The sequence below is a fragment of the Pseudomonas sp. IT-P12 genome (assembly GCF_949767465.1).
Lineage (GTDB): Bacteria > Pseudomonadota > Gammaproteobacteria > Pseudomonadales > Pseudomonadaceae > Aquipseudomonas.
The window spans coordinates 1-53,557 of sequence record NZ_CATKPY010000004.1 but is presented as its reverse complement, the minus strand read 5'-3'; the positions used below and the strand labels follow the sequence as shown (position 1 = coordinate 53,557).

The window sequence follows — 53,557 nt, the reverse complement described above, 5'->3', positions numbered from 1 at the left end:
GCGGTACCACTTTCGCAGCTCGCCCTCAGGATCACTCTCAGAAGCTGAACAAGAAGATGTATCGCGCAGCAATGCGTTCCATCCTTGCTGAGCTGGTGCGTACTGATCGTCTGGTTGTGGTTCAGGATTTCGCTGTTGAAACCCCGAAAACCAAAGACCTGCTGGGCAAACTGAACAACATGAGCCTGACCGACGTTCTGATCGTGTCGGACGCTGTTGATCAGAACCTGTACCTGGCTGCTCGTAACCTGCCACACGTTGATGTACGTGACGTGCAAGGTTCCGATCCAGTTAGTCTGATCGCATACGACAAGGTGTTGATCACCGTGTCGGCCGTGAAGAAATTCGAGGAGCTGCTGGGATGAACCAGGAACGCGTATTTAAAGTTCTGCTTGGCCCGCACGTTTCCGAGAAGGCTACGGTTCTGGCAGACAAGAAAGGCCAGTTCGTTTTCAAGGTTGCTACTGACGCAACCAAGCTGGAAATCAAGAAGGCCGTCGAAAGCCTGTTCAGCGTGAAAGTAGAGCGTGTTACTACCCTGAATGTTCTGGGTAAGAGCAAGCGCACTGCTCGCGGTCTGGGCAAGCGTAATGACTGGAAGAAGGCAGTTATCTCCCTTCAGCCAGGCCAAGATCTCGATTTCAGCAGCAGTGCTGAGTAAGGAAGGGGTGCATCATGGCAATCGTTAAATGCAAACCGACTTCCCCTGGCCGCCGTTTTGTGGTCAAGGTGGTCAACCAGGAGCTGCATAAAGGCGCTCCTCACGCACCGCTGCTCGAGAAAAAGTCGAAGTCTGGTGGTCGTAACAACAATGGCCGTATTACCACTCGTCACGTTGGTGGTGGTCATAAGCAGCACTATCGTTTGGTTGACTTCCGTCGCAACGACAAAGATGGCATCGCTGCCACTGTCGAGCGTATCGAATACGATCCAAACCGTACTGCTCACATCGCTCTGCTGCTGTACGCAGATGGCGAGCGTCGCTACATCATCGCCCCTAAAGGCGTGAGCGCTGGCGACCAGCTGATCGCAGGTGCTCTGGCACCGATCAAGCCGGGCAACGCTCTGCAACTGCGCAACATTCCAGTTGGTAGCACCGTACACGGCATCGAATTGAAGCCAGGTAAAGGCGCTCAGATCGCTCGTTCCGCTGGTGCTTCGGCTCAGCTGATCGCTCGTGAAGGTGTCTACGTGACCCTGCGTCTGCGTTCTGGTGAGATGCGTAAAGTGCTGGCTGAATGCCGTGCGACCCTGGGCGAAGTCTCGAACTCCGAGCACAGCCTGCGTTCGCTGGGTAAAGCTGGTGCCAAACGCTGGCGTGGCGTTCGCCCAACCGTTCGTGGTGTTGCCATGAACCCGGTTGACCACCCACATGGTGGTGGTGAAGGTCGTACCTCTGGTGGTCGTCATCCGGTATCGCCATGGGGCTTCCCGACTAAGGGCGCGAAGACTCGTGGTAATAAGCGTACCGACAAAATGATCGTCCGTCGTCGCAAGTAAATAGAGGGATACGACAGTGCCACGTTCTCTGAAAAAAGGTCCTTTTATCGATCTTCACCTACTGAAGAAGATCGAAGTGGCGGCGGAAAAGAATGATCGCAAACCGGTGAAAACCTGGTCGCGTCGTTCGATGATCCTGCCACAAATGGTCGGTTTGACCATCGCAGTACACAACGGTCGTCAGCACGTCCCAGTTCTCGTGAACGAAGACATGGTCGGCCACAAACTGGGCGAGTTCGCCGGTACCCGTAACTATCGCGGGCACGTGGCTGACAAGAAAGCCAAGCGTTAAGGGGTTAGGAAATGGAAGTAGCCGCTAAGTTGTCGGGCGCTCGAATCTCCGCCCAGAAAGCCCGCTTGGTCGCCGACCAGATCCGCGGGAAGAAGGTGGGCGAAGCGCTCAACCTGTTGGCTTTCAGCAGTAAGAAAGCCGCCGAGATCATGAAAAAAGTGCTGGAGTCGGCCGTAGCCAACGCCGAGCATAACGAAGGCGCAGACGTTGATGACCTGAAGGTCAGCACCGTTTTCGTCAACGAAGGGCGTTCGCTGAAGCGCATCATGCCACGTGCCAAAGGCCGTGCTGATCGCATCGTCAAGCGGTCTTGCCATATCACTGTCAAGGTTGCTGACAAGTAACGGAGTCGAAGAGATGGGTCAGAAAGTACATCCCATTGGCATTCGCCTGGGAATCGTCAAGGAGCACACCTCCGTCTGGTACGCAGACGGTCGGACTTATGCGGACTATTTGCTCGCAGATCTGAATGTGCGTGAGTATCTCCAAGACAAACTAAAAAGCGCGTCCGTAAGCCGTATCGATATCCATCGTCCGGCTCAAACTGCACGCATCACCATCCACACCGCTCGTCCAGGTATCGTTATCGGGAAGAAAGGTGAAGATGTTGAGAAGCTGCGTCAGGACCTGACCAAGCAAATGGGTGTGCCTGTGCACATCAATATCGAAGAGATCCGCAAGCCGGAGCTCGACGGTATGCTGGTTGCGCAGAGCGTAGCTCAGCAGCTGGAGCGTCGCGTCATGTTCCGTCGCGCTATGAAGCGCGCAGTACAGAACGCCATGCGCATTGGTGCCAAAGGCATCAAAATCCAAGTGAGCGGTCGTCTCGGCGGTGCTGAAATCGCACGTACTGAATGGTATCGCGAAGGTCGTGTGCCACTGCACACCCTGCGTGCCGACATCGACTATGCCAACTACGAAGCTCACACCACTTACGGTGTGATCGGTGTAAAGGTTTGGATCTTCAAAGGCGAAGTAATTGGTGGTCGCCAAGAAGAACTGAAACCACAAGCACCAGCGCCTCGTAAAAAAGCTGCTAAGTAAGGGGTACGCCAAATGTTGCAACCAAAGCGTACGAAGTTCCGCAAGCAGATGACCGGCCACAACCGTGGTCTGGCACTGCGCGGTAGCAAAGTCAGCTTCGGCGAGTTCGCGCTGAAGTCTGTTGCTCGTGGTCGTCTCACCGCTCGTCAGATCGAATCAGCGCGTCGTGCTCTGACCCGTCACGTAAAACGTGGCGGCAAGATCTGGATCCGTGTATTCCCGGACAAGCCTATTTCCAAGAAGCCACTCGAAGTTCGGATGGGTAAAGGTAAGGGTAACGTCGAATACTGGGTTGCCCAGATTCAGCCAGGCAAAGTCCTGTATGAAATCGAGGGTGTTTCTGAAGAGCTGGCGCGTGAGGCTTTCGCCCTGGCTGCTGCAAAGCTGCCGCTCGCCACCTCCTTTGTTAAACGGACGGTGATGTGATGAAAGCGAATGAACTTCGTGAAAAATCCGCACAGCAGCTGAACGAGCAACTGCTCGGCTTGCTGCGCGACCAGTTCAATCTGCGCATGCAGAAAGCAACTGGCCAGTTGGGGCAGTCTCATCTGCTCTCGCAAGTTAAGCGTGACATCGCTCGCGTGAAGACTGTGCTCAACCAGCAGGCAGGTAAGTGATCATGGCTGAAGCCGAAAAGACTGTCCGTACGCTGACTGGCCGTGTTGTCAGCGACAAGATGGACAAAACCATCACCGTTCTGATCGAGCGTCGCGTCAAGCACCCGATCTACGGTAAATACGTTAAGCGTTCGACTAAGCTGCACGCGCACGACGAAACCAATCAGTGCCACATCGGCGACAAAGTCACTATTCGTGAAACTCGTCCTTTGGCCAAGACCAAGTCTTGGGCGCTGGTTGATGTTCTCGAACGCGCTGTGGAAGTCTAAGGACTAGGGGTCGGAGAAATTATATGATTCAGACTCAATCCATGCTCGATGTGGCCGATAACAGCGGCGCTCGCCGTGTTATGTGCATCAAGGTGCTGGGTGGCTCCCATCGTCGTTACGCTGGTATCGGTGACATCATCAAGGTTACCGTCAAGGAAGCAATTCCTCGCGGTAAAGTGAAAAAAGGCCAAGTGATGACTGCTGTTGTAGTCCGCACTCGTCACGGCGTACGTCGTGCCGATGGCTCCATTATCCGCTTTGATGGCAACGCTGCTGTTCTGTTGAACAACAAGCAAGAGCCGATCGGCACCCGTATCTTTGGGCCAGTGACCCGTGAACTTCGTACTGAGAAGTTCATGAAGATCGTCTCGCTCGCCCCAGAAGTGCTGTAAGGAGATCCGACATGCAAAAGATTCGTCGTGACGACGAGATCATCGTGATCGCCGGCAAAGACAAAGGTAAGCGCGGTAAGGTGCTGAAGGTTCTTGCTGACAACCGTCTGGTTGTTGGTGGTCTGAACCTGGTCAAGCGCCATACCAAGCCTAACCCGATGTCGGGCGTACAAGGCGGTATCGTCGAGAAAGAAGCGCCACTGCACGCTTCCAACGTCGCCATCTTCAACGGCGAAACCAACAAGGCTGACCGCGTTGGTTTCAAAGTAGAAGACGGTAAGAAAATTCGTGTCTTCAAGTCGACCCAAAAAGCGGTTGATGCTTGAACACTGCTAGGTAGAAGACCATGGCACGACTAAAAGAGCTTTACCGGAAGGAAATCGCTCCGAAACTTAAGGAAGAACTTAAGCTTTCGAACGTGATGGAAGTTCCGCGCGTTACCAAGATCACCCTGAACATGGGTCTGGGCGAAGCGATCGGCGACAAAAAAGTCATCGAACACGCTGTTGCTGACCTGGAAAAGATCACCGGCCAGAAAGTCGTTGTGACCTACGCTCGTAAATCCATCGCTGGCTTTAAAGTCCGTGAAGGATGGCCGATCGGCGTCAAAGTGACCCTGCGCCGTGAGCGTATGTACGAGTTCCTGGATCGTCTGCTGTCGATCTCCCTGCCTCGGGTTCGCGACTTCCGCGGCCTGAATGCCAAGTCCTTCGATGGTCGTGGTAACTACAGCATGGGTGTGAAAGAGCAGATCATTTTCCCGGAGATCGACTACGACAAGATCGATGCTCTCCGCGGTCTGGACATTACCCTGACCACCACTGCCAAGAACGATGACGAAGGCCGCGCTCTGCTGCGTGCTTTCAAATTCCCGTTCCGCAACTGATTGGAGTAGGAAAATGGCCAAGAAGAGCATGAAAAACCGTGAGCTGAAGCGTCAGCTCACCGTTGCCAAGTACGCCACCAAGCGTGCAGCGCTGAAAGCTATCATCGTCGATCTGAACGCAAGTCCAGAAGCACGTTGGGAAGCTACCGTAGCTCTGCAGAAGCAACCACGTGACGCGAGCGCTTCGCGCATGCGTAACCGTTGCCGCCTGACTGGTCGTCCGCACGGCGTTTACCGCAAGTTCGGCCTCGGCCGTAACAAGCTGCGTGAAGCGGCAATGCGTGGTGACGTGCCAGGTCTGGTTAAAGCCAGCTGGTAAGCACTGTCAATGTCAGGGTGGTCGGGATTGCAAGATCCTGACCACTGGTGACCTTGAACTTGAATCAAGCCCCTTTTGGGGCTTGATTCATTTGTGGGGTGTGTCTAGAATACCCGGCTCGCCTGAGCCCGTGCTTTTTTTGCGCGGTTGTATTCGGCGACACGTAGTAGCCGCAAGGCTAATTTTTTGTGTATTAGGAGCATCTAGCCCATGAGTATGCAGGACCCGTTAGCGGACATGCTAACTCGAATCCGTAATGCCCAGATGGCTGAAAAGTCCGTCGTAAGCATGCCATCTTCTACTTTGAAGGTAGCTGTTGCCAAAGTCCTGAAGGACGAAGGTTACATTGCGGGTTATCAGATCAGCAGCGAAATCAAGCCACTGCTGTCCATCGAGCTGAAGTACTTCGAAGGCCGTCCGGTCATCGAGGAAGTGAAGCGCGTTAGCCGTCCAGGCCTGCGTCAGTACAAGTCCGTCGATGATCTGCCAAAAGTTCGTGGCGGTCTCGGTGTGTCTATCGTCTCCACCAACAAGGGTGTGATGACTGATCGTGCTGCGCGCGCTGCCGGTGTCGGCGGCGAAGTTCTTTGCACTGTGTTCTAAGGGGGGATAAGCATGTCTCGCGTCGCTAAGAACCCCGTTAAGCTGCCAGCCGGTGTCGAAGTCAAATTCGCAGGCCAACAGCTTTCGGTGAAGGGTGCCAAGGGCACTCTCGAACTGAACGTCCATTCGTCCGTTGAGATCGTTGAAGAAGCTGGTGAGCTGCGTTTCGCTGCTCGCAATGGCGATCAACAAACTCGCGCAATGGCCGGTACCACTCGTGCGTTGGTAAACAACATGGTCCAGGGCGTAAGCCAAGGCTTCGAGCGCAAGCTCCAGCTGGTCGGTGTTGGTTACAAAGCGCAAGCAAAAGGCACAGTGCTGAACCTGGCTCTTGGCTTCTCGCACCCAGTGGATTATGAACTGCCGGAAGGCATCACCGCTGAGACTCCTAGCCAGACCGATATCCTGATCAAGGGCATCGATAAGCAGCTGGTAGGTCAAGTGGCCGCCGAGATCCGCGACTTCCGTCCACCAGAGCCGTACAAAGGCAAAGGTGTGCGCTACGCGGACGAAGTCGTCCGTCGTAAAGAAGCCAAGAAGAAGTAGGGCATAGCAAATGACCGACAAAAAAGTTACTCGACTGCGTCGCGCTCGCAAAGCACGCCTGAAAATGCACGAACTCGAAGTCGTGCGTCTCTGCGTGTTCCGCTCGTCGCAGCACATCTACGCCCAGGTCATTTCGGCCGACGGCAACAAAGTCCTGGCAAGTGCCTCGACTTTGGACAAAGAACTGCGTGATGGTGCCACTGGCAACATCGACGCGGCCACTAAGGTTGGCCAGCTGGTCGCTACGCGTGCAAAAGCCGCTGGCGTCTCGCAGGTGGCTTTCGACCGCTCTGGCTTCAAGTACCACGGCCGCGTCAAGGCGCTGGCTGATGCTGCTCGTGAAGCTGGGCTGGAGTTCTAAGTTATGTCAAATAACGACCAAAAGCGCGACGAAGGCTACATCGAGAAGCTGGTTCAAGTTAACCGCGTAGCCAAAACCGTTAAAGGCGGCCGTATCTTCACTTTCACCGCGTTGACCGTGGTGGGTGATGGTAAAGGGCGTGTTGGCTTCGGCCGTGGCAAGTCGCGTGAAGTGCCTGCTGCGATCCAGAAGGCAATGGAAGCTGCTCGCCGCAACATGATCCAGGTTGATCTGAACGGCACTACCCTGCAGTACTCGACGAAGTCCGCTCACGGCGCTTCGAAGGTCTACATGCAGCCTGCTTCTGAAGGTACCGGTATCATCGCTGGCGGCGCTATGCGTGCCGTTCTCGAGGTTGCTGGCGTTCAGAACGTTCTGGCCAAGTGCTACGGCTCGACTAACCCGGTAAACGTGGTTCACGCCACTTTCAAGGGTTTGAAGGCTATGCAATCTCCTGAATCCATTGCCGCCAAGCGTGGCAAAAGCGTCAAGGAGATCTTCTGATCATGGCTACCGTAAAAGTAACGCTGATCAAAAGCATGACCGGCCGTATCCCTAACCACAAACTGTGCGTTAAGGGTCTGGGTCTGCGTCGCATCGGTCACACTGTAGAAGTCCAGGATACTCCCGAGAATCGCGGGATGATCAACAAGGCTTACTACATGCTGCGTGTCGAGGGTTAATCGATGAAACTCAATGATCTGAGTCCAGCGCCGGGTTCCCGTCGCGAAAAGCATCGTCCGGGCCGTGGTATCGGTAGTGGTTTGGGTAAAACCGGTGGCCGTGGCCACAAAGGTCAGACCTCCCGCTCCGGTGGCACCATTGCTCCAGGCTTTGAAGGCGGTCAACAGCCGCTGCATCGTCGCCTGCCGAAATTCGGTTTCGTTTCCCTGAAAGCCATGGACCGCGCAGAAGTGCGTCTGTCCGAGCTGGCTAAAGTGGAAGGCGACATCGTCACCGTGCAGTCCTTGAAAGATGCCAACGTGATCAACGTCAACGTACAGCGCGTGAAAATCATGCTGTCCGGTGAAGTGACTCGCGCTGTAACCATCGGAAAGGGAATCGGCGCCACCAAAGGTGCGCGTGCGGCTATCGAAGCAGCTGGCGGCAAGTTCGAGGAATAAATGGCTAAGCAAGGTGCTCTCTCTGCGCTCGGCAAAGGCGGTATGTCTGAACTCTGGGCTCGTCTGCGTTTTCTGTTCCTGGCGATTATCGTCTACCGAATAGGCGCACACATCCCGGTTCCAGGTATCAACCCGGACCGACTCGCGGACCTGTTTCGACAGAATGAGGGGACCATTCTTAGCTTGTTCAACATGTTTTCCGGCGGCGCGCTGGAGCGGATGAGTATCTTTGCACTGGGGATCATGCCGTACATTTCGGCATCGATCATCATGCAGCTGATGACCGCCGTCAGCCCGCAGCTGGAACAGTTGAAGAAGGAAGGTGAAGCTGGCCGTCGCAAGATCAGCCAGTACACCCGCTACGGCACTGTCGTTCTCGCTCTCGTTCAGGCTATTGGCATGTCCATTGGTCTGGCAGGGCAGGGCGTTGCGTTCACTGGTGACTTTGGCTTCCATTTCGTTGCGGTATCCACGTTTGTGGCTGGCGCGATGTTCATGATGTGGCTGGGTGAGCAGATTACTGAGCGTGGTGTTGGCAACGGTATCTCGATGTTGATCTTTTCGGGTATCGTTGCCGGTCTTCCGAGAGCGATCGGGCAGTCTTTCGAGTCTGCGCGGCAGGGTGATATCAACATTTTCGCCCTGGTTGCCATCGGTTTGCTGGCAGTAGCGATTATCGGTTTCGTGGTGTTCATTGAGCGTGGTCAGCGTCGTATTGCTGTTCACTACGCCAAGCGTCAGCAGGGCCGTAAGGTTTTCGCTGCGCAGACAAGCCACTTGCCGCTGAAGGTGAACATGGCCGGTGTTATCCCGGCCATTTTCGCGAGCAGCATTTTGCTGTTCCCGGCTTCGTTGGGTGCCTGGTTTGGTCAGTCCGAAGGTATGGGCTGGTTGCAGGACATCTCGCAGTCGATCGCTCCTGGTCAGCCATTGAATATTCTGCTGTTTAGTGCAGGGATTATTTTCTTCTGCTTCTTCTATACGGCGTTGATGTTCAATCCGAAAGACGTAGCGGAAAACCTGAAGAAGTCCGGTGCCTTTATTCCGGGCATCCGTCCAGGTGAGCAGTCTGCGCGCTACATTGATGGCGTTTTGACCCGCTTGACCATGTTCGGTGCTCTATACATGACGGCCGTGTGCCTGCTGCCCCAGTTCCTGGTGGTTGCGGCAAACGTACCGTTCTACCTTGGCGGGACCTCGTTGCTGATCGTCGTCGTGGTTGTGATGGACTTCATGTCCCAAGTACAATCGCACCTCGTTTCGCACCAGTACGAATCCCTGATGAAGAAAGCCAACCTGAAGGGTTACGGCAGCGGCATGTTGCGCTGAGTACCCATAAGGTTCGAGGAGTTGGTGATGAAAGTTCGTGCATCGGTGAAAAAGCTGTGCCGTAACTGCAAGATTATTCGCCGCGAAGGTGTTGTTCGAGTAATTTGCAGCGCGGAACCGCGTCACAAACAGCGCCAAGGCTGAGTGTGATTGTGCTTCAAGCCCGGTAGCTAGTGCGCTACCGGGTTGATTATTTGTTATTACAGCGATATTATCTCGCGCCCTATTTCTTGGCTTCCGGGGCGTAGGTAGCTGTCAATTGGAGTCCCACTGAATGGCCCGTATTGCAGGCGTTAACATTCCAGATAACAAGCATACTGTTATCTCGCTGACCTACATCTATGGTGTTGGTCGCACAACTGCACAGAAGATCTGTGCAGAGACTGGGGTAAACCCAGCCGCAAAGATCAAGGATCTGAGCGACGAGCAGATTGAACAGCTGCGTGGCGAAGTGGCGAAGTTCACCACTGAAGGTGACCTGCGTCGCGAAATCAACATGAAAATCAAGCGCTTGATGGACCTCGGTTGCTATCGCGGTCTGCGTCATCGTCGTGGTCTGCCAGTACGCGGTCAGCGTACCAAGACCAACGCGCGTACCCGTAAAGGTCCGCGTAAGCCGATCCGCAAGTAATCGCCCCAGCGAATCGACAGGAATTTAATCATGGCAAAACCTGCTGCTCGTCCTCGTAAAAAAGTTAAAAAGACAGTGGTTGATGGCATCGCCCACATCCATGCTTCTTTTAACAACACAATCGTGACCATCACCGACCGTCAAGGTAACGCTCTTTCCTGGGCTACCTCCGGTGGTTCGGGTTTCCGCGGTTCCCGCAAGTCCACCCCGTTCGCTGCTCAAGTAGCTGCTGAGCGTGCTGGTCAAGCTGCGCTGGAATACGGTCTGAAAAACCTCGACGTTAACGTCAAAGGTCCAGGCCCAGGTCGTGAATCTGCAGTTCGTGCTTTGAACGGCTGTGGCTACAAGATCGCCAGCATCACCGACGTGACGCCAATCCCGCACAACGGGTGCCGTCCGCCGAAGAAGCGCCGCGTGTAATCCAGGAGATTGTAAAGAATGGCTCGTTACATTGGTCCAAAATGCAAACTCGCTCGTCGCGAAGGCACCGATCTCTTCCTGAAGAGCGGCGTGCGCGCGATCGAATCGAAGTGCAACATTGAAGCAGCACCTGGTATCCACGGCCAACGCCGCGGTCGCCAGTCCGACTACGGCACCCAACTGCGTGAAAAGCAGAAGGTCCGTCGTATCTACGGCGTTCTCGAGCGTCAATTCAGCGGCTACTACAAAGAAGCTGCTGGCAAGAAAGGCGCAACTGGCGAAAACCTGTTGCAACTGCTCGAATGCCGTCTGGACAACGTTGTATACCGTATGGGCTTTGGTTCGACTCGTGCCGAATCCCGTCAGCTGGTATCGCACAAGTCGATCAGCGTAAACGGCAAAACCGTTAACGTTCCGTCCTACCAGGTTCGTGCTGGTGACGTGGTCGCTGTTCGCGAGAAGGCAAAAAACCAACTTCGCATTGTCCAAGCTCTCGATCTGTGTGCCCAACGTGGCCGCGTAGAATGGGTAGAAGTAGACACTGAGAAGAAGTCGGGCGTTTTCAAGAACGTTCCAGCTCGCAGTGATCTGTCCGCCGACATCAACGAAAGCCTGATTGTCGAGCTCTACTCCAAGTAAGGGCTAGAAAATAGGTGCATCCATGCAGATTTCGGTAAATGAGTTCCTGACACCACGCCATATCGATGTGCAGGTTGTCAGTCCAACCCGCGCCAAGATCACTCTCGAGCCTCTCGAGCGTGGTTTCGGCCACACCCTGGGCAACGCGCTGCGCCGCATCCTGTTGTCCTCAATGCCCGGCTGTGCAGTAGTCGAGGCCGAGATTGACGGTGTACTCCATGAGTACAGCGCCATCGAAGGCGTACAGGAAGACGTAATTGAAATCCTGTTGAACCTTAAAGGTCTGGCTATCAAGCTGCACGGTCGTGACGAAGTTACGCTGACCTTGTCGAAGAAGGGTTCGGGGGTGGTTACCGCTGCCGATATTCAGCTGGATCATGATGTCGAGATCGTTAACCCCGATCACGTAATCGCTAACCTGGCGTCTAACGGCGCCCTGAACATGAAGCTCACCGTAGCTCGTGGTCGTGGTTATGAACCGGCAGACTCGCGTCAGAGCGATGAAGACGAAAGCCGCAGCATTGGTCGCTTGCAGCTCGACTCTTCGTTCAGCCCGGTTCGCCGTATCGCATACGTGGTGGAAAACGCCCGTGTCGAGCAGCGTACCAACCTGGACAAGCTGGTTATTGATCTGGAAACCAACGGTACCCTGGATCCTGAAGAGGCTATCCGCCGTGCTGCAACCATTCTGCAACAGCAGTTGGCTGCGTTCGTCGACCTCAAAGGTGACAGTGAGCCTGTGGTTGTCGAGCAGGAAGACGAGATCGATCCGATCCTGCTTCGCCCGGTTGACGATCTGGAACTGACTGTACGTTCGGCCAACTGCCTTAAGGCGGAAAACATCTACTACATCGGTGACCTGATTCAGCGTACCGAAGTAGAGCTGTTGAAGACTCCGAACCTGGGCAAGAAATCCTTGACTGAAATCAAGGACGTTCTGGCCTCCCGCGGTCTGTCCCTCGGCATGCGCCTCGACAACTGGCCGCCTGCAAGTCTTAAGAAGGACGACAAGGCGACTGCCTGATCGTCGTAATCACCGAACGTTGTGTTTGGTAAGGAATGAACCATGCGTCATCGTAAAAGTGGTCGTCACCTGAGCCGCACCAGCTCGCACCGCAAGGCCATGTTCCAAAACATGGCGGTGTCGCTGTTCGAGCACGAGCTGATCAAAACTACACTGCCAAAAGCCAAAGAACTGCGCCGCGTTGCCGAGCCGCTGATCACTTTGGCCAAGATTGACAGCGTTGCTAACCGCCGTCTGGCTTTCGACCGTACTCGTTCGAAAGCTATCGTTGGTAAGCTCTTCAACGACCTGGGCAAGCGTTACGCTACCCGTGAGGGTGGCTACCTGCGCATCCTCAAGTGCGGTTTCCGCGCTGGCGACAACGCGCCTATGGCGTACGTCGAGTTGGTTGATCGTGCTGTCGGCGGTGAAGCTGTATCCGCTGAGTAAGACGTCAGTCTGAAACAAGGAACCGGGCCTCGTGCCCGGTTTTTTGTGGGCGATCGAAAAGTTTGCCGCCTCTTGGAGTTAGTTATTTTCTATCGACTCACATGGCGTAATGAATTTGTAGGTGTAACATTTCTGATCAATACTCCTTCTCAGCCGATTAGCCGGCAGTTCGAGACTGAAGAGGAAGAGATCGCATGAGCCAAAATAAAATACTCACTACCGCCAGTGGCGCTCCTGTCGCTGACAACCAGAATTCCCGCTCCGCCGGCCCTCGCGGTCCACTGCTCCTCGATGACTTCCACCTGCTGGAGAAGCTCGCCCATTTCAACCGGGAAAACATTCCGGAGCGCCGGGTACACGCCAAAGGTTCGGGTGCCTACGGTACGTTTACCGTGACACGCGACATCACCCAGTACACCAGCGCCAAATTGTTCGAATCGGTCGGCAAGCAAACCCCGACATTCCTGCGTTTTTCCACGGTAGGCGGTGAGCGTGGCTCGGCCGACACCGAGCGCGATCCACGTGGTTTCGCCCTGAAGTTCTACACCGAAGAAGGCAACTGGGACATCGTTGGCAACAACACGCCGGTTTTCTTCATCCGTGATCCGCTCAAGTTCCCGGACTTTATCCACACCCAGAAGCGTCTGCCCCAAAGTAATCTGAAAAGCGCTCAAGCGATGTGGGATTTCTGGTCGCACTCGCCCGAGGCATTGCACCAGGTCACCATTCTGTTTTCGGACCGTGGCATCCCTGATGGTTACCGTCATATGCACGGCTTCGGCAGCCACACCTACAGCCTGATCAGCGCTAGCGGTGAGCGTCATTGGGTGAAGTGGCACTACAAGACCAAGCAGGGCATCAAGAACCTGGCACCGGCAGAAGCTGCGCGCCTGGCGGGTACCGATCCGGACTACGCCCAGCGTGACCTGTTCGAGGCCATCGAGCGCGGCGATTTCCCGAAATGGAGCGTCTGCATCCAGCTCATGACCGAGGCCCAGGCTGAGGCGCACTATGAGAACCCGTTCGATGTGACCAAGACCTGGTCGCAGAAAGAGTTCCCGCTGATCGAAGTGGGCGAACTCGAGCTCAACCGTAATCCGCTGAACTACTTCGCTGAAGTGGAGCAGGCCGCCTTCGGCCCGAGCAATATGGTACCGGGTGTCGGCCTGTCACCGGATCGCATGCTGCAGGGGCGCGTGTTCGCTTACGCCGATGCGCATCGCTACCGTGTGGGCACCAACCACCAGCAACTGCCGGTGAATGCGCCTCGCAGTCCGGTCAACAGCTATCAGCGCGACGGCTCCATGGCGTTTGGCAGCAATGGCGGCGCTGCACCGAACTACGAGCCAAACAGCTATGTGGAGTCGCCTAAGCAAGCGCCTCGCTACGCAGAGCCAGCGCTCAAGCTGAGCTGCGTGGCCGATCGTTACGATCATCGTGAGGACACCGACTACTACAGTCATGCCGGGGCGTTGTTCCGCCTGATGAGCGATGAGCAGAAATCCCTGCTGGTGAGCAACATCGCCGGTGCGATGGCCGGGGTTTCCGGTGATGTGGTCGATCGCCAGCTGCAACACTTCTTCAGGGCTGATCCAGCGTACGGAGAAGCAATCGCAAAGGCGTTGGGCGTACAGCTTAACTAAGTCTAAACGAGAAGCAGAACCGCCCTCATTTGGGCGGTTTTTGCGTTATTTAAGCTGCTTTTCTCAGAATATCTTCGCTTTTATTGCGTCTGGAGAGTGACCTCGCGGTCATGTTGGTTCAAACTACAGACTTTCAAGCAGGGAGATGTAGGGCGATGCAAGGCCACCCAGACGTAATCGATTACCTCAACACGTTGCTGACCGGCGAACTGGCCGCGCGTGACCAATATTTCGTTCACTCGCGGATGTATGAGGACTGGGGATTCACCAAGCTCTACGAACGAATCAACCACGAGATGGAAGAGGAAGCCGGCCACGCCGATGCGCTGATGCGCCGGATTTTGATGCTGGAAGGTACGCCGCGCATGCGTCCCGATGATGTCGATGTCGGCACTTCGGTTCCTGACATGCTCGCGTCCGACCTGCGCCTGGAGTACAAGGTCCGCGCCGCACTCTGCAAGGGCATCGAGCTATGCGAGTTGCACAAGGATTACGTCAGTCGCGAGATCCTGCGTGTTCAGTTGAATGACACCGAGGAAGACCACACCTACTGGCTCGAGAAGCAGTTGGGTCTGATCAAGTTGATCGGCATCGAGAACTACCTGCAATCCCACGCCTGATTGCAGCGGTTATAAAAAAGCCCCTGTCACCGATAACGTGACAGGGGCTTTTTCATGGGCCGGATTCAGGCCCTGTCGCGCTCGAGCAAAGGCTTGAGATAGAAGCCGGTATGAGATTGCTTCATCTCGGCGACCTCTTCCGGTGTGCCCACGGCAATGATCTGGCCGCCCTTGGAGCCGCCTTCCGGCCCCAGGTCCACCAGCCAGTCGGCGGTCTTGATCACGTCCAGGTTGTGCTCGATTACCACGACGGTGTTGCCGTGGTCACGCAAGCGATGCAACACGTCGAGCAGTTGCTGGATGTCCGCGAAGTGCAGACCGGTGGTCGGCTCATCGAGGATGTACAGGGTCTTGCCGGTGTCGCGCTTGGACAACTCGCGGGACAGTTTCACACGCTGTGCTTCACCCCCCGAAAGTGTGGTCGCCGATTGCCCCAGCTTGATGTACGACAGGCCGACGTCCATCAACGTCTGCAGCTTGCGCGCCAGCGCCGGAACCGCATCGAAGAACTCCCGGGCTTCCTCGATGGTCATTTCGAGGGTTTCGTGGATGCTCTTGCCCTTGTACTTGATCTCCAGGGTTTCGCGGTTGTAGCGCTTGCTCTTGCAGACATCGCATGGAACGTAGATGTCCGGCAGGAAATGCATTTCGACCTTGATCAGGCCGTCGCCCTGGCAGGCCTCGCAGCGTCCGCCCTTCACGTTGAATGAGAAACGCCCAGGGCCGTAGCCGCGCGAACGGGACTCCGGCACACCGGCGAACAGCTCGCGAATCGGCGTGAACAAACCGGTATAGGTCGCCGGGTTGGAGCGCGGGGTACGGCCGATGGGGCTCTGGTCGATGTCGACGACCTTGTCCAGGTGCTCAAGGCCCTTGATGCTGTCGTGCGCGGCTGCTTCAAGCGTCGTGGCCCCGTTGAGGGCGGTGGCGCTTAGCGGAAACAGCGTGTTGTTGATCAGCGTCGACTTGCCGGACCCGGAGACTCCGGTCACACAGGTCAGCAGTCCAATCGGGATATCCAGATCGACGTTGCGCAGGTTGTTGCCACGTGCTCCCTTCAGGGACAGCGACAGCTTCTTGTTGCGCGGCGTGCGTTTGGCCGGCACTTCGATTTTCACCCGGCCGGACAGGTACTTGCCAGTCAAAGAATCGGGGTGAGCCATGACCTCGGCCGGGGTGCCTTCGGCGACAATGCTGCCGCCGTGTACGCCAGCGCCCGGGCCGATATCCACCACATAGTCCGCCAGGCGGATCGCGTCTTCATCGTGCTCGACCACGATCACCGTGTTGCCGATGTCGCGCAGGTGTTTAAGCGTGCCCAGCAGCCGATCGTTGTCGCGCTGGTGCAGGCCGATGGACGGTTCATCGAGGATGTACAACACCCCGACCAGACCGGCACCGATCTGGCTGGCCAGGCGGATTCGCTGCGCTTCACCACCTGACAGGGTGTCGGCACTGCGGTCCAGGGACAGGTAGTCGAGGCCGACGTTGACCAGGAACTGCAGGCGTTCACGGATTTCCTTGAGGATCTTGTCGGCGATTTCGCCGCGACGACCGGTCATCTTCAATACGCCGAAGTAGTCGCAGGCATCGCCAATCGGCAGGTTGGTCACTGCCGGCAGGTTCTTCTCACCCACCCAGACATGCCGCGCCTCGCGCCGCAGACGGGTGCCACGGCAATCCGGGCAGGGCTGGGTACTGAGGAACTTCGCCAGTTCCTCACGTACAGAGGCCGATTCGGTTTCGCGGTAGCGTCGCTCCAGATTGGGCACGATGCCTTCGAACGGGTGCGAGCGTTTGACGATGTCGCCCCGGTCGTTGAGGTACTTGAAGTCGACATTCTGCGAGCCGCTGCCCTGCAGGAGCAGTTTTTGCTGCTCGGCCGACAACTCGTTGAAGGGCTTCTCCAGACTGAATTTGTAGTGCGACGCCAGTGAGCCAAGCATCTGGAAGTAATAGACGTTGCGCCGGTCCCAGCCGCGAATCGCGCCCTCGGCCAGGGTCAGTTCACCATTGACCAGTCGCTTGATGTCGAAGAATTGCTTCACCCCCAGACCGTCGCACGTCGGGCAGGCACCGGCGGGATTGTTGAAGGAGAACAGCTTGGGTTCCAGCTCGCTGATGGCGTGGCCACAGATCGGGCAGGCGAAGCGGGCGGAGAAGATCATCTCTTCGCCCGGCTCGTCGTCCATCGGCGCAACCAGCGCGATACCGTCCGCCAGTTTCAGCGCGGTTTCGAAAGACTCGGCCAGGCGCTGCTGCAGATCGGCGCGGACCTTGAAGCGGTCGACCACGACATCGATCGTGTGCTTTTTCTGCTTGTCGAGCTTGGGTGCTTCGTCCAGCTCATGCAGCTTGCCGTTGATCCGTGCACGCACGAAGCCCTGGGCGCGCAGCTCTTCGAAGACCGACAGGTGTTCGCCTTTACGCTCGCGGATCACCGGGGCCAGCAGCATCAGCTTGCTGCCTTCCGGCTGGGCGAGGACCAGGTCGACCATCTGGCTGACGGTTTGCGCTTCCAGTGGAATATCGTGGTCCGGGCAGCGCGGAATACCGACGCGAGCGTAAAGCAGGCGCAGGTAGTCGTAGATCTCGGTGATGGTGCCGACCGTCGAGCGCGGGTTGTGCGAGGTGGACTTCTGTTCGATGGAAATGGCGGGCGACAGGCCTTCGATGGTGTCGACGTCGGGTTTTTCCATCATCGACAGAAACTGCCGGGCATAGGCCGACAGCGACTCGACGTAACGGCGCTGACCTTCGGCATACAGCGTGTCAAACGCCAGTGACGATTTGCCGGACCCGGACAGGCCGGTGATGACGATCAGTTTGTCCCGTGGCAGGGTCAGGTCGATGTTCTTCAGGTTGTGGGTTCGGGCCCCACGAATCAGGATCTTGTCCAAAGTGGCCTCGCTTGGCGGGCGTCGAAAACGTAGGAGTATACGGCCAAATACTGGATGGATGCACACTATCAATCGAGTGGATTACGCTCTTACATGAAGAGTCTGTCAGCGGAACGCGGCAAAGCGTCGCGAGATACCCCGTCAATCGATGGGACTGGTAGAATCGCGGCCGGTTCACATGAGGTTTTTCCATGCACGATCCCCATAGCGAACGCATGAGTGGTAGCGAGACCCGCGCAGCAAGCGGTCTGGCCCTCGTGTTCGCCTTCCGTATGCTTGGCATGTTCATGGTGTTGCCGGTGCTGGCGACCTATGGGATGGACCTGGCGGGAGCGACCCCGGCCCTTATCGGGCTGGCGATTGGCGCTTACGGCCTGACCCAGGCGATTTTTCAGATTCCTTTTGGCGTCATTTCCGACCGCATCGGCCGCCGCCCGGTGATTTACCTGGGGCTGGTGGTCTTTGCCCTGGGCAGCGTGCTGGCCGCCAGTGCCGACTCGATTTGGGGCGTTATCGCCGGACGCATCCTGCAAGGTGCGGGTGCGATTTCCGCCGCAGTGATGGCGTTGCTGTCAGACCTGACCCGCGAGCAGCATCGAACCAAGGCCATGGCCATGATCGGCATGACCATCGGCCTGTCGTTTGCGGTGGCCATGGTGGTGGGGCCGTTGCTGACCCGTGCCTTCGGTCTGTCGGGGCTGTTCCTCGCCACGGGCGGCATGGCCCTGGTAGGTATCCTGATCGTCGCTTTCATGGTGCCGCGTGCCGCCGGGCCGTTGCAGCACCGTGAGTCCGGCGTCGCGCGGCAGGCATTGCTGCCGACGCTCAAGCACCCGGATTTGCTGCGCCTGGACCTGGGCATTTTTGTGTTGCACGCGATGTTGATGTCGAGCTTCGTTGCATTGCCGCTGGCCCTGGTCGAAAAAGCCGGGTTGCCCAAAGAGCAGCACTGGTGGGTCTACCTGACCGCGCTGCTGATTTCCTTCTTCGCCATGATCCCGTTCATTATTTACGGCGAGAAGAAACGCAAAATGAAACGAGTTTTATTGGGCGCAGTGCTGACGCTGATGCTCACTGAGCTATTCTTCTGGCAGTTCGGCGATAGCCTGCGGGCCCTGGTGATCGGAACGGTGGTGTTCTTCACCGCGTTCAACTTGCTGGAAGCTTCGTTGCCATCGCTGATCAGCAAGGTTTCACCGGCGGGCGGCAAGGGCACGGCGATGGGGGTTTATTCCACCAGCCAGTTCCTCGGATCGGCACTGGGCGGGATACTCGGCGGCTGGATGTTCCAGCACGGCGGCCTGTCGGTTGTGTTCCTTGGATGCGCCGGTCTGGCTGCCCTCTGGCTGGCCTTTGCTGTTACCATGCGCGAACCTCCCTACGTGACGAGCCTGCGCTTGCCGTTGTCGCCCGAGGCGATCCGCGAAGCGGGTCTGGTCGAGCGCCTTTTGGCCGTGGTAGGGGTAACAGATGCAGTGATCGTTGCCGATGAAGCGGCGATTTACATCAAATTGGACACCGAACTATTGGATCGCACCACCCTCGAGCGTCTGGTGAACAACCCGGCCGCGACAGCGTGCGAAGCCTAGGAGAACGTTATGGCCCGTGGGGTTAACAAAGTCATATTGGTCGGCACTTGCGGCCAGGATCCCGAAGTTCGCTACCTGCCTAACGGTAACGCCGTGACCAACCTGAGTCTGGCGACCAGCGAACAATGGACCGACAAGCAAACCGGTCAGAAAGTCGAAAAGACCGAATGGCACCGTGTGTCGATGTTCGGCAAGGTGGCGGAAATCGCCGGTGAATACCTGCGTAAAGGTTCGCAGGTCTACATCGAAGGCAAACTGCAGACCCGCGAGTGGGAAAAAGACGGTATCAAGCGTTACACCACCGAAATCGTGGTCGACATGCAAGGCACCATGCAACTGCTCGGCGGCCGTCCGCAACAGGGCGACCAACAGGGTGGTGGCAACAACTACCAGCAATCCGCGCCACGCCAGCAGGCGCCGCGTCCGCAGCAGTCGGCACCGCAACAGTCGCGCCCGGCGCCACAGCAGGCCGCTCCACAGCCAGCTGCGGATTTCGACAGCTTCGATGACGATATTCCGTTCTGATCGACCGTTACACCTGATCTGAACCCAAAGGCCCGGCGCTGACAGCGTCGGGCCTTTTTTGTGGGCGTCGGCCGGGGGGCGGGTGCCGGTGCAACCTCAATGGCTGGCCGCGAGAAACTCGTCGGTAGACACCACGGTGGCATAGGCGAAGCCCAGCGCCGCCATGAACGCGGCATGGACGTGGGCGGCCGGGACGGTGAGGCCGTTGAACTCCAGGTCGCGTGAGGCACAGGCGTCGTGGATCACGGTGACGCTGTAGCCAAGGTCATTGGCGGCCCGGGTGATGCCATCGATGCACATGTGGCTCATGCTGCCGACCACCACCAGTTCCTTGATACCTTGCTCGTCGAGGATCGACTTCAGCTCGGTTTCACGGAACGAGTTGACGAAGTGCTTGAGCACGACCGGCTCTTCGGCACGGTTGAGCACCTTGGGATGCAGCTTCGCGCCTTCGGAGCCGGGAGTGAAGAACGGCGCGTCGTGGGAGGTGAATTCGTGGCGGATGTGCACCACGTTATCGCCGGCCGCACGAAAGGCTTCGATCAGGCGGGCGGCGTTGTCTGCCGCGGCGTCGGCACCGACCAGCGGCCACTTGCCTTGTGGGAAGTAGTCGTTTTGGATATCAACTACGATGAGTGCTTGCTTGGCCATGACTGTTTCCTTGTTGTGCTGATTGGGTGTGCAATGAAGTATCGGGGCTGGCCGGCTCTGCGAGGATTGGCCGCACCGACAATAGAGAGGGGAAAACTGACAATGGACGCACAAAGGCCGATCACCGAGCTGGGTGTACTGATCTACCCTGGCGCGCAGATGGCGGCGGTGCACGGCTTGACGGATCTGTTCGGCGTGGCCAACCGGATTGCCGCCGACTATCAGGCGCAGGCGTTGCCGTTGCTGCGGGTCAGCCACTGGCAGGTGGATGAGGCCGGGGTGCCCGCGCGGGTCTACGACAGTTCTCCGGCGGCGGACGAAGGCTTGGTGGCGCTGCTGATTCCGCCGTCGATTGGCGGTTTTTCCGAAGGCCAGGCGCCACCGGAGCTGCTGCGCTGGATTCGTCAGCAACACGCCCAGGGGGCGACCGTCGGCGGTGTCTGCGTGGGTTCGATTCTTTTGGCCGAAAGCGGCTTGCTCGACGGGCGCAGCGCCACCACTCACTGGACCTCGGCCAAGGCTTTCGCCGAGCGTTATCCAGCGGTCAGGCTCAAGGCCGATACGCCGATTGTCGACGATGGTGACCTGATCACCACGGCCGGGCTGATGGCGTGGTCCGAATTGGGCCTGCGCCTGGTCGACCGCCTGCTGGGGCCGAGCATCGCCACCGGCACCGCGCGGTTCCTGGTGGTGGAACACAGCGACAGCGCCAGCGAGTGTGGCAGCAACTTCGCGCCGATCCTCAGCCACGGCGACGCCTCGATTCTCAGGGTGCAGCATTGGCTGCAAAGCACCGGGGCCACCGATGTCTCGCTGCCGGCGATGGCCGAACGGGCAGGGTTGGAGGAGCGAACCTTCCTGCGCCGGTTTCGCGCAGCCACCGGGCTGAAACCCACCGAGTACTGCCAGCATCTGCGGGTCGGCAAGGCTCGGGAAATGCTGGAGTTCACCAACGGCACCATCGACCACATCGCCTGGACCGTGGGGTATCAAGACCCGAGCGCCTTTCGCGCGACGTTCAGGAAAATCACGGGTCTGGCGCCGAGTGATTACCGTTCGAGGTTTGGGGTGACGCCCAATGCGGCCACTCGATAGTTGCATCGAGCCTATCCCCTTTCGCGAGCAGACTCGCTCCCACAGGAGATCCTGGAATTTCAATCATGCAAAATGCAAGGAATGAACGAGGTGTCGTGCAGAATAAAACGGGCGCGACGCCAGGTGATAACCGCAACGGCCTGATTTGCAGCGTGTTTCCCGGCCCCGGCGCTTGGCCTGATCTCTGCAACCCTCCATTGACATTCATCCAGTGCCGATTGAAGGGGGATGCATGACCCCAACAAACCGCAAGAAACTGGTGGTCGCCCATTCGGTGCGGCCTGACGCTCCGCAACATGAGGTCGAGACCAATCGCGCGCTCGCCCGATGGCTGGCGCAGATCCTGGGCTTCAAGTATGGCGGCAGCTATGACCCCGACCGCCACCAGGGGCGCGAGCTGTACCTGTTGCCGACGCAGACCCTGGTCGGTGCCGATGCCGCCCGGCAACTGGGTGTCAAAGGACCGGAGGATTTGTGGGGCGGTTATGTCGAGCATGATTTCATTTGCACCAAGGCCATCAGTCACGGCCTGCGCGACAAAAATGCATTCGCCCCGCCCGGTTGGTCATCGTTGTTTTCCGAGCGGGTACGTGGCGTGGTGCTGGACGGCCTGAGCGTGTTTTCCTTCGATGATGCACGGTCTGCGGCAGAGCACTTGCTCTACACCGGCCCGATCCGCCTCAAGCCGATTCATGCCTGTGCCGGACGCGGTCAGGAAGTGATCAAGAGCCTGGATCAGTTCGACGCCGTGCTCGCCAGGCCCGAAGCCCGGACGTTGTTTACCGAGGGCGTGGTGCTCGAGCAGGACCTGAGCGAGGTGGTCACTCACAGCGTCGGCCAGAGCTTCATCGGCGACGTGGTGCTGAGTTACTGCGGTGATCAATACCTGACCCGCGATGCCCACGATGAGGAGGTCTACGGCGGTTCGAACCTGGTTGTGGTGCGAGGGCATTACGACAATTTGCTCGAGTTGGAGTGGCCCGACGATGTGCGCCTGGCGATCCATCAGGCGCAAGTGTTCGACCGGGCGGCGGATGAGGCCTACCCTGGTTTCTACGCCTCGCGGCGCAACTACGACATCGCCCAGGGGCTGGACGCCAACGGCAAGCGCCGCAGCGGTGTGCTCGAGCAATCCTGGCGCATGGGCGGTGCCAGCAGCGCGGAAGTGGCGGCGTTGCAGAGTTTCATCAACGACCCGCAAATGCGCGCGATCCGCGTTTCGTCGGTGGAAACCTATATCGATCAGGCGCTGCCGGCGGATGCCATCGAGGTGTATCGCGGGCCGGCGCACAACAGCGACTTCCTCCTCAAGTATGTAACGGTCCAATCCTATGACGGCTAGAAGCGAAAGCATTCAAATCGACATCGACGATGAACAGATGAGCGGGACCTTTCTCAGTCCCAAATCCAAAGTCCCCGGTGTGCTTTTCGTGCACGGCTGGGGCGGCAGTCAGGAGCGCGACCTCGAGCGGGCCAAAGGCATCGCCGGCCTGGGCTGCGTGTGCCTGACCTTCGATCTGCGCGGGCACACCGGCGGTACCGGCATTCCGCTGACGCGGGTCACTCGCGAAGACAATCTGCGCGACCTGCTGGCGGCGTACGACCGGTTGCTGGCGCATCCGGCGCTCGATACCTCGGCGATTGCCGTGGTCGGCACCAGCTACGGCGGTTACCTGGCGTCGATCCTGACGTCCCTGCGCCCGGTCCGCTGGCTGGCGCTGCGGGTGCCGGCGCTGTATCGCGATGAGCAATGGCATACCCCCAAGCGTGAGCTGGACAAGCTGGACCTGCGCGATTACCGCAGCACGCTGGTGCGCGCCGACAGCAACCGTGCGCTGCATGCCTGTGCGCAATTCACCGGGGATGTGCTGCTGGTGGAGTCCGAGACCGACGACTACGTGCCCCATGCGACGATCATGAGTTACCGTGCCGCGTGCCAGCAGACGCATTCGCTGACCCACCGGATCATCGACGGCGCCGACCACGCGTTGAGCGAGCCGGTTTCGCAGCAGGCGTATACCTCGATCCTGGTGGACTGGATTACCGAGATGGTGGTGGGTGAGCGGTTGAGCATCATTCAGTCGAAATGAGGTTGGCCTGCCTGGCGCCATTGCTCCCCCGGGTCAACCGGCGATGGCCTCGCCATCACATCACTCGGGCTTTTTGGCAATTCGCAGCGACTTGGCCTTCGCTTCGACCACCAGGTACATCACCAGTGTGATCAGCAACGGCAGGATGAAGTAGATCGCCCGATACGCCAGCAACCCCGCCACCAGGCTGCCCCGCGATGCTTCGTGCTGCAGCAACGCGACAAACACCGCTTCCAGCACGCCGAGCCCCGCCGGAATGTGCGTGATGACCCCGGCGATGGCGCTGATCAGCAACACCCCGAGTACCAGCGGGTAATCCAGTTTGCTCGGCAGCAGGGTGAAGATCACCGCCGCCATCAGCGACCAGTTCAGCGCGCCGAGAAGCAATTGCAGGATCGCCATGCGCAGCGACGGCAGGTTGATTTCCACCCCGCGAATCGACCACTCCCGGCGTCTGGAGAACCGACAGGCCGCCAGATAGCCCGCGCTCGCCAGCAACAGCAACACGCCTACGCCCTGCAGCGCATCGCTGCTGAGTTTCCAGCCGGGGGGCATGCGCACCAAGCCGCTGCTGAACACCACGCCGGCAATCAGCATGTAGCCGAACCAGTTCGTCGTCAGGCTCAGCCCGAGGATTTTCGCGATGTTGCTCTTGCTTACGCCCAGCCGTGAATACAGGCGAAACCGCATGGCGATACCGCCGACCCAGGCACTGAGGTTGAGGTTGAAGGCGTAGCTGATGATGCCCACCGGCAGGATCTGTTTCCAGGTCAGGTCCTGGCGGATGTAAGTGCGTCCGATCAGGTCGTAGCAGGCGTACACCAGAAAGCTCACCAGCGTCAGCCCGGCGGCAATGATCAGCGTGCGCACCTTGAAGTCGGCCAGGGTGGCGAACACTTCGTTCCACTCGATGCGCTGGGCCAGCAGGGTGAACAGCACGATCAGCGCCAGGAAAAACAGCATCGTCAGTGGCTTTTTCCAGCGCGTCCAGCGTGACGGCGATGCGCTGGAGGCATGAGCAGGCGAGTGAGTGTCAGCGCGGTCCATGGTTGTCACTCCCGCTGAGATGGGTGAAAGGCTTCAACCGTGGCTTGTGAGCCGGCAGCCAACCGGCCCAGGCCGGGAAATGCCGCAGGAAGTGAAACACCAGGAAACCCACCGTCATGTGCCAGATCCGCCCGCGCGGAGCCTTGTCCGGGGACATCGCCTTGCAGTGGTGTTCGCTGAGGATTTCCAGGCGCTCGAACAAATCCTGATTGAAGAGGCGGTCGCGGATCAGAACATTGGCTTCCAGGTTCATCGACAGGCTCAGCGGGTCGAGATTGCTCGAACCGACGGTGCTCCAGTCTTCGTCCACCAGCGCCACCTTGCCGTGCAGCGGTCGTTCGCAATATTCGTGGATGCGCACACCGGACTTGAGCAGGTAGTCATAGGTCATGCGCGCCGCCAGTTTGGCCACCAGCATGTCCGGCTGACCCTGAAGGATCAGTCGCACATCGACACCTCGGCGCGCGGCATTGCGGATCTCGCGCAGCAGCCGATACCCGGGAAAGAAATAGGCGTTGGCGATCACCACCCGCCGTTGCGCGGTGCGCAGGACTTGCCGATAAACCTCCTCGATGTCGGTGCGGTGGTCGCCGTTGTCGCGGTAGACCAGGCGCACCTGGCCATCGTGATCGTTGAACGCCAGTTCCGAACGTCGCTGCCGGCGCCGCTGCCACCAATACTTGGCCCGGGCCGGACGACCGCTTTGCAGCAGCGCGAAATGATGAATGTCGGCCACCGCCGGGCCTTGCACTTCCACCGAATAATCCTGCTTGGCCTCGGGGCCGAAGTCGCCCAGGTGATCGGCGGAGAAGTTGATCCCGCCGATGAACGCAATGGTGCCGTCGACCACCACTATCTTGCGATGCAGGCGACGGAACCAGTTGGTGCGAAAGCCAAGGTGCTTGGGGGCCGGATCGAACATCTGGATGCGCACGCCGGCCTCGCTCAGCGCCGCGAGATAACCGGTGGTCAATTCGCCACAGCCAAAACCGTCGAGGCTGGCGGTGACCCGGACACCGCGCTGTGCGGCCTCGATCAACACCTGCTGCAACTCGTTGCCGACCTTGTCCTCGAACACGATGAAGGTTTCCAGGAGGATTTCCGTCCTGGCCTGGCGCATGGCTTCGAACACCCGTGGAAAGTAGGCTTCGCCGTTTTCCAGCAGTTTCACCCGGTTATTGCCCTGCCAGCCGTATTCGACATCGACCACCCCGGGCTCCCGGACCGGCTGGGCCGTGGACAGGTGTTCCACGGGTGTTTCTTCCAACGGTGCGCTGCTCATAGTTCGATCTCCACCGATAGCGGTGCGTGGTCGGAAAGGTGTGACCAGGGACGTGAGGCCAACACTTGCGGGCGGCAGGCCTTGAGGTTGCGTATGTAGATGCGGTCCAGGCGCAGGGCCGGCAGGCGCGCCGGGAAACTGCGCGCCGGTTTGCCGTGGTGCTCGGCGAATACTTCGCGCAGGCCGCAGGGTTCGAGCAGCGCGTCGGCGCGCTGGCGCCAGTCGTTGAAATCGCCCGCGACGATCACCGGCGCGTCGCCCGGCAATTCGTCGAGACGTTGGGCCAACAGTTTGAGCTGCGCATTGCGGTGGGTTTCGCGCAGCCCCAGGTGAACGCAGATCGCATGCACCTGGGGGCCTTCGCCCGGCAGGCGCAGCACACAGTGCAGGAGCCCGCGGTTCTCGTGACCGCTGATGGACACGTCGAGGTTGTCGTGCTGGATGATCTGGAATTTCGACAGCAGCGCATTGCCGTGATCACCGGCCGGGTAAACAGCGTTGCGCCCATAGGCGAACTGCGGCCACAGGGTGTCGGCGAGGAATTCGTATTGCGGCATTTCCGGCCAGTTGCTGTACCGCCGGGGGTGATGTTCGTGTGCGCCGTGGACTTCCTGCAAAAACACCACGTCAGCCGATACGCTGCGGACGGCTTCACGCAGTTCGGGCAGGATGAAACGCCGATTCAGCGCGGTGAATCCCTTGTGCGTGTTGACGGTCAACACCGTGAAGCGACGCACGGCGGCCAGGGTTTGCATCGAGTTGTCGGAGGCGGCGAGCGGCACGGATTCATTCATGACAGCACCCCTTGCGCGGCCGGTTCGCCGGGTGCCGTGGCGAGGTCCTTGTCGAGATCAAAGTGCTTGAGCAGGCGGCGGGCGTCATAGGGGGCCCGGACTTTGATGTCGTTGTCGAAATAGCAGAACACCTCGCGGGATTTGCGCGCCCGGGGCTTGAGCCGCGGTGCGATCAACTGCGGGTCCGGCGGTTGCCCGCCGTGGTGCCAGGCATCGATCCGCGCGCCCCAATGCTTCAGCGCCTGCGGGGTGTAACCGCTGGCGTAGAGCTCTTCGGCGCCGTGCAGGCGCAGGTACACGAAATCGCTGGTGAGGTCTTCGCGATAGGGCCACTTGCCGGCCGTATCGGCGATCACCAGCGCGACGTTATAGCGCTTGAGCAAGCGGACGAATGCCGGATCGACGAAACTGTCATTGCGGATCTCCACCGCGTGGCGCAATGGCCGCTTCCTGTACGCCCGGGTGCTGGCCTGGCCGTGCAGGTGCGCGTCGTGCTGGCGGGCGAGGGCGGCGGCCTGTGCGGTGTCGTGGGGCAGTTGTTCGAGGAAGTGCTCGAACAGCTCGGCGTCGAATTTGAAGTTGGGCGGAAACTGCCAGAGGATCGGACCGAGTTTTTCCTTGAGTTCCAGCACCCCGGAGGCGAAGAAGTTGGCCAGGGGAATATGGATGTCGCGCAGGCGCCGGATATGAGTGATGAAGCGCGGGGCCTTGACGCTGAAGACGAAGTCCGCCGGGGTTTCGGCGTACCACTGGGCGTAACGTTCCGGCCGTTGCAGGGCGTAAAACGATCCATTGATTTCAATACTGTTGACGGCCCGGGAAGCGAACTGCAATTCGCGTTTCTGGGTCAGCCCCTTCGGGTAGAAGTCCCCGCGCCAGGGCATATAGCGCCAACCTGAAATGCCAATGTGAATCGCCGCCATGTCGCCTCCCGTGTGATGGTCCTCGGTTGCCCCTGTCTTTTGATGACTGTGGGGCAATCGAGAAAGTTTCCACCGGGCTACGGACGGTCCATCCTTCACACCGCCTCTGCAGGAGCGAACAAGCTCGCTCCTGCAAAGGATCAATGGCCGGTGACGATGTGGGTCGAGCCCGGGGCATTCACCGGGCCAAGGCGATCGAGACGACCGCTCCACAGGGTCAGCGCCAACGCCACCAACACCACCAGACCACCGATCCATGCCGTGTGAATCAGCCCCATGTGGGCGACGATCAAGCCACCGCCCCACGCGCCACCGGCAATCCCGAGGTTGAAGGCGGCGATGTTCAAGCCGGAGGCGACATCCACGGCGTGGGGGGTGTGGTGTTCGGCCTGGCGTACGACATACACCTGCAAACCCGGCACGTTGCCGAACGCGACTGCGCCCCAGACCAGTACGGTGGCCAGCGCCAGCCATGGATTGTTGGCGGTGAAGGTCAGCATGAACAACACGGCGGCGAGCAGGGCGAAGACGATTTTCAGCGCGCTGATCGGGCCGCGCTTGTCGGCCAGCTTGCCGCCCCAGATATTGCCGACGGCCACCGAGAGGCCGTACACCAGCAACACCAGGCTGACGGTGCTGGCGCTGAAACCGGACAGGTCCTGAAGAATCGGCGCCAGGAAGGTGAAGGCGATGAACGATCCGCCGTATCCGATCGCCGTCATTGCATAGACCAGCAACAAGCGCGGTTGCTTGAGCACCTGCAATTGCTGCAACAGGGACGCCGGCTTGTTGTGGGCGATATTGTTCGGCACGTAGAGCAGGCTGCCGATGAACGCGACCACACCCAGTGTCGAGACAGCGAGGAAGGTTTCGCGCCAGCCGAAATGCTGGCCGATGAAGGTCCCCAGCGGCACCCCGGTGACCAGTGCTACGGTCAGGCCGGTGAACATGATGGCAATCGCGCTGGCGGCTTTCTCCTTCGGCACCAGGCTGGTGGCGATGGTCGAACCAATCGAGAAAAACACCCCGTGGGCCAGGCCGGTGACAATCCGCGCGATGATCAGCGAGTCATAGCTCGGCGCTTTCCAGGCCAGCAGGTTGCCGAGGGTGAACAGCACCATCAACGACAACAGCAGCCGCTTGCGCGGGACCTTGCCGGTCAGGGCCGTCAGTACTGGCGCGCCAACGGCAACGCCCAGGGCGTAGAGGCTGACCAGCAGGCCGGCGGACGGCAGGCTGACGCCGAGGTCGGCGCCGATGGTGGGTAACAGGCCAACGATGACGAACTCGGTCGTCCCGATGGCGAAAGCGCTGAGCGTCAGCGCGAGCAAGGCAATGGGCATGGCTGCCACTCCAGTGGTTGATTGATGGAGCGCAGTCTCGGGGTTTGGGTCATGCGGAAAAATACAGGGATAAGCATTTGATATTTGCGTGCTGATCAAATATCGACTGATCAATAGGGTGCCCTGGGGAACGGTTGGTGATTCAACGCCATTTGGGAGACCTCATCGTTCTCAAGCCTGATGTGTGAACTTGCCGGCCAAATGCCAATCAGTTCCTTACAGACCCTTTTTGAGGAGCTCCCCCCGTTTTGTTCAAGTTCAATACCGCGATGTTGCTGGGGGCGTTGCTGATTTTTGCCAGCAACGTACTGCAAGCCGAACCGCTGCCGGGTGTTCCGGCCACCGCCGAGGAGTCGGCGAAACCCGAGCCCCTGGTTCAGGGCGGGTTGTTGGGGGCGATCAGTTCGAGCATCGATGATGTCCAGGACAAACTCGACCTCAACGAAAACCTGGTCGATGCCTGGCGCCTGCGGGCGGATCGGGCGGCGGATGAAGTCGGCAAGCTGGTGAACCAGCCGTCGTCGCGATCGCCCATGAGCGTGGTAGGCGACTTCCTGCTGCTGTCCGGTGTGTGGCTCGGCGTCTTCGCCTTGCTGACCGTGCTGGGTGGGTTGCTGGCCCGACGCCTGAGCCAGGGCCGCTGGCTGCGCCAGCGTCATCGGGGGCAGGACCTGCTCGGTTATGTGTTGCCCTACACCTTGCCCGCCGTGATCTGCCTGCCGCTGACCCTGTATGTCAGCCATTTCCTGCCTGCCTCGGTGGGCCGGGCGCTGGCGCTTTGCTTTGCCTACGCCACCAGTAGCGGCATTTTCTCCACGTCGATGTTCCTGTGTGTGGTGGTCTTGTTCAAGACCGGCCACAAGCGCCCGGCCGTGCAGATCATCCGTGACTACTGCCCTCGACCGCTGTTCCTGATCGGCTTTCTCGCGGCGCTCAGTGATGCCCTGACCAGCCCGCAGATCGCCCGCCAGCTGGGGGGCAACATCACCAGCAGCATCGCGGTGTTCACCGGCCTGTTTGCCTCGATCATCTTCGGCCTGCTGGTGATTCGCCTGCGTCGCCCGGTGGCGCACCTGATCCGTAACCGTTCGCTGGCGCAGCGCCTGAAACAGCCTTCGTTGCAGGAGTCCCTGCGGATTTTTTCCGGGTTGTGGTACTGGCCGATCCTGTTGATGGTGCTGGTCTCGGTGATCAACCTGATCGGTGTGGGCGAAGACAATCAAAAGGCCCTGCGCTGCGCGTTGTTCACCACTGTGCTGCTGATCGCCACGGTGTTCCTCAGCACGATTTTCCAGCACCTGTTCAAATCCCGCAAAACCGAGGCGATCCAGCGCAGCAGTGCCTACAAGGAGCGTTTCCTCAGCTTGCTGCATGCGCTGTTGCGGATTGTCATGGCCGTGGCGTTCATCGAAATCCTCGGGCGGATCTGGGGGGTGTCGCTGTTCGAATTCGCCGAGCGCAATTCTGTGGGACGGGCGATCAGCGATTCGTTGAGCAGCATCGGCCTGATCCTGCTGGTGACGTGGTTGTTGTGGGTGGTGCTCGACACGGCGATCCAGGAGGCGTTGAAGCCACCGGTCAACAAGCGCTCGGCGCGCCAGCCGAGTACGCGGGTCAAGACCATCCTGCCGCTGCTGCGCAACGCGATCAAAATCATCCTGGTGGTGATCTGCGCGATCACCACCATGGCCAACCTGGGGATCAACGTTGCGCCACTCCTGGCGGGTGCCGGGGTGGTCGGCCTGGCCATCGGTTTTGGTTCGCAGCAACTGGTGCAGGATGTGATCACCGGCCTGTTCATCATCATCGAAGACACGTTGTCGGTCGGCGACTGGGTGGTGCTCGACTCCGGGCATGCCGGCACGGTCGAAGGCCTGACCATCCGCACCTTGCGCCTGCGCGACGGCAAGGGTTTTGTCCATTCGGTGCCATTCGGCCAGATCAAGGCCGTTACCAACCAGTCGCGGCAGTTCGCCTTTGCGTTTTTCTCCGTGCAGTTCACCTACGACACCGATGTCGACCAGGCCATCGCCTTGATCCGCGAGGCCGGGGATTCGATTCGCGAGGATGCGTTTCTCAAGTACAACCTGCAAGGGCCGCTGGACGTGTTCGGCGTCGACAGGATGGACCTTAACGGCGTGGTGCTGACGGCGCAGTTCCGAACCGTGTCAGGTGGCCAATATGCGGTCAGTCGGGCGTTCAACCAGCGTTTGAAAAAGCTTGTGGATAACAGCCCGTGGGTGCATTTCGCGCAGACTTATCCACAGCAGGTGCTGATGCCGAAGCGGCAGGTGGAGCAGGTTGAACAAGAGGCTGGGCCGCAGGAGCATGCGGGGGTGGTGTTGCCGGATCAGTCGCGAACCTAGTGGTTGGGGCAGGCCTTATCGCGAGCGGGCTCGCTCACAGGGAGACATCTTGCCTTGTGGGAGCGAGCCTGCTCGCGATGGAGGTCAATGCCGGACCAGTTTGCTGTTCAGCTCGGCAATCCACGGATGATCCGGTTCGACCCAGAACACCGGCTTGCCGGCAATCACCGCCGCCACCGGCAAACCATCGCGGTACACCAGCCGGTTGCTTGCCAGCGCCGGTACTTTCGCCCCTGGCAGCAGGGTGCCGGCCAGGTTCAGTGGGTCAACCCCGCACACCGCGATCAAACTCCCGTCATGCGCCCGCCGCCTAACTTCGCGCAGCAAAGGGATGGCTTCGGGCAACGCGAACTGTTCGCCGGCCAGGCCACTGACAAAACGCCCACCGCGAATCTCGCCGCGAGCCTCCAGGCGATGGAAGGTGCGCAACAGTTCGCGCCAGCTCGGCAACCACTCCGCTTCGCGTTCCAGCAGCCGCCAGAACACCACGCCGTAGCGCCGCAGCAAGGTCATGGCGATATGTTCCAGGGTCTCGCTCGCCACCGGCGCTTTCCTGTCCGCCAGCGGTGCCGGCGGCCCGCGTCGCAGCAGCGCCCAGCGCCCGGCATCGTCCATGCCGCCGATGAATGCCCCACGCCCGCGTCGACTGCTGCGGGCCTGGCGCTTGCTGGCGGGGGTGATCAGCGCGCGCAATCCGGCAAAGCTGTCGGCATTCACCCAGCCGGCACCGACCAGTTCCTGCAAGGCGATTTCCAGTTCCGTGTGCAGCAGATGGGCTTCATGAACCAGCTCATCGAAAAACAGCGCGCCGTGCTGGCTGAGGGCGTCGTAGACCTTTTGCGCTTTCGGCGACAGTTCGCTGACCGGCGTCTGTTCAGTCAGGCCGCTCCACAAGCCGACCTGACTGCGCGGCAGCAACACTATCGGCGTGCTGCGCAATGCGCTGCTGGCGCTTTTGTTGTGGCCGGTCAGGCGAGTCCACACCAATTTGCCGCTGCGGCACAGATCGTCCAGCCAGCTCGCCGAATAATCCTTGATGCGCGCCGGCAACAGGTCGCTGTCCCAGGCCGACGCGGCGGCGGGGTAGCCTTCGAACTGGCCGACAATCGCTGGCAACACCGCGCTGCCCTTGCCCTGGCTCGTGGCCGACAGGTGCTGCCAGTCGAACAGGAAACGCATGAAGTCCTGCAACGACACCGGTTCGATTTCCCGGCGCAGACGCTTGACCGTGTAGCGATGAATCCGCGCCAGCAGATGCCGTTCGCACCATTGCTCCTGGTCTGCATCGGGGGTGAATCGTCCTCGCAGCACGTGACCTTCGCGTTCCAGTTGCGCCAGCACCTGGACGACCTGCGCCGGTGGTAATTGCAAGGGATCGGCAATCGCTTCCAGCGATAACGGACCAAAGGCGCCGAGCCGTGCGCGCAGGACTTCCACCAAGGCGTCATCGGCTTGCCAGGCCTCATCGAATCCCGGCAACGCCTGCAGCGGGGGCAGCAGATCGGCCTGTGGATAAATCGCCTGCAGACAGGTCAGCCGTTCCAGTGGCAACCATAACGCCTGGCCGCCAGCCATCTGCAGACGGCTGGCGCGTCCCTGCCCGGCAAGGCTTTCCAGCCAGGTCGTCCAGGGTGAGTGGGCCTGTGCCTCGGCCTCGGTGAGACAGGCCAGGGTCATCAGCGTTTCCTGCATTTCGTCGACGCTGGTCGGTGCTGGCCAGGCTTCGTCGCGCACCGCCTGAATCGCCTCGGCATCCAGCGCACCGAGGTCGTCGGTGGATTGCGCATCAGTCCAGCGTCGGTTGAGGACCGCTTGCGTGCGCCGTTCTTCCAGCGGCGCATCGTCGAGAAAGGTGTAGGGCCGGGCGCTGAGGATTTCTGCCGCCAGCGGCGAGGGGGCCGGCAGGTCGCGGCTGATCAGGCGAACTTCGCCGCACTCCATGCGCCGCAACAAGGTGAGCCAGCCTTCGCAGTCCATGGCGTCGTGCAGGCAATCGTCGAGGGTCTGCTCTACCAGCGGATGCTCGGGAATCTCGCGCTCACCCGCCAGGTTTTCCACGCAGGCGATCTGGTCGGGAAACACGCTGGCGATCAGGTCTTCGCTTTTCATCCGTTGAATCTGCGGCGCGACTTTGCGACCGCCGGTAAAGCGCGGCAGTGCCAGCGCGACCCCGGCGTTCCAGCGCCAGCGCACACCGAACAGCGGCGCTTCGAGCACCGCCTGGATCAGCAGGTGCTCGGCGCTGTTGCTGTGCAGGTAGCGCCAGACCTCGTCCAGCTCGAAGCTGTGGCTCGTGGACAGCGACAGGACTATTGCGTCTTCGCTGGCGGCGGCCTGCAATTCGAAGTTGAAGGTGCGGCAGAACCGCTTGCGCAGGGCCAGGCCCCAGGCGCGGTTGATGCGGCTGCCGAACGGCGTGTGGATGATCAACTGGGTGCCGCCGGATTCGTCGAAAAAGCGCTCCATCACCAGCGTGTCCTGCGAGGGCAGGGCGCCCAATGCCAGGCGCGCGCGGGCGAGGTAGTCCAGCAGTTGTTCGGCACTCGCGAGTTCCAGGCCGAGGGTGTCGGTCAGCCAGTCGAGGGCCGGTTGCAGGTTGCCCGGCGTGGCCCCCAACAGCTGATCGAGTTGCCCTTGCAGGCGCGCCACGGCAAACGACAGTTCGGTGCTGCGCCCGGGTGCTTCACCCAGCCAGAACGGAATGGTCGGCGGTTGCCCGTGCGCATCCTCGACCCGGACCTTGCCGGTTTCGACCCGCAAAATGCGGTATGAGGTGTTGCCAAGCTGAAAGATATCGCCAGCGATGCTTTCCACGGCGAAGTCTTCGTTGACGCTGCCAATGTTCAGGCCCTGAGGCTCCAGCAGCACGCTGTAGTCGGCGTTGTCCGGGATGGTGCCACCGCTGGTCACAGCGGTCAGCCGACTGCCCCGGCGTGCACGCAAGGTTCGGGTCAACGCGTCGCGGTGCAGGAACGCGCTGCGGATGCCTTGGCGACCGTTGTAGCCTTCGGCGAGCATCTGCAGTAATGCCTGAAAATGGTGTTCGTCGAGCCCGGCGTAGGGCGAGGACTTGCGGAACATCTCCAGCAAGGCCTGCTCCTGCCATTCCTGGCAACTGACCTCGGCGATGATCTGTTGGGCCAGCACGTCCAGTGGTGCCCGTGGAATCTGCAGGGTGTCGAGTTCTCCCCGGCGCACGCAGTCGAGCAGGGCGGCGCACTCGATCAGGTCATCGCGGGTGGTGGCGAACAGACGGCCCTTGGGCGTACCGCCGACCTGGTGGCCGGAGCGACCGACCCTTTGCAGAAACCCGGCAATCGAGCGTGGCGAGGCGATCTGGCAAACCAGGTCCACATCGCCGATGTCGATCCCCAGTTCCAGCGACGCCGTGGCGATCAGCACCTGCAGGTCGCCGCGCTTGAGCCGCTGTTCGGCGTCCAGGCGAAATTCTTTGGCCAGGCTGCCATGGTGGGCGGCGACCGCTTGCTTGCCCAGGCGCTCGCTCAAATGCCGGCTCAGGCGCTCGGCCAGGCGCCGGGTGTTGACGAAAATCAGCGTGGTGCGGTGTTCGCGGGCGAGGGCAGCGAGACGGTCGTAGACCAATTCCCACACATCATTGGCCATCACCGCCGACAGCGGCACGGGCGGCACTTCAATGCCCAGGTCCCGTGGGCGGGCGTGGCCGATGTCGATGATTTCACAGGGGCGATCGCGCCCGACCAGAAAGCGTGACACCGCCTCGATGGGCTTTTGCGTGGCGGACAGGCCGATGCGCATCAGCGGCGTCGAGCACAACGCCTGCAAGCGCTCCAGGCTCAGGGCCAGGTGGCTGCCGCGTTTGCTGGCGGCGATCGCATGGATTTCGTCGACGATGACCGTGCGCGTGGATTTGAGCAGGTGCCGGCCGGAATCGGAGCCCAGCAGCACGTAGAGGGATTCCGGAGTGGTCACTAGGATGTGCGGCGCGGTCCTGCGCATCGCCGAGCGCTCTTTCTGCGGCGTGTCGCCGGTGCGCACGGCCGTGCTGATCCGCAGCTCGGGCAAGCCCATGGCGCGTAACTGCGCGGTGATGCCGGCAAGCGGGGCCTGCAGGTTGATCTGGATATCGTTGGACAGGGCCTTGAGCGGCGAGACGTAGACCACCAGCGTTTCGTCGGGTAGGCCGGCGGCGGTTTCCAGGCCACGGTGGACCAGATCGTCGAGGACGGCGAGGAACGCGGTGAGGGTCTTGCCGGACCCGGTGGGCGCGGCGATCAGGGTCGAGCGGTGCTGGCGGATCAACGGCCACGCCCGGGCCTGGGCGGCGGTGACCGTCGGGAAAGTGCTGCTGAACCAGGCGCTGACGGCGGGGTGGAAGCCGCTCAGCGCACTGTCTGCGGGGATGGGCAGGTTCATGAGTGAATTTATGCGGGCGGGGGCAGGAAGATGCAAGTGCCACTCATGATTTGCAGCGACCTTGATGGCCCTTTCGCGAGCAGGCTCGTTGCCACAGAGGATCGCGCCACCCGGTGGGAGCGGGCCTGCTTGCGAAAACGCCAGTCGCCACACCACCCAACCCGGACATCTACACTTTACGGATGACGGTTGCGCACTAAACCCGCAAAATGCAACGATTCCGACAATTATCGACGGCATCGCCGACCTGCGATGTCGATACAGCCATTGTTCCAATAAGACTGGGCCTGCTGACTCTATGCGAATGCGCCTTATGTTACTGGGCGGCGGAAATGCCCTTGGGCAGGCGCTGATTCGCCTCGGTGCGGAGGAAGACATCGGCTTCCTCGCCCCCCGCCCACCGCAGGACGGCTGGGACGCCGCGAGCCTGACGCAACTGCTCGACGACACCCGCCCGGACGCGTTGATCAACCTCGCCTACTACTTCGACTGGTTTCAGGCGGAGACGGTCAGCGAGTCGCGTCTGGCCGGGCAGGAGCGGGCGATCGAGCGTCTGGCCGAATTGTGCCAGCATCACAACATCGTCCTGCTGCAACCGTCGAGCTATCGCGTGTTCGACGGTTCCCGGGCAACCGCCTACAGCGAGAAAGACGAACCGGTACCGCTGGGCCTGCGTGGCCAGGCCTTGTGGCGGATCGAGCAGAGCGTGCGCGCCACCTGTCCGCAGCATGTGTTGCTGCGCTTCGGCTGGCTGCTCGATGACAGCCCCGATGGGACCCTCGGGCGATTCCTGGCCCGTGCCGAACACCCCGAGGAACTGTTGATGGCCGATGACCGCCGGGGTAATCCGACACCGGTGGACGATGCGGCCCGGGTGATCATCTCGGTGCTCAAGCAACTCGATTGCGCGGCGCCGCTGTGGGGCACCTACCACTACGCCGGGCACGAAGCGACCACGCCGCTGGCCTTGGGGCAGGCGATTCTGAGCGAAGCCCGCGCGCTGCATCCGCTGGCCATCGAGGAGCCCACCGCCCAGGCCCACGCCGCGCGCCCGGACGCTGCCGAAGAGCCGCAACACGCTGTGCTGGCCTGCAAGAAAATCCTTCATACCTTCGGGATCAAGCCCCGCGCCTGGCGTGCGGCTCTCCCGGGCCTACTGGACAGGTTTTATCGCCATGGCTGACGGCCCCGTTCTGATCACCGGTGGTGCCGGTTTCATCGGCTCGCACCTGACCGATGCCTTGCTTGCCAAGGGTTATTCGGTCCGAATCCTCGATGACCTGTCCACCGGCAAGCGCAGCAACCTGCCGCTGGACAATCCGGCGATGGAACTGGTCGTCGGCGACGTCGCCGATGCGGCCCTGGTCGCGCAGGCCATGCGCGGTTGCAGTGCGGTCGCGCACCTGGCGGCAGTGGCGTCGGTGCAGGCCTCGGTGGACGATCCGGTGAAGACCCACCAGAGCAATTTCATCGGCTCGCTGAATGTCTGCGAAGCGATGCGCCAGGCCGGCGTCAAGCGCGTGCTGTTCGCCTCCAGCGCGGCGGTCTATGGCAACAATGGCGAAGGCGAGTCGATTGACGAAGACACGCCCAAGGCACCCCTGACGCCGTACGCTTCGGACAAATTGGCCAGCGAACATTACTTCGACTTCTACCGTCGCGAGCACGGGCTGGAGCCGGTGATTTTCCGCTTCTTCAACATCTTTGGTCCGCGACAGGATCCGTCCTCGCCGTATTCCGGGGTGATCAGCATTTTCAGCGAGCGCGCACAGAAGGGCCTGCCGATCAGCGTGTTCGGCGACGGCGAGCAGACGCGGGATTTCGTCTACGTCGCCGACCTGGTCGAGCTGCTGGTGCAGGCGATCGAGCAACCGCAGGTGGACGTCGGCGCCGTCAACGTCGGCTGGAACCAGGCCACCAGTCTCAAGCACATGCTCGATGCGTTGAAGCAAGTGGTGGGCGAGCTGCCCCCCGTGAGTTATGGCCCGGCGCGATCCGGTGATATCCGTCATTCGCGGGCCAACAACCAGCGCTTGCGCGAGCGTTTTGTTCTACCGGCACAGACGTCGATGAGTGTCGGCCTGGCACGTTTGCTGGGGCGCTGATCGTCACTGCACGGGAATGAAAAAAGGCGCCTTCGCAGGCGCCTTTTTTTGCAGCTCGTTCCCACCACGTGAACGATTTTCAGAACTTGTAGCCCAGGCCCACCATGTAGATGAACGGGTCGACATCCACGTTGACCTTGGCCCGTGTGCCCGGTGCGACCGCGTTGTTTTCCACGGTCGCCTGGGTGTCGATGTCGATGTAGCGCACTTGGGCGTTGAGCAGGATGTTGTCGGTGATCATGTAGTCGGCGCCGACCTGGAAGGCCATGCCCCAGGAGTTTTTCGCCTTGAAGTTGCTGAAGCCGTTGGCCTTGGCATCGCTGCTGAGGTCTTCGTCGAAGATCCAGGTGTAGTTGATGCCGGCGCCGACATACGGCTGGAACGCGGACTTGGCGTCCAGCGGGTAGTACACGACGCTCAAGGTAGGCGGCAGGTGTTTCAGGCTGCCGAGTTTGCCGTTGGCGGCAGGCAGCGCGGTGTTCTTGATCTTCACGTCATGCTGGAACGGCGTGGCCGCCAACAGCTCGATACCCCAGTGGCTGTCGAGCATGTAAGCGAAGTTCAGACCCAGCTGGGTGTCGCTGTCCATGGTCGCCTTGCCGCCCAGGTCGGCACCTTTGAGCGGGCCTTGGTCGACCTTGACGCTGGAGCTGTCGGCTTTCGGGTTGACGGTGATTGCACCGGCACGGATGAGGATGTCGCCGGCTTCGTGCGCATGGGCAATGGGGGCGGCAAGCGCGAGGGCGAACAACGATGCGCTGAGCAAAGACTTTTGCATGGGGGCTCCAGAAGGACGTTGAAATGTTTGATGTCCCAATGGTACGGAGCCGTCTGATACGGTCTTTTGATTCAGCTCAATGAAACAGTGATAGCCCGGTTTTTTGCGGAACCATCGCAAACAGGCTCGCTCCCACAGGGTTGATGTTGCCCTCGGTGGGAGCGAGCCTGCTCGCGACAGCTATCGATCATGCGAAGTCAAACCCGCAGATTCACTCCGGCAATTCATACATGTAGATCTTGTCCGCTTCCATCTGATACCCGGCATCCGCCAGCTCGCTGGTCGACGCTTTCACCTGCAGCGCCCCTTCGATCCAGTACGGCTGATACAGCTCATCGAGCTTCACCCCGACTTCGCTTTTCACATGCACGATCTGGTTCGACGGCGGTGGCGGCACGTGGATGCAGGCGCCGAAATACGGCACCAGCAGAAACTCCGTGGTACGGCCTTCTTCACTGACTTCCAGTGGCACGATGTAGCCCGGCAAGCGAATGTTCTGTCCATCGAGGCTCTTGACCACCGGCGCATTGGGCATGTCCTGTTTCGCGGCGGGCGCCGACTCGGCGGAGAGTGCGTTGCCGATCTGCGACAGGTCGTGCAGGGGTGTCATGTTCGGCACTTCCGGCATCGCATCGGGCGGGATCATTTCCGACCAGGTCAACTCTTTCGGTTCGGCCGCCCACAGCGGCAGGGCGACCAGCATCAACAGCGCAAGCACGGCGCGGGGCATCATTAACGTCCTCATAGTCGGATCGACAGGCCATCGGCCAGGGATTGGCGATAGGCACGCCAGGCCGGCACGCTGCCCATCAGCAGCGCGGCGGCCAGGATGCCACCGAGCAGCGTCCATTCATATTCGCTGGGCCAGGCCAGTGGCAAATACAGACCATAATTGGCCTGCACGTAGCCCTGCGCGGCGGCGATGCCCAGGTAAAGCAGAGCCACGCCGGCGATCACGCCCGACAGTGCCAGGGCGAACGCTTCCAGCACCAGCAACGTCGCGATGTGCCAGGGGCGGGCGCCGACCGAACGCAGAATCGCCATCTCGCGTCGGCGTTCGTTGAGGCTGGTGAGAATCGCCGTGAGCATGCCGATCAAACCGGTGAGCACCACGAACAGCGAGACCACGAACAAGGCTTTTTCCGCGGTGCTCATCAAGCTCCACAGTTCCTGCAGTGCCACGCCCGGCAGGATCGCCAGCATCGGTTCACCGCGGAATTCGTTGATCTCGCGCTGCAGCGCGAAGGTCGAAATCTTGCTGTTGAGGCCCAGCATGAATGCAGTGATCGCCTGGGGCGTCAGGTCCATGTTGCGCGCCTGATCGGCGCTGATCCGGCCGTTGCCACGGGCCGGCACACCGTTGTGCCAATCGACGTGAATCGCTTCCATGCCACCCAGGCTGATGTGCAGCGTGCGATCCACCGGGGTGCCGGTGCGCTTGAGAATGCCAACCACGGTGAACGGTTTGTCGTCGTGCTTGACCAGGCTGATCGCCGCCACGCCGTGGGCCAGCACCAGTTTATCGCCGAGCTTGTAATGCAGCGCATCGGCCACTTCGGCACCGAGCACCACTTCAAAGGGATCACTGGCGAAGGCCCGACCGTCGGCCAGTTCCAGGTGTTGCTGGCGACCGTATTGATAGTGCTCGAAGTACGCCTCGGTGGTGCCCATCACGCGATAGCCACGGTGGGAATCGCCGAGGGACATCGGGATCGCCCATTTCACTTTCGGGTTGCTGGCGAAGTGTTCGAAGCTGTCCCAACGGATGTTGTTGGTGGCGTTGCCGATGCGGAACACCGAGTACAGCAGCAGGTTCACCGAACCCGAGCGCGCACCGACGATCAGGTCGGTGCCGCTGATGGTGCTGGCGAAACTGGCCTTGGCTTCGGTGCGCACGCGTTCCACGGCCAACAGCAGGCAGACCGACAGGGCGATGGCGAACGCAGTGAGGATCGCGGTGAACCGGCGATTAGCCAGGCTGGCCATGGCTAGACGAAACAAATACATCTCAGACCTCTGCGGGCGTGGCGGCGCGATTGAGTTCGGCCAGCGACAGGTTGCGATCGAACAGCGGTGCGAGGCTCTGGTCATGGCTGACGAACAACAGGCTCGATCCCGCTTCACGGCATTCGGCGAACAGCAGGCGAATGAAGTTTTCGCGCGCGTCGTAGTCCAGAGCGGACGTCGGCTCGTCGGCGATCACCAGTTCCGGTTGACCGATCAACGCCCGCGCGGCCGCGACCCGCTGTTGCTGGCCGATGGACAATGAGTCGGCACGGCGACCGAGCAGGCTGCCATCCTTCAGGCCCAGGTGCGCAAGGAGGGTGGCGGCGGCCTGGTCGACACTGCCGTGGCGCTGGATCGCACGTTCTGCGCGCAGCCTGGAAAAGTGGCAGGGCAACTCGACGTTCTCGCGCACCGAGAGAAACGGCAGCAGGTTGAACTGCTGGAAGATGTAGCCGGTGTGATCGACCCGGAAGCGATCACGTGCACCGGCGCCGAGCTCGGTCAGTTCCTGGCCGAGCAGGCGAATGCTGCCGCGATCCGGCTTCTGCACGCCGCCCAGCAGACCGAGCAGGGTGGTCTTGCCGCTGCCGCTCGGGCCCTTGAGGAACAGGGTTTCACCCGGCTCCAGGCGAAACGCCGGGATGTCCAGCAGTGGCGGGTGACCGGGCCAGCTGAAGCCCAGGTCGGACAATTCGATAAGTGCTTGAGTCATGTGAAACCGGTTGAATGAGTGGGTAACCCTGTGGGAGCGAGCCTGCTCGCGGTGTTCATGCGTCCATCGCGAGCAGGCTCGCTCCCACAGGTCATCAGTATTTCAGCGCCGCCGCCTTCGCCGTCACTTCAACGCCTTGCTGGCCGCTCGGGCTGATCAGTTGTACCTGAATTTTCTGGGTGGCCGGGAAGGTGTTGAACACATTCGCCAGGTCCAGGGTCTTCAATGCGCCCGGTGTGGAACAGGTGAACTGGTAGTGCGCATGGATTTCGCTGTGGTCGTGAGGGTGTTCGCCCTTGGCCTCGTCATCATGATCGTGATCATCGTCAGCCTCGGGTTTGTCGCCGAACAACGGGCTTTCCAGTGCCTGACTCGCCACCACGCAACCGGCGGCTTTTGGCAGGTTGAACAGCGCCAGCGGTTTTTCCAGTTGCGCACGGACCGCAGCGACTTTGGCCTTGTCGGCGTCCGTGGTGGCGGCGTGTTCGAAACCCACCAGGTTCATCGCCGGGCTTTCCAGCTCCAGCTCCAGGGTCTGGCCATCCAGCGCGGCGTTCAGGCGACCGACACCATGTTCGTGTGCGCCGAGGCTGCCGTGCTCATGGTCATGGTCGTGATCATGTTCCTGCGCCGCATGAGCGACAGCCAGTGGTAACAAGGCAAACGGCAGAGCGAGCAGCAGACGACGCATGATGAATCTCCGGAACTCAGGATGAATAAATTGTTATGTAATCTTATAACGTAAGTGCGGAGAGTTTGACCGTCTGCTTGGCGTTGCACAAGTCCCATGGGAGCATGTGGGTCAGAAATAGGTGGGAGCAGGTTTATGTTGCGGATACGCGGAACCATCGGCGACTGGCCGGTGGATTTGACCCTGGAGATGGACGACGCCGACTGGGCGCGCCTTGGTGCGCAGGTGCAGGTGGTCAAGTCCGAAGCCAGCGAGGCGCCGGCCAAAGCGCTGAATCAGGACGACACGCAATGGCAGGTCGCGAAAGACCTGTTGCGCAACGCCGGGCAATTGAGCGGGCCGGACCTGCTCGATCAGCTGGAAGGGCTGACCGGCAGCGCGGCAGCGGGCAAACGCCTGCTGGTGCGGTTGCGCCATTGTTCGCAGGTCAAGGTGACGAGCGGCGGGGATACGCCCTTGTACAGCTGGCTGTAGGCGCGAGCCTGCTCACGAAAAGCGTCGGGGCACCGTGGTCTACAGGTAGTCCCGATCATCGTTGACGCCCAGCGCGAGCAACGTGGCGATCAGTACAGCGCGGCAAACAACTTGCGGCGGTAGGTGGTCACCAGCGGGTGATCATTGCCCAGCAGTTCGAACACTTGCAGTAAGGTCTTGTGCGGCAAGCCTTCGCTGTAGCTGCGGTTGCGGATGAACAGCTTGAGCAGCGCATCCAGCGCCGCATCGTACTGCTGACGGGCCAGTTGCTGGATCGCCAGTTGATACACCGCTTCATCGTCTTGCGGATTCTTCGCCAGGCGTGCCTTCAGGTCGGCGGCATCCGGCAGGTCCTTGGCCTGGCCAAGAAACTGAATCTGCGCTTTCGCGCCCGCCAGGGCCGCTTTGTGTTCATCGCTTTTCACCGCGTCGAGCACGGTCTGCGCTTCACCCAGTTCGCCGCGCTCGGTCAGGCAGCGGGCATAGAGAATCAGCGCCCCGGCGTTGCTGTTGTCTTCACCCAGCAGTACGGTGAGCACGGCTTCGGCGTCGGCGAAACGGCTCTCGTCGAACAACGCCTGCGCCTGTTCCAGCGGATCGGCCGCAGCCGGTGGCGGCATTTGCACGTGCGGCTCGAGCAGCGCCCGTACGGCCGACTCCGGTTGCGCGCCGGCAAAGCCGTCGACGGGCTGACCATCCTTGAACAGCACCACGGTTGGCAGGCTGCGAATGCCGAAACGGGCGACGATGTCCTGCTCGACATCGCAGTTGACCTTGGCCAGCAGCAACTCACCCTGATAGCTCTCGGCGATGGTCTGCAGCATGGGCATCAGCACTTTGCAGGGCGCACACCATTCGGCCCAGAAATCCACCAGTACCGGTTTGTGGAAGGAGTTCTCGATCACCGACTGCTCGAAGTCGGCGGTCGTGGCGTCGAAGATGTAGGGCGTTTCCTGACTCATGGGGGATCTCTTGGAAGCGTGAATAGGGGCACTATACGACCTGGCGGGGTGTGCCTGAAAGCGGAGCGCGGTTGAGAGCTGTGTTGCCTGTCAGGAAGTCTTCAACTGACGGCGGGCGTGATACAGGCTCACATGCCGGAACTCTTCCGGTTCCGCCAGATCCGGCAAGGTCATGGCTTCGAGCATCTCGATGCGCCGATACATCGGGTGACGAAAATCCCTGACCCGCGAATCGGCTACCAGCGCTTCTTGGCCGCGACTCAAAAATTCATCGAGCAGTGGCAGGTTCGCCCGGTCGTACAACACGTCGGCCACCAGGATCAGGTCGAAACGATCAGCCTCGGCAAAAAAGTCCGCCGAGTAGTCCAGGTGCACGTCGTTGAGCGCTGCGTTCGCCCGACACGCGGCCAGCGCCAGCGGGTCCAGGTCGCAGGCCACCACCTGCAGCGCACCGGCCTTCGCCGCAGCAATCGCTGCGACCCCGGAGCCTGCGCCGAAATCCAGCACGCGCTTGCCCTTGACCCAATGCGGGAACTCGGCGAGATAGCGGGCAACCGCCAGACCGCTGGCCCAGCAGAAACTCCAGTACGGCGGCTCATGCAGAATCCGCCGGGTTTCTTCCGGGCTGAACGCGCGGTCCATGCGTTCACCGTCGATCAGCCAGAGCTTGAGTTCGGTGCCCGGCAACTCGCACACCACCAGCCGGGCATCGCCCAGCAGTTCACTCAATGGCTGCTGCAGGTCGAGCGGTGCAATCATGGTGCTTTGACAAATTGCAGCTGGCCCAGGGCCTGGGTCGTCGGTTGGGTGATGAGCTGCGAAGGCAGGTGCAGGATCAGTTGGCCGGACTGGCTGGCGCGACCGCGCAATTCAACCCGGGCACCGGCGGGGAAGGACTCGGGGTTGAAACGCAGGTGAAACGGCAACAATTGATTGGTGCCGATCAGGCTGGAACTGGCGAGCAATTGCTGCGGACGGTCCTTTTCGTCGATCACCAGCAGCGCCAGTTCGACTTCGGCGCCCTGGGGCACGCCTTGCAGGGTGCCGCTCAATTCCCGCTGGTGAGCGGGCAGCGGGCCCAGCTCGGTCGACTGCCGGGCTTTCTTCTGCGCCGTCTCAGGGGCGGGCCCGGGCGTGGGGGGCTGGGGCTTGGGGGCGTCGCTGCCGCAGGCCACCAGCAAGCTGAAAACACTGAGCAGTACGAGCGGTTTTAGGGACATTTGCGGCTCCAGCAAGGTGAAATCCATGAATAGACACGATTGTCAGTCTGTATACCGCAAACCCTATGGCTTGTCTTGCCACCGGGATGCGCTACCATGGCCCTCCCTTTTTTTGTTGCCTGCCACCATGCACTGTCCCTTCTGCGGTGCCAACGACACCAAGGTCATCGACTCGCGTCTGGTCGCCGAGGGCGAACAGGTGCGCCGCCGGCGCGAATGCCTGGCCTGCGGTGAGCGTTTCACGACGTTCGAAACCGCTGAACTGGTGTTGCCGCGCCTGATCAAAACCGACGGCAGTCGCCAGCCGTTCGACGAAGAAAAACTCCGCGCCGGCATGCAGCGGGCGCTGGAGAAGCGCCCGGTGAGTGTCGAGCGTCTCGAATCGTCGCTGGTGCACATCAAACACAAACTGCGCGCCACCGGCGAGCGCGAGGTCAAATCCCTCGTGGTCGGTGAGCTGGTGATGGCCGAGCTGAAAAAACTCGACGAAGTCGCCTACATCCGTTTCGCCTCGGTGTATCGCCGCTTCCAGGACCTCAACGAGTTCCGCGAAGAGATCGATCGCCTGGCCCGTGAGCCGGAGAAAGAATGAGCGCACCCGCCGAGCAGGCCATCCTCGACGCCCATTACATGGCCCGTGCCCTAGAACTGGCGCGCAAGGGCCATTACACCACCCACCCCAACCCGCGGGTCGGCTGTGTGATCGTGCGTGACGGGCAGATCGTCGGCGAAGGCTGGCATGAGCGCGCCGGCGAATCCCACGCCGAAGTCCACGCGCTGCGTGCCGCCGGCGACCTGGCCCGCGGCGCCACCGCTTACGTGACCCTCGAGCCCTGCAGTCACCACGGCCGCACACCGCCCTGCGCCGATGCGCTGATCAATGCCGGGGTTGCCCGCGTGGTCGCGGCGATGCAGGACCCCAACCCGTCGGTCGGCGGGCGAGGCCTGCAACGTCTGGCCGAGGCCGGCATCGCGGTTCATAGCGGGGTGCTGGAGGGCGAGGCGCGTCTGCTCAATCAGGGTTTCCTGAAACGCATGGAGCACGGTCTGCCGTTCGTGCGGGTCAAGTTGGCCATGAGCCTCGACGGCCGCACAGCGATGGAAAACGGTGAGAGCCAATGGATCACCGGCCCGGCGGCGCGTTCGGCAGTCCAACGCCTGCGGGCCCAGGCCAGCGTGGTGCTGACCGGTGCCGACACGGTGCTCGCCGATGGCGCTCGTTTGACCGTCCGCCCCGACGAATTGGGCCTGGATGCCGGGCAAACCGCGCTGGCCATGAGCCGTCCACCGTTGCGCGTGCTGATCGATGGCCGCCTGCGCGTGCCGCTCGATGCACCGTTCTTCAGGGCAGGCCCGGCGCTGGTCGCCACTTGCATGGCCGTCGAGGAACAATACGCCAACGGTCCGGAGTGCCTGATCGTGGCGGGCGGCGATGGCCAGGTCGACTTGCGTCAGTTGCTGGTGGAACTGGCCCATCGCGGGGTCAACGAGGTGCTGGTCGAGGCCGGCCCGCGCCTGGCGGGTGCCTTTGCGCAGCAGGGGTTGGTGGACGAATTCCAGATATTCATTGCCGGCAAGTTTCTCGGCTCTTCGGCCAGGCCGTTGCTGGACTGGCCGCTGGAGCACCTGAAGGATGCGCCCGAGCTCAAAATCACTGACATTCGCGCGGTTGGCGATGACTGGCGAGTCACTGCCATTCCTGCACCGAAGGCGAGCGTATAATCCCGGGCTGCGCCACACGACGGCCCTGTTCTCGAGGAGGACTCCATGTTTACCGGCATCATCGAATCCATCGGCAGTATTCGTGCATTGACCCCAAAAGGCGGAGATGTGCGGGTACACGTAGAAACCGGCAAGCTCGACCTGAGCGACGTCAAGCTGGGTGACAGCATCGCGGTCAACGGCGTGTGCCTGACCGCCGTCGAATTGCCTGGCAATGGCTTCGCGGCGGACGTCAGTCGCGAAACCCTCGACTGCACCGCCATGAACGACCTGAAAAGCGGCAGCCCGGTCAACCTGGAAAAAGCCCTGACCCCGACCACTCGCCTTGGCGGGCATCTGGTCAGCGGTCATGTCGATGGTGTGGGCGAAGTGGTTGCCCGTACCGAGAACGCGCGTGCCGTGGAGTTCCGCATCCGCGCCCCGAAAGAACTGGCCAGATACATCGCCCACAAAGGCTCGATCACCGTCGACGGCACCAGCCTGACGGTGAACGCGGTCGATGGCGCCGAGTTCCTGCTGACCATCATTCCGCACACCCTCAGCGAAACCATCATGGCGTCGTACCAGCCAGGTCGCCGGGTGAACCTGGAAGTCGACCTGTTGGCCCGTTACCTGGAGCGTCTGCTGCTGGGCGACAAGGCGGCCGAGTCTGGCTCCTCACAGAAGCCTGGCAGCACCATTACCGAAAGCTTTCTGGCCCAAAACGGCTACCTCAAATCCTGACCCAAGGGGGTGCCTTGTGGCGCTCAATAGCATCGAAGAACTGGTTGAAGACATCCGCCAAGGCAAGATGGTCATCCTCATGGATGACGAAGACCGCGAGAACGAAGGCGACCTGATCATGGCCGCCGAGTGCTGCCAGGCCGAACACATCAACTTCATGGCCAAGCACGCCCGTGGCCTGATCTGCATGCCGATGAGCCGCGAGCGCTGCGAGCTGCTCAAGTTGCCGCTGATGGCGCCACGCAACGGTTCCGGTTTCGGCACCAAGTTCACCGTGTCGATCGAAGCGGCCACCGGCGTGACCACCGGCATCTCCGCCGCCGACCGGGCGCGCACCGTGCAGGCCGCCGCCGCGAAAGATGCCAAGGCTGAAGACATCGTCAGCCCGGGCCACATTTTCCCGCTGATGGCCCAGGCCGGCGGCACCCTGGCCCGTGCCGGCCACACCGAAGCTGCCTGCGACCTGGCGCGCATGGCCGGTTTCGAGCCGAGCGGGGTGATCTGCGAAGTGATGAACGACGACGGCACCATGTCCCGTCGCGCCGAACTGGAAGCCTTCGCGGCCGAGCACAACATCAAGATCGGCACCATCGCCGACCTGATTCACTACCGGATGATCCACGAACGTACCGTTCAGCGGATTGCCGAGCAGCCGCTGGACAGCGAACTGGGCCAATTCAACCTGGTGACCTATCGTGATTCCGTGGAAGGCGACGTGCACATGGCCCTGACCCTGGGCACGGTCTGCGCCGAAGAGCCGACCCTGGTGCGGGTGCACAACATGGACCCGCTGCGGGACCTGTTGATGGTCAAGCAGCCCGGTCGCTGGAGCCTGCGTGCCGCCATGTCCGCAGTGGCCGAGGCCGGCAGCGGCGTGGTGCTGTTGCTCGGTCACCCGCTCGATGGCGACGTGTTGCTGGCGCATATCCGTGAAACCGGCGATCACGTGGCGGTGAAAAAGCCGACCACCTACAGCACGGTCGGTGCCGGTTCGCAGATCCTTCGGGACCTGGGCGTGCGCAAAATGCGCCTGATGAGTGCACCGATGAAATTCAATGCGATATCCGGTTTCGATCTGGAAGTTGTAGAATACGTGCCCTCCGAATAATGACCGGTTGTTCCCGGCCCTGAATTCGCGGCAAATAAATCACTGAGGGACGCGTAGCAGACGCGTCCCGGCTCTTTAAGAGATCTGACGAATGACCCTGAAGACCATCGAAGGTACCTTCATCGCCCCTAAAGGCCGCTACGCTTTGGTAGTGGGCCGTTTCAACAGCTTCGTCGTTGAAAGCCTGGTCAGCGGTGCCGTTGATGCCCTGGTTCGCCATGGCGTGAGCGAAAGCGACATCACCATCATCCGCGCACCGGGCGCCTTCGAAATCCCGCTGGTTGCGCAGAAAGTCGCTCAGAAAGGCGAGTTCGCGGCAATCATCGCCCTGGGCGCAGTCATTCGTGGCGGTACGCCGCACTTCGAATACGTGGCGGGCGAATGCACCAAGGGCCTGGCCCAGGTGTCCATGGAGTTTGGCGTACCGGTCGCTTTCGGCGTCCTGACCGTCGATTCCATCGAGCAGGCCATCGAACGTTCCGGCACCAAGGCCGGCAACAAAGGTGCTGAAGCTGCCCTGTCCGCTCTGGAAATGGTCAGCCTGCTGGCGCAGTTGGAGGCCAAGTGATTAGCGACGATAGCGATCGTTTCAACCCGCGCGATCCAAAGCCTGCGGATGCCGGCAAGCCATCGAAAAGCGTCAAGCGTCGCGAAGCCCGTCAGCTCGCAACGCAGGCGCTGTATCAATGGCACATGGCCAAGCAGTCGCTGAACGAGATCGAAGCGCAGTTCCGGGTCGATAACGATTTCACCGATGTCGATGGCGCTTACTTCCGGGAAATCCTCCACGGGGTGCCGGCGCAGAAGGACAAGATCGACACGGCCCTCAAGCCTTGCCTGGACCTGGCCATCGAAGAGCTGGACCCGGTGGAACTGGCGGTGTTGCGCCTGTCCACCTGGGAACTGCTGGAGCGTGTCGACGTGCCGTACCGCGTTGTGATCAACGAAGGGATCGAGCTGGCGAAAGTCTTCGGTTCCACCGACGGCCACAAATTCGTCAATGGTGTGCTCGACAAGCTGGCCCCGCGTCTGCGTGAAGCCGAAGTGAAGGCGTTCAAGCGCTGATTGGCGCTTGAGTCTGCGATGGGCGAGTTTGAGCTGATCCGCCACTTCTTCGCCGCCGCGCCTTGCGCGCAGGGCGGCGAAGGCGTTGCGCTGGGGATCGGCGATGACTGCGCCTTGCTCGCTGTTCCCGTGGGGGAGCAGTTGGCGGTTTCCACCGACACCCTGGTGGCCGGTGTGCATTTCACCGACCCCTGCGAGCCGTTTCTGCTCGGCCAGCGCTCGCTGGCCGTGGCCGTCAGTGATCTGGCGGCCATGGGCGCCACGCCCGTTGCCTTTACCCTTGCCCTGACCTTGCCGACGGTGACTGCCGATTGGCTGCAAGCCTATGCCCGTGGTTTGAACCTGATGGCCCAGCAGTGCGGCGTGGCCTTGGTGGGTGGCGACACCACCCGCGGGCCGTTGAGCCTGACCGTGACCGTATTCGGTCGCGTGCCGGCCGGCAGTGCGCTGACCCGCAGCGGCGCCCGGGTGGGCGATCTGTTGTGCGTCGGCGGCGAGTTGGGCAATGCCGCAGGCGCCTTGCCGCTGGTGCTGGGGGAGCGTACCGCGCCCGCCGCAATCGCCGACCCGCTGCTGGCGCATTACTGGTCGCCACAACCTCAACTCGCGCTGGGCCAGGCGCTGCGCGGCAGGGCCACTGCGGCGCTGGACATCTCCGATGGCCTGCTTGCCGATTGCGGGCATATCGCGCTGGCGTCGAAGGTCGGTATCGAGGTCGAACGGCACCGGTTGCCGCTGTCGAACGCTCTGGTGGCCCTGCTCGGCCAGTCCGGCGCCGAAGAAGCCGCCCTGAGCGGCGGCGATGATTACGTGCTGGCCTTCACCCTGCCATCCGTCGAGTGGCCTCGTCTGCTGGCAGAAGGTTGGCCCGTTCATGTGATCGGGCAAGTGGTCCCGGGGCAGGGCGTGGTGTTACGCGACACCGACGGGCAGGACATCACCCCGCCAACGCGGGGCTATCAACATTTTCGGGAGACACCGTGACAGATCATCCCAAGCAGGTTCCGGCGGAATTCGTGCCGCCATCGGTCTGGCGCAATCCCTGGCATTTCCTGGCATTCGGCTTCGGTTCGGGCACCTTGCCTAAGGCGCCTGGCACCTGGGGTTCGTTAGTTGCGCTACCCTTCATTCCGTTGTGGCAGATGTTGCCCGACTGGGGGTACTGGCTGATGCTGGGCGTCACCATGCTGTTCGGCTTCTGGCTATGCGGCAAGGTGGCCGACGATCTGCGGGTACACGACCACGAAGGGATCGTCTGGGACGAAATGGTCGGCATGTGGATCACCCTGTGGCTGGTGCCGGAAGGCTGGTACTGGTTGCTCGCGGGTTTTGTCGTGTTCCGTTTCTTCGACATTCTCAAGCCCTGGCCGATCCGCTGGATCGACCGGCATGTGCACGGGGGCGTCGGGATCATGCTCGACGATGTACTGGCCGGGGTGTTTGCGTGGCTGGCGATGCAAGGATTGGTATGGATTTTCGCCTGAGTGGCGAAGCAGGGGACTGGGATGGTTCGACGCTGGTTGGCGGTGACGGTATTGGCAATGTTTGGCGCGCTTGCCCAGGCGGGGGAGGCCGAGCCTGCTCCCTCGGTTATCCACCTGGCCAGTGAAGACTGGGAAGATTACACCGCCGCGGACGGTCACGGCCTGGGTTGGGATGTGCTGCGGGAAGTCTTCGAGCCGGTCGGCGTCAAGCTGGACATCCGCACCGAGCCGTACACCCGCGCCATCGGGCTGGCGCAACGCGGCGAAGTGGATGCCTGTGTCGGCGCCTATCGCGATGAAACCAGCGATCTGCTGTACCCGCAGTGGAATTTCGACACCGACCACATCTATGCCCTGGGCCTGGCCAGCAGTCCGGTGCCAACGGCGCAGACGCTGGGCAATTATCGGCTGGCCTGGGTGCGTGGCTACGACTACCAGGATTACCTGCCCAACATTACCCGCTATAACGAAGTTGTGCGGCGCACCGGCATCCTGTCGATGCTGCTGCACGACCGCGCCGACTATTACATCGATGCGTTGACCGAGGTGGACTACGTGATTCGGCGGGCCAGGGACCCTGCCCAGTTCCGCCGCACGCACATCGCCGAACTGCCGCTGTACCTGTGCTTTGCCGACAACCCCAAGGCGCGCAAATTGATGGCGCTGTTCGACCAGCGTATGGAACTGTTGGTCAAAAGCGGCCAGTTGAGACCGATCTTCGAGCGCTGGAAGCAACCTTACCCGTTTGATTCGAATTGACTGCGCTCAGTGGGGTAGCCTGCTCGCGATGTAAGGTGTGTCAGCGGCAGGCAGGTTGAATGAAGCACCGTAATAGTGAGCAAGTTCGCTCCCACAGGGGCTGTCATCCAACTTTTAGATCGTTATGTCCCACAATTCAGCCTGAGCGTCTCCCGGAACGTGCTGTTACAATGCCGCGTCTGCGAAACTCCAGTACCCCTAGATCAGGAGCACCCCGGTGTCCGTCGTTTTTGTCGCCGCTTGCAAGCTGCCCATGCCTTTTGCGCAATTCACCATGCACGGTTTTCTCGATGAAGAGAGCGGGCGCGAGCATGTCGTACTGAGTCTGGGTGAGTTCGACGACGGCGCCCCGGTGCTTGGCCGATTGCACTCCGAGTGCCTGACCGGCGACGCCCTGTTCAGCCAGCGTTGCGACTGCGGTTCGCAACTCGAAGCCGCCCTGCGGGCCATCGCCCGTGAAGGTCGTGGCGTGTTGCTGTACTTGCGCCAGGAAGGCCGTGGCATTGGTCTGCTGAACAAGATCCGCGCCTACGAATTGCAGGATGGCGGCGCGGACACCGTTGAAGCCAACGAGCGCCTGGGTTTTGCTGCCGATCAGCGTGACTACGCCATGTGCCTGCCGATGCTGCAACACATGGGGGTCAAATCCCTGCGCCTGATGACCAACAACCCACGCAAGGTCAAAGCCTTGACCGACATGGGCATCGTGGTTTCCGAGCGCGTGCCGTTGCACACCGGGCACAACCCGCACAACAAGCTCTACCTGGCGACCAAGGCCAGAAAGCTCGACCACATGATGGGTAACGAGCACCAGGGCGAGGTCGATCCGGCGTGACCCGAGGTCAAGTGCGGCGTCGACTCTCCGTCAGCTGGTGGCAATACCTGGCGCTGGCCTTGTTGCCGTTGTTCGTGATCAACGGCGTGTTCGGCACCAGCGAGCCGATTCTGCCGGTGCTGGCGATGCCGATGTTCATTGCCGGCGTGGCCTCCATGTTTGTCAGCCTGAAGTTTTTCCATCGCTACAAGCATGCGCTGATCGCCACCGGCAAAGCCCTCGATACGCCTGAAGAACCTGCCGCCTGGATTACCCTGGCGGCCCGTCGTCGTGCGGCGTTCATCGCTGCCGGGTTACCCGCCTGGATCGGTGCACTGGCGGTGTTCGTGGGGCTCGAAGCGGTACCGCTGGTGCTGTTGGCGATATCGACCGCCGTGCTGTTCTACCTCTACCGTATCCCGCGTCAACTCAGCTGATGTCGCGTGTCTGGCTGGCGATCCTGCTGCTGGCCGTCGGCGGGGTGGCCGGTGCGGCCGGGCGTGTGGTCAGTCTCGCGCCATCGCTGTCCGAAATCGTGGTCGAGCTGGGTTCCGCCGACTTGCTCGTGGGGGTGCTGGACGCCGGCGAGCGCCCGGACGAACTCAAGAACCTGCCGTCCGTTGGCCGCTACGGCCAGTTGGACATCGAGCGCCTGCTGAGCCTGCAACCCGATTTGCTGTTGCTCTGGCCCGGCAGTGTCAGCCCGGCCCAGCGCGACCAGCTGCAGCGCCTGGGCATTCCCACCTATGTCGCCGAACCGCACGACCTTGAACAACTCACGGCGCAAATAGAAGCCATCGCCGTCCAACTTGGTCGACCCGAGCGCGGCGTTGCATGGGCCAGCGATCTACGCGAGCGCCTGGCGGCCCTGCGCCAGCGTTATCGCCGCGATGAGCCGTTGCGGGTCTTCTATCAGGTCTGGGATCGACCGCTCTACACCGTGGGCGGCGGGCAAATCATCAGTGACGCGTTAGAGGTGTGCGGGGCGCGCAACGTATTCGCCGACCTGAAGTTGCCGGCGCCGCAGGTCAGTGTCGAAGCGGTGTTGCAGCGTAATCCCGAGGTGATCGTCGCCAGCGAGCGGGCGCAGCTCGAGGCGTGGAAGGCGTGGCCGAGCGTTGCGGCGGTGGCGCAGGGGCGCTTGCGTGCGGTGCCGGACAAGGGCCTGGAGCGGCCAAGCGGGCAGATGGTGGGGGCGGTGGCCAGGTTGTGTGAGGTGATAGCGCCGGACCGTTGAGACCGCGG

Annotated in this window: 65 protein-coding genes (1 of these 65 cut by a window edge); 49 read left to right on the top strand and 16 right to left on the bottom strand. The window is 60.9% G+C overall.

Annotation, left to right across the window (positions count from 1 at the left end; translation table 11 throughout):
* The 28 genes from rplD to bfr form a co-directional block, all read left to right on the top strand.
* A protein-coding gene (gene rplD / locus ACM6IM_RS02780; RefSeq protein WP_007924200.1) for a 50S ribosomal protein L4 crosses the window boundary here: on the top strand, window positions 1–365 show its 3' portion. It extends 238 nt beyond the left edge of the window; 365 of the gene's 603 nt are visible here — the last part of the coding sequence; its start codon lies beyond the left edge, outside the window; the stop codon is at window positions 363–365.
* Window positions 362–661, top strand: coding sequence for a 50S ribosomal protein L23 (rplW, locus tag ACM6IM_RS02775; protein ID WP_002555488.1), 300 nt, complete (start codon window positions 362–364; stop codon window positions 659–661). The genes rplD and rplW overlap by 4 nt, the downstream gene beginning before the upstream one ends.
* A 14-nt stretch (window positions 662–675) precedes the next feature.
* Window positions 676–1,500 carry a 50S ribosomal protein L2 gene (gene rplB / locus ACM6IM_RS02770; protein ID WP_007924198.1) on the top strand — a complete coding sequence of 275 codons (825 nt, stop codon included), beginning with the start codon at window positions 676–678 and terminating at the stop codon, window positions 1,498–1,500.
* A 16-nt stretch (window positions 1,501–1,516) separates the two neighbouring features.
* A complete protein-coding gene (gene rpsS / locus ACM6IM_RS02765) occupies window positions 1,517–1,792 on the top strand; it encodes a 30S ribosomal protein S19 (protein WP_085585806.1) in 276 nt (91 codons plus the stop codon).
* Window positions 1,793–1,803: 11 nt separating this feature from the next.
* Window positions 1,804–2,136: a 50S ribosomal protein L22 gene (gene rplV, locus ACM6IM_RS02760; protein WP_003103908.1), complete on the top strand. Its 333-nt coding sequence runs from the start codon at window positions 1,804–1,806 to the stop codon at window positions 2,134–2,136.
* Between the two features lie 13 nt (window positions 2,137–2,149).
* Window positions 2,150–2,836: a 30S ribosomal protein S3 gene (rpsC, locus tag ACM6IM_RS02755; protein ID WP_007970424.1), complete on the top strand. Its 687-nt coding sequence runs from the start codon at window positions 2,150–2,152 to the stop codon at window positions 2,834–2,836.
* 12 nt (window positions 2,837–2,848) lie between these two features.
* Window positions 2,849–3,262: a 50S ribosomal protein L16 gene (rplP, locus tag ACM6IM_RS02750; RefSeq protein ID WP_003228729.1), complete on the top strand. Its 414-nt coding sequence runs from the start codon at window positions 2,849–2,851 to the stop codon at window positions 3,260–3,262.
* The gene (gene rpmC / locus ACM6IM_RS02745; protein ID WP_002555481.1) at window positions 3,262–3,453 is read left to right on the top strand and encodes a 50S ribosomal protein L29; all 192 of its coding nucleotides are present in this window, start codon (window positions 3,262–3,264) and stop codon (window positions 3,451–3,453) included. The genes rplP and rpmC overlap by 1 nt, the downstream gene beginning before the upstream one ends.
* A 2-nt stretch (window positions 3,454–3,455) precedes the next feature.
* Complete coding sequence (rpsQ, locus tag ACM6IM_RS02740) at window positions 3,456–3,722, top strand: 30S ribosomal protein S17 (protein ID WP_003176419.1); 267 nt, start codon at window positions 3,456–3,458, stop codon at window positions 3,720–3,722.
* 23 nt (window positions 3,723–3,745) lie between these two features.
* Window positions 3,746–4,114 carry a 50S ribosomal protein L14 gene (rplN, locus tag ACM6IM_RS02735; RefSeq protein WP_002555479.1) on the top strand — a complete coding sequence of 123 codons (369 nt, stop codon included), beginning with the start codon at window positions 3,746–3,748 and terminating at the stop codon, window positions 4,112–4,114.
* A gap of 11 nt (window positions 4,115–4,125) precedes the next feature.
* Window positions 4,126–4,440, top strand: coding sequence for a 50S ribosomal protein L24 (gene rplX, locus ACM6IM_RS02730; RefSeq protein WP_003186046.1), 315 nt, complete (start codon window positions 4,126–4,128; stop codon window positions 4,438–4,440).
* Between the two features lie 20 nt (window positions 4,441–4,460).
* On the top strand, window positions 4,461–5,000 hold the full coding sequence (rplE, locus tag ACM6IM_RS02725) for a 50S ribosomal protein L5 (protein WP_192309352.1): 540 nt from the start codon (window positions 4,461–4,463) through the stop codon (window positions 4,998–5,000).
* Between the two features lie 13 nt (window positions 5,001–5,013).
* On the top strand, window positions 5,014–5,319 hold the full coding sequence (rpsN, locus tag ACM6IM_RS02720; RefSeq protein ID WP_003228726.1) for a 30S ribosomal protein S14: 306 nt from the start codon (window positions 5,014–5,016) through the stop codon (window positions 5,317–5,319).
* A gap of 210 nt (window positions 5,320–5,529) precedes the next feature.
* Window positions 5,530–5,922: a 30S ribosomal protein S8 gene (rpsH, locus tag ACM6IM_RS02715; protein ID WP_003186040.1), complete on the top strand. Its 393-nt coding sequence runs from the start codon at window positions 5,530–5,532 to the stop codon at window positions 5,920–5,922.
* Between the two features lie 12 nt (window positions 5,923–5,934).
* Window positions 5,935–6,468: a 50S ribosomal protein L6 gene (gene rplF / locus ACM6IM_RS02710; RefSeq protein ID WP_025129400.1), complete on the top strand. Its 534-nt coding sequence runs from the start codon at window positions 5,935–5,937 to the stop codon at window positions 6,466–6,468.
* 10 nt (window positions 6,469–6,478) lie between these two features.
* The gene (rplR, locus tag ACM6IM_RS02705; protein WP_003186037.1) at window positions 6,479–6,829 is read left to right on the top strand and encodes a 50S ribosomal protein L18; all 351 of its coding nucleotides are present in this window, start codon (window positions 6,479–6,481) and stop codon (window positions 6,827–6,829) included.
* Between the two features lie 3 nt (window positions 6,830–6,832).
* Window positions 6,833–7,333 carry a 30S ribosomal protein S5 gene (gene rpsE / locus ACM6IM_RS02700; protein ID WP_110965129.1) on the top strand — a complete coding sequence of 167 codons (501 nt, stop codon included), beginning with the start codon at window positions 6,833–6,835 and terminating at the stop codon, window positions 7,331–7,333.
* A 2-nt stretch (window positions 7,334–7,335) separates the two neighbouring features.
* Window positions 7,336–7,512 (top strand): 50S ribosomal protein L30, encoded by a 177-nt coding sequence (gene rpmD, locus ACM6IM_RS02695; protein WP_003176408.1) that lies wholly within the window; start codon window positions 7,336–7,338, stop codon window positions 7,510–7,512.
* A gap of 3 nt (window positions 7,513–7,515) precedes the next feature.
* Complete coding sequence (gene rplO / locus ACM6IM_RS02690; RefSeq protein ID WP_003228720.1) at window positions 7,516–7,953, top strand: 50S ribosomal protein L15; 438 nt, start codon at window positions 7,516–7,518, stop codon at window positions 7,951–7,953.
* Window positions 7,954–9,282, top strand: a complete 1,329-nt coding sequence (gene secY / locus ACM6IM_RS02685) for a preprotein translocase subunit SecY (protein WP_003228718.1) — start codon at window positions 7,954–7,956, stop codon at window positions 9,280–9,282.
* 27 nt (window positions 9,283–9,309) lie between these two features.
* Window positions 9,310–9,426: a 50S ribosomal protein L36 gene (gene rpmJ / locus ACM6IM_RS02680; protein ID WP_002555468.1), complete on the top strand. Its 117-nt coding sequence runs from the start codon at window positions 9,310–9,312 to the stop codon at window positions 9,424–9,426.
* Between the two features lie 130 nt (window positions 9,427–9,556).
* Window positions 9,557–9,913, top strand: coding sequence for a 30S ribosomal protein S13 (gene rpsM, locus ACM6IM_RS02675; RefSeq protein ID WP_009045849.1), 357 nt, complete (start codon window positions 9,557–9,559; stop codon window positions 9,911–9,913).
* Between the two features lie 30 nt (window positions 9,914–9,943).
* A complete protein-coding gene (gene rpsK / locus ACM6IM_RS02670) occupies window positions 9,944–10,333 on the top strand; it encodes a 30S ribosomal protein S11 (RefSeq protein ID WP_002555466.1) in 390 nt (129 codons plus the stop codon).
* Between the two features lie 18 nt (window positions 10,334–10,351).
* Complete coding sequence (gene rpsD, locus ACM6IM_RS02665; RefSeq protein ID WP_122852423.1) at window positions 10,352–10,972, top strand: 30S ribosomal protein S4; 621 nt, start codon at window positions 10,352–10,354, stop codon at window positions 10,970–10,972.
* 22 nt (window positions 10,973–10,994) lie between these two features.
* On the top strand, window positions 10,995–11,996 hold the full coding sequence (locus ACM6IM_RS02660) for a DNA-directed RNA polymerase subunit alpha (RefSeq protein WP_003186012.1): 1,002 nt from the start codon (window positions 10,995–10,997) through the stop codon (window positions 11,994–11,996).
* Between the two features lie 42 nt (window positions 11,997–12,038).
* The gene (rplQ, locus tag ACM6IM_RS02655) at window positions 12,039–12,425 is read left to right on the top strand and encodes a 50S ribosomal protein L17 (RefSeq protein ID WP_192309350.1); all 387 of its coding nucleotides are present in this window, start codon (window positions 12,039–12,041) and stop codon (window positions 12,423–12,425) included.
* Window positions 12,426–12,619: 194 nt separating this feature from the next.
* Window positions 12,620–14,068 (top strand): catalase, encoded by a 1,449-nt coding sequence (locus ACM6IM_RS02650; protein WP_414864096.1) that lies wholly within the window; start codon window positions 12,620–12,622, stop codon window positions 14,066–14,068.
* Window positions 14,069–14,223: 155 nt separating this feature from the next.
* Entirely contained in the window at window positions 14,224–14,688 is a 465-nt protein-coding gene (gene bfr / locus ACM6IM_RS02645; RefSeq protein ID WP_192309346.1) for a bacterioferritin, read from the top strand.
* A 65-nt stretch (window positions 14,689–14,753) separates the two neighbouring features.
* Here the strand turns inward: bfr and uvrA are convergent, their stop codons facing one another.
* Window positions 14,754–17,588, bottom strand: coding sequence for an excinuclease ABC subunit UvrA (uvrA, locus tag ACM6IM_RS02640; protein WP_414864095.1), 2,835 nt, complete (start codon window positions 17,586–17,588; stop codon window positions 14,754–14,756).
* A gap of 191 nt (window positions 17,589–17,779) precedes the next feature.
* On the opposite strand from uvrA, the gene ACM6IM_RS02635 reads away from it, so the two are divergent.
* Together ACM6IM_RS02635 and ACM6IM_RS02630 are read left to right on the top strand one after the other, a co-directional pair.
* A complete protein-coding gene (locus ACM6IM_RS02635) occupies window positions 17,780–19,177 on the top strand; it encodes an MFS transporter (protein WP_192309342.1) in 1,398 nt (465 codons plus the stop codon).
* Between the two features lie 9 nt (window positions 19,178–19,186).
* Entirely contained in the window at window positions 19,187–19,702 is a 516-nt protein-coding gene (locus tag ACM6IM_RS02630) for a single-stranded DNA-binding protein (protein ID WP_201196845.1), read from the top strand.
* A gap of 96 nt (window positions 19,703–19,798) precedes the next feature.
* Here the strand turns inward: ACM6IM_RS02630 and ACM6IM_RS02625 are convergent, their stop codons facing one another.
* On the bottom strand, window positions 19,799–20,353 hold the full coding sequence (locus tag ACM6IM_RS02625; protein WP_201196848.1) for a cysteine hydrolase family protein: 555 nt from the start codon (window positions 20,351–20,353) through the stop codon (window positions 19,799–19,801).
* Between the two features lie 102 nt (window positions 20,354–20,455).
* Between ACM6IM_RS02625 and ACM6IM_RS02620 the strand changes: the two genes are divergently transcribed.
* The 3 genes from ACM6IM_RS02620 to ACM6IM_RS02610 all read left to right on the top strand — a co-directional run bounded on the left by ACM6IM_RS02620 (window position 20,456) and on the right by ACM6IM_RS02610 (window position 23,538).
* A complete protein-coding gene (locus ACM6IM_RS02620) occupies window positions 20,456–21,448 on the top strand; it encodes a GlxA family transcriptional regulator (protein ID WP_414864094.1) in 993 nt (330 codons plus the stop codon).
* 232 nt (window positions 21,449–21,680) lie between these two features.
* Window positions 21,681–22,790 carry a DUF3182 family protein gene (locus ACM6IM_RS02615; protein WP_414864093.1) on the top strand — a complete coding sequence of 370 codons (1,110 nt, stop codon included), beginning with the start codon at window positions 21,681–21,683 and terminating at the stop codon, window positions 22,788–22,790.
* Complete coding sequence (locus ACM6IM_RS02610; protein WP_192309333.1) at window positions 22,780–23,538, top strand: alpha/beta hydrolase family protein; 759 nt, start codon at window positions 22,780–22,782, stop codon at window positions 23,536–23,538. The genes ACM6IM_RS02615 and ACM6IM_RS02610 overlap by 11 nt, the downstream gene beginning before the upstream one ends.
* A 60-nt stretch (window positions 23,539–23,598) precedes the next feature.
* Here the strand turns inward: ACM6IM_RS02610 and ACM6IM_RS02605 are convergent, their stop codons facing one another.
* From ACM6IM_RS02605 to ACM6IM_RS02585, 5 genes are all read right to left on the bottom strand, one after another.
* Window positions 23,599–24,585, bottom strand: a complete 987-nt coding sequence (locus ACM6IM_RS02605; protein WP_414864092.1) for a lysylphosphatidylglycerol synthase domain-containing protein — start codon at window positions 24,583–24,585, stop codon at window positions 23,599–23,601.
* Entirely contained in the window at window positions 24,572–25,867 is a 1,296-nt protein-coding gene (gene clsB / locus ACM6IM_RS02600) for a cardiolipin synthase ClsB (RefSeq protein ID WP_192309329.1), read from the bottom strand. Before clsB ends, ACM6IM_RS02605 begins: the two co-directional genes overlap by 14 nt.
* Window positions 25,864–26,622, bottom strand: coding sequence for an endonuclease/exonuclease/phosphatase family protein (locus tag ACM6IM_RS02595; RefSeq protein WP_414864101.1), 759 nt, complete (start codon window positions 26,620–26,622; stop codon window positions 25,864–25,866). The genes clsB and ACM6IM_RS02595 overlap by 4 nt, the downstream gene beginning before the upstream one ends.
* A gap of 35 nt (window positions 26,623–26,657) precedes the next feature.
* Entirely contained in the window at window positions 26,658–27,584 is a 927-nt protein-coding gene (locus tag ACM6IM_RS02590; RefSeq protein ID WP_414864091.1) for a DUF72 domain-containing protein, read from the bottom strand.
* 140 nt (window positions 27,585–27,724) lie between these two features.
* Complete coding sequence (locus ACM6IM_RS02585; RefSeq protein ID WP_414864090.1) at window positions 27,725–28,927, bottom strand: MFS transporter; 1,203 nt, start codon at window positions 28,925–28,927, stop codon at window positions 27,725–27,727.
* Between the two features lie 269 nt (window positions 28,928–29,196).
* On the opposite strand from ACM6IM_RS02585, the gene ACM6IM_RS02580 reads away from it, so the two are divergent.
* On the top strand, window positions 29,197–31,293 hold the full coding sequence (locus tag ACM6IM_RS02580) for a mechanosensitive ion channel domain-containing protein (RefSeq protein WP_414864100.1): 2,097 nt from the start codon (window positions 29,197–29,199) through the stop codon (window positions 31,291–31,293).
* 84 nt (window positions 31,294–31,377) lie between these two features.
* On the opposite strand, the gene ACM6IM_RS02575 is transcribed toward ACM6IM_RS02580, so the two are convergent.
* The gene (locus ACM6IM_RS02575; protein ID WP_414864089.1) at window positions 31,378–35,688 is read right to left on the bottom strand and encodes a DEAD/DEAH box helicase; all 4,311 of its coding nucleotides are present in this window, start codon (window positions 35,686–35,688) and stop codon (window positions 31,378–31,380) included.
* A gap of 298 nt (window positions 35,689–35,986) precedes the next feature.
* On the opposite strand from ACM6IM_RS02575, the gene ACM6IM_RS02570 reads away from it, so the two are divergent.
* Window positions 35,987–36,871: a sugar nucleotide-binding protein gene (locus tag ACM6IM_RS02570; RefSeq protein ID WP_192309316.1), complete on the top strand. Its 885-nt coding sequence runs from the start codon at window positions 35,987–35,989 to the stop codon at window positions 36,869–36,871.
* Window positions 36,864–37,793: an NAD-dependent epimerase/dehydratase family protein gene (locus tag ACM6IM_RS02565; protein ID WP_192309313.1), complete on the top strand. Its 930-nt coding sequence runs from the start codon at window positions 36,864–36,866 to the stop codon at window positions 37,791–37,793. The genes ACM6IM_RS02570 and ACM6IM_RS02565 overlap by 8 nt, the downstream gene beginning before the upstream one ends.
* Before the next feature lie 79 nt (window positions 37,794–37,872).
* On the opposite strand, the gene ACM6IM_RS02560 is transcribed toward ACM6IM_RS02565, so the two are convergent.
* The 5 genes from ACM6IM_RS02560 to ACM6IM_RS02540 all read right to left on the bottom strand — a co-directional run bounded on the left by ACM6IM_RS02560 (window position 37,873) and on the right by ACM6IM_RS02540 (window position 41,981).
* Window positions 37,873–38,571 carry an OmpW/AlkL family protein gene (locus tag ACM6IM_RS02560; RefSeq protein ID WP_192309311.1) on the bottom strand — a complete coding sequence of 233 codons (699 nt, stop codon included), beginning with the start codon at window positions 38,569–38,571 and terminating at the stop codon, window positions 37,873–37,875.
* 211 nt (window positions 38,572–38,782) lie between these two features.
* Entirely contained in the window at window positions 38,783–39,301 is a 519-nt protein-coding gene (locus tag ACM6IM_RS02555; RefSeq protein ID WP_192309309.1) for a DUF3299 domain-containing protein, read from the bottom strand.
* An 11-nt stretch (window positions 39,302–39,312) separates the two neighbouring features.
* Window positions 39,313–40,578, bottom strand: a complete 1,266-nt coding sequence (locus ACM6IM_RS02550) for an ABC transporter permease (RefSeq protein ID WP_414864088.1) — start codon at window positions 40,576–40,578, stop codon at window positions 39,313–39,315.
* Window position 40,579: 1 nt separating this feature from the next.
* Window positions 40,580–41,290: an ABC transporter ATP-binding protein gene (locus ACM6IM_RS02545; protein WP_192309305.1), complete on the bottom strand. Its 711-nt coding sequence runs from the start codon at window positions 41,288–41,290 to the stop codon at window positions 40,580–40,582.
* A 94-nt stretch (window positions 41,291–41,384) separates the two neighbouring features.
* On the bottom strand, window positions 41,385–41,981 hold the full coding sequence (locus tag ACM6IM_RS02540; RefSeq protein WP_414864087.1) for a DUF2796 domain-containing protein: 597 nt from the start codon (window positions 41,979–41,981) through the stop codon (window positions 41,385–41,387).
* A 135-nt stretch (window positions 41,982–42,116) separates the two neighbouring features.
* Between ACM6IM_RS02540 and ACM6IM_RS02535 the strand changes: the two genes are divergently transcribed.
* The gene (locus tag ACM6IM_RS02535) at window positions 42,117–42,455 is read left to right on the top strand and encodes a hypothetical protein (RefSeq protein ID WP_201196877.1); all 339 of its coding nucleotides are present in this window, start codon (window positions 42,117–42,119) and stop codon (window positions 42,453–42,455) included.
* An 89-nt stretch (window positions 42,456–42,544) separates the two neighbouring features.
* On the opposite strand, the gene trxA is transcribed toward ACM6IM_RS02535, so the two are convergent.
* The 3 genes from trxA to ACM6IM_RS02520 form a co-directional block, all read right to left on the bottom strand.
* On the bottom strand, window positions 42,545–43,417 hold the full coding sequence (trxA, locus tag ACM6IM_RS02530; RefSeq protein WP_201196879.1) for a thioredoxin: 873 nt from the start codon (window positions 43,415–43,417) through the stop codon (window positions 42,545–42,547).
* 90 nt (window positions 43,418–43,507) lie between these two features.
* Window positions 43,508–44,176 (bottom strand): class I SAM-dependent methyltransferase, encoded by a 669-nt coding sequence (locus tag ACM6IM_RS02525; RefSeq protein ID WP_414864086.1) that lies wholly within the window; start codon window positions 44,174–44,176, stop codon window positions 43,508–43,510.
* Entirely contained in the window at window positions 44,173–44,637 is a 465-nt protein-coding gene (locus ACM6IM_RS02520) for a YbaY family lipoprotein (protein ID WP_414864085.1), read from the bottom strand. Before ACM6IM_RS02520 ends, ACM6IM_RS02525 begins: the two co-directional genes overlap by 4 nt.
* A 127-nt stretch (window positions 44,638–44,764) precedes the next feature.
* Between ACM6IM_RS02520 and nrdR the strand changes: the two genes are divergently transcribed.
* The 12 genes from nrdR to ACM6IM_RS02460 all read left to right on the top strand — a co-directional run bounded on the left by nrdR (window position 44,765) and on the right by ACM6IM_RS02460 (window position 53,549).
* Window positions 44,765–45,229 carry a transcriptional regulator NrdR gene (gene nrdR, locus ACM6IM_RS02515; protein WP_192309293.1) on the top strand — a complete coding sequence of 155 codons (465 nt, stop codon included), beginning with the start codon at window positions 44,765–44,767 and terminating at the stop codon, window positions 45,227–45,229.
* Window positions 45,226–46,359, top strand: a complete 1,134-nt coding sequence (gene ribD, locus ACM6IM_RS02510; RefSeq protein ID WP_414864084.1) for a bifunctional diaminohydroxyphosphoribosylaminopyrimidine deaminase/5-amino-6-(5-phosphoribosylamino)uracil reductase RibD — start codon at window positions 45,226–45,228, stop codon at window positions 46,357–46,359. Before nrdR ends, ribD begins: the two co-directional genes overlap by 4 nt.
* 45 nt (window positions 46,360–46,404) lie before the next feature.
* Window positions 46,405–47,082, top strand: coding sequence for a riboflavin synthase (locus ACM6IM_RS02505; RefSeq protein ID WP_192309289.1), 678 nt, complete (start codon window positions 46,405–46,407; stop codon window positions 47,080–47,082).
* Window positions 47,083–47,098: 16 nt separating this feature from the next.
* Entirely contained in the window at window positions 47,099–48,190 is a 1,092-nt protein-coding gene (ribBA, locus tag ACM6IM_RS02500; RefSeq protein WP_192309287.1) for a bifunctional 3,4-dihydroxy-2-butanone-4-phosphate synthase/GTP cyclohydrolase II, read from the top strand.
* 91 nt (window positions 48,191–48,281) lie between these two features.
* Complete coding sequence (ribE, locus tag ACM6IM_RS02495) at window positions 48,282–48,758, top strand: 6,7-dimethyl-8-ribityllumazine synthase (RefSeq protein ID WP_003228649.1); 477 nt, start codon at window positions 48,282–48,284, stop codon at window positions 48,756–48,758.
* On the top strand, window positions 48,755–49,255 hold the full coding sequence (gene nusB, locus ACM6IM_RS02490) for a transcription antitermination factor NusB (RefSeq protein WP_192309285.1): 501 nt from the start codon (window positions 48,755–48,757) through the stop codon (window positions 49,253–49,255). Before ribE ends, nusB begins: the two co-directional genes overlap by 4 nt.
* An 18-nt stretch (window positions 49,256–49,273) precedes the next feature.
* On the top strand, window positions 49,274–50,239 hold the full coding sequence (gene thiL / locus ACM6IM_RS02485) for a thiamine-phosphate kinase (protein ID WP_414864083.1): 966 nt from the start codon (window positions 49,274–49,276) through the stop codon (window positions 50,237–50,239).
* Entirely contained in the window at window positions 50,236–50,739 is a 504-nt protein-coding gene (locus ACM6IM_RS02480) for a phosphatidylglycerophosphatase A (protein ID WP_192309281.1), read from the top strand. Before thiL ends, ACM6IM_RS02480 begins: the two co-directional genes overlap by 4 nt.
* A 21-nt stretch (window positions 50,740–50,760) precedes the next feature.
* Window positions 50,761–51,498 carry a substrate-binding periplasmic protein gene (locus tag ACM6IM_RS02475; RefSeq protein WP_414864082.1) on the top strand — a complete coding sequence of 246 codons (738 nt, stop codon included), beginning with the start codon at window positions 50,761–50,763 and terminating at the stop codon, window positions 51,496–51,498.
* 217 nt (window positions 51,499–51,715) lie between these two features.
* Window positions 51,716–52,333: a GTP cyclohydrolase II gene (gene ribA, locus ACM6IM_RS02470; protein WP_192309277.1), complete on the top strand. Its 618-nt coding sequence runs from the start codon at window positions 51,716–51,718 to the stop codon at window positions 52,331–52,333.
* Window positions 52,330–52,749, top strand: a complete 420-nt coding sequence (locus tag ACM6IM_RS02465) for an MFS transporter (protein WP_414864081.1) — start codon at window positions 52,330–52,332, stop codon at window positions 52,747–52,749. Before ribA ends, ACM6IM_RS02465 begins: the two co-directional genes overlap by 4 nt.
* Entirely contained in the window at window positions 52,749–53,549 is an 801-nt protein-coding gene (locus ACM6IM_RS02460; protein WP_414864080.1) for a cobalamin-binding protein, read from the top strand. The genes ACM6IM_RS02465 and ACM6IM_RS02460 overlap by 1 nt, the downstream gene beginning before the upstream one ends.
* Window positions 53,550–53,557: the final 8 nt, after the last annotated feature.

Coding starts and splice junctions, on each gene's coding strand:
- rplW (WP_002555488.1), top strand. CDS start 362: ATGAACCAGGAACGCGTATTTAAAGTTCTGCTTGGCCCGCACGTTTCC.
- rplB (WP_007924198.1), top strand. CDS start 676: ATGGCAATCGTTAAATGCAAACCGACTTCCCCTGGCCGCCGTTTTGTG.
- rplV (WP_003103908.1), top strand. CDS start 1,804: ATGGAAGTAGCCGCTAAGTTGTCGGGCGCTCGAATCTCCGCCCAGAAA.
- rpsC (WP_007970424.1), top strand. CDS start 2,150: ATGGGTCAGAAAGTACATCCCATTGGCATTCGCCTGGGAATCGTCAAG.
- rplP (WP_003228729.1), top strand. CDS start 2,849: ATGTTGCAACCAAAGCGTACGAAGTTCCGCAAGCAGATGACCGGCCAC.
- rpmC (WP_002555481.1), top strand. CDS start 3,262: ATGAAAGCGAATGAACTTCGTGAAAAATCCGCACAGCAGCTGAACGAG.
- rpsQ (WP_003176419.1), top strand. CDS start 3,456: ATGGCTGAAGCCGAAAAGACTGTCCGTACGCTGACTGGCCGTGTTGTC.
- rplN (WP_002555479.1), top strand. CDS start 3,746: ATGATTCAGACTCAATCCATGCTCGATGTGGCCGATAACAGCGGCGCT.
- rplX (WP_003186046.1), top strand. CDS start 4,126: ATGCAAAAGATTCGTCGTGACGACGAGATCATCGTGATCGCCGGCAAA.
- rplE (WP_192309352.1), top strand. CDS start 4,461: ATGGCACGACTAAAAGAGCTTTACCGGAAGGAAATCGCTCCGAAACTT.
- rpsN (WP_003228726.1), top strand. CDS start 5,014: ATGGCCAAGAAGAGCATGAAAAACCGTGAGCTGAAGCGTCAGCTCACC.
- rpsH (WP_003186040.1), top strand. CDS start 5,530: ATGAGTATGCAGGACCCGTTAGCGGACATGCTAACTCGAATCCGTAAT.
- rplF (WP_025129400.1), top strand. CDS start 5,935: ATGTCTCGCGTCGCTAAGAACCCCGTTAAGCTGCCAGCCGGTGTCGAA.
- rplR (WP_003186037.1), top strand. CDS start 6,479: ATGACCGACAAAAAAGTTACTCGACTGCGTCGCGCTCGCAAAGCACGC.
- rpsE (WP_110965129.1), top strand. CDS start 6,833: ATGTCAAATAACGACCAAAAGCGCGACGAAGGCTACATCGAGAAGCTG.
- rpmD (WP_003176408.1), top strand. CDS start 7,336: ATGGCTACCGTAAAAGTAACGCTGATCAAAAGCATGACCGGCCGTATC.
- rplO (WP_003228720.1), top strand. CDS start 7,516: ATGAAACTCAATGATCTGAGTCCAGCGCCGGGTTCCCGTCGCGAAAAG.
- secY (WP_003228718.1), top strand. CDS start 7,954: ATGGCTAAGCAAGGTGCTCTCTCTGCGCTCGGCAAAGGCGGTATGTCT.
- rpmJ (WP_002555468.1), top strand. CDS start 9,310: ATGAAAGTTCGTGCATCGGTGAAAAAGCTGTGCCGTAACTGCAAGATT.
- rpsM (WP_009045849.1), top strand. CDS start 9,557: ATGGCCCGTATTGCAGGCGTTAACATTCCAGATAACAAGCATACTGTT.
- rpsK (WP_002555466.1), top strand. CDS start 9,944: ATGGCAAAACCTGCTGCTCGTCCTCGTAAAAAAGTTAAAAAGACAGTG.
- rpsD (WP_122852423.1), top strand. CDS start 10,352: ATGGCTCGTTACATTGGTCCAAAATGCAAACTCGCTCGTCGCGAAGGC.
- ACM6IM_RS02660 (WP_003186012.1), top strand. CDS start 10,995: ATGCAGATTTCGGTAAATGAGTTCCTGACACCACGCCATATCGATGTG.
- rplQ (WP_192309350.1), top strand. CDS start 12,039: ATGCGTCATCGTAAAAGTGGTCGTCACCTGAGCCGCACCAGCTCGCAC.
- ACM6IM_RS02650 (WP_414864096.1), top strand. CDS start 12,620: ATGAGCCAAAATAAAATACTCACTACCGCCAGTGGCGCTCCTGTCGCT.
- bfr (WP_192309346.1), top strand. CDS start 14,224: ATGCAAGGCCACCCAGACGTAATCGATTACCTCAACACGTTGCTGACC.
- ACM6IM_RS02635 (WP_192309342.1), top strand. CDS start 17,780: ATGCACGATCCCCATAGCGAACGCATGAGTGGTAGCGAGACCCGCGCA.
- ACM6IM_RS02630 (WP_201196845.1), top strand. CDS start 19,187: ATGGCCCGTGGGGTTAACAAAGTCATATTGGTCGGCACTTGCGGCCAG.
- ACM6IM_RS02625 (WP_201196848.1), bottom strand. CDS start 20,353: ATGGCCAAGCAAGCACTCATCGTAGTTGATATCCAAAACGACTACTTC.
- ACM6IM_RS02620 (WP_414864094.1), top strand. CDS start 20,456: ATGGACGCACAAAGGCCGATCACCGAGCTGGGTGTACTGATCTACCCT.
- ACM6IM_RS02615 (WP_414864093.1), top strand. CDS start 21,681: ATGACCCCAACAAACCGCAAGAAACTGGTGGTCGCCCATTCGGTGCGG.
- ACM6IM_RS02610 (WP_192309333.1), top strand. CDS start 22,780: ATGACGGCTAGAAGCGAAAGCATTCAAATCGACATCGACGATGAACAG.
- ACM6IM_RS02605 (WP_414864092.1), bottom strand. CDS start 24,585: ATGGACCGCGCTGACACTCACTCGCCTGCTCATGCCTCCAGCGCATCG.
- clsB (WP_192309329.1), bottom strand. CDS start 25,867: ATGAGCAGCGCACCGTTGGAAGAAACACCCGTGGAACACCTGTCCACG.
- ACM6IM_RS02595 (WP_414864101.1), bottom strand. CDS start 26,622: ATGCAAACCCTGGCCGCCGTGCGTCGCTTCACGGTGTTGACCGTCAAC.
- ACM6IM_RS02590 (WP_414864091.1), bottom strand. CDS start 27,584: ATGGCGGCGATTCACATTGGCATTTCAGGTTGGCGCTATATGCCCTGG.
- ACM6IM_RS02585 (WP_414864090.1), bottom strand. CDS start 28,927: ATGCCCATTGCCTTGCTCGCGCTGACGCTCAGCGCTTTCGCCATCGGG.
- ACM6IM_RS02580 (WP_414864100.1), top strand. CDS start 29,197: ATGTTGCTGGGGGCGTTGCTGATTTTTGCCAGCAACGTACTGCAAGCC.
- ACM6IM_RS02575 (WP_414864089.1), bottom strand. CDS start 35,688: ATGAACCTGCCCATCCCCGCAGACAGTGCGCTGAGCGGCTTCCACCCC.
- ACM6IM_RS02570 (WP_192309316.1), top strand. CDS start 35,987: ATGCGAATGCGCCTTATGTTACTGGGCGGCGGAAATGCCCTTGGGCAG.
- ACM6IM_RS02565 (WP_192309313.1), top strand. CDS start 36,864: ATGGCTGACGGCCCCGTTCTGATCACCGGTGGTGCCGGTTTCATCGGC.
- ACM6IM_RS02560 (WP_192309311.1), bottom strand. CDS start 38,571: ATGCAAAAGTCTTTGCTCAGCGCATCGTTGTTCGCCCTCGCGCTTGCC.
- ACM6IM_RS02555 (WP_192309309.1), bottom strand. CDS start 39,301: ATGCCCCGCGCCGTGCTTGCGCTGTTGATGCTGGTCGCCCTGCCGCTG.
- ACM6IM_RS02550 (WP_414864088.1), bottom strand. CDS start 40,578: ATGTATTTGTTTCGTCTAGCCATGGCCAGCCTGGCTAATCGCCGGTTC.
- ACM6IM_RS02545 (WP_192309305.1), bottom strand. CDS start 41,290: ATGACTCAAGCACTTATCGAATTGTCCGACCTGGGCTTCAGCTGGCCC.
- ACM6IM_RS02540 (WP_414864087.1), bottom strand. CDS start 41,981: ATGCGTCGTCTGCTGCTCGCTCTGCCGTTTGCCTTGTTACCACTGGCT.
- ACM6IM_RS02535 (WP_201196877.1), top strand. CDS start 42,117: ATGTTGCGGATACGCGGAACCATCGGCGACTGGCCGGTGGATTTGACC.
- trxA (WP_201196879.1), bottom strand. CDS start 43,417: ATGAGTCAGGAAACGCCCTACATCTTCGACGCCACGACCGCCGACTTC.
- ACM6IM_RS02525 (WP_414864086.1), bottom strand. CDS start 44,176: ATGATTGCACCGCTCGACCTGCAGCAGCCATTGAGTGAACTGCTGGGC.
- ACM6IM_RS02520 (WP_414864085.1), bottom strand. CDS start 44,637: ATGTCCCTAAAACCGCTCGTACTGCTCAGTGTTTTCAGCTTGCTGGTG.
- nrdR (WP_192309293.1), top strand. CDS start 44,765: ATGCACTGTCCCTTCTGCGGTGCCAACGACACCAAGGTCATCGACTCG.
- ribD (WP_414864084.1), top strand. CDS start 45,226: ATGAGCGCACCCGCCGAGCAGGCCATCCTCGACGCCCATTACATGGCC.
- ACM6IM_RS02505 (WP_192309289.1), top strand. CDS start 46,405: ATGTTTACCGGCATCATCGAATCCATCGGCAGTATTCGTGCATTGACC.
- ribE (WP_003228649.1), top strand. CDS start 48,282: ATGACCCTGAAGACCATCGAAGGTACCTTCATCGCCCCTAAAGGCCGC.
- thiL (WP_414864083.1), top strand. CDS start 49,274: ATGGGCGAGTTTGAGCTGATCCGCCACTTCTTCGCCGCCGCGCCTTGC.
- ACM6IM_RS02475 (WP_414864082.1), top strand. CDS start 50,761: ATGGTTCGACGCTGGTTGGCGGTGACGGTATTGGCAATGTTTGGCGCG.
- ACM6IM_RS02460 (WP_414864080.1), top strand. CDS start 52,749: ATGTCGCGTGTCTGGCTGGCGATCCTGCTGCTGGCCGTCGGCGGGGTG.